53 protein-coding genes, 1 tRNA gene, 1 other RNA gene and 1 pseudogene (1 of these 56 only partly in view) are annotated in these 55,440 nt (G+C 61.0%); 28 read left to right on the top strand and 28 right to left on the bottom strand.

The window, feature by feature from the left end:
• A partial coding sequence (locus SM765_RS16600) for an integrase core domain-containing protein (protein WP_368981634.1) occupies nt 1-378 on the top strand: 378 nt, incomplete at its 5' end.
• Between the two features lie 791 nt (nt 379-1,169).
• Here the strand turns inward: SM765_RS16600 and SM765_RS16605 are convergent.
• From SM765_RS16605 to SM765_RS16615, 3 genes and pseudogenes are all read right to left on the bottom strand, one after another.
• Nucleotides 1,170-1,339, bottom strand: a pseudogene (locus SM765_RS16605) (IS5/IS1182 family transposase); the annotation flags it as partial.
• A 344-nt stretch (nt 1,340-1,683) separates the two neighbouring features.
• On the bottom strand, nt 1,684-2,973 hold the full coding sequence (locus SM765_RS16610) for a peptidoglycan-binding domain-containing protein (protein ID WP_368981635.1): 1,290 nt from the start codon (nt 2,971-2,973) through the stop codon (nt 1,684-1,686).
• A 1,379-nt stretch (nt 2,974-4,352) separates the two neighbouring features.
• Nucleotides 4,353-5,045: a CbiX/SirB N-terminal domain-containing protein gene (locus tag SM765_RS16615; RefSeq protein ID WP_274835760.1), complete on the bottom strand. Its 693-nt coding sequence runs from the start codon at nt 5,043-5,045 to the stop codon at nt 4,353-4,355.
• A 315-nt stretch (nt 5,046-5,360) separates the two neighbouring features.
• Between SM765_RS16615 and SM765_RS16620 the strand changes: the two genes are divergently transcribed.
• The 4 genes from SM765_RS16620 to SM765_RS16635 all read left to right on the top strand — a co-directional run bounded on the left by SM765_RS16620 (nt 5,361) and on the right by SM765_RS16635 (nt 10,585).
• Nucleotides 5,361-5,434 (top strand) — tRNA-Gly (locus SM765_RS16620).
• 208 nt (nt 5,435-5,642) lie between these two features.
• Nucleotides 5,643-7,442 (top strand): ABC transporter transmembrane domain-containing protein, encoded by a 1,800-nt coding sequence (locus SM765_RS16625; RefSeq protein ID WP_274838619.1) that lies wholly within the window; start codon nt 5,643-5,645, stop codon nt 7,440-7,442.
• 186 nt (nt 7,443-7,628) lie between these two features.
• Complete coding sequence (locus tag SM765_RS16630) at nt 7,629-9,530, top strand: acyl-CoA synthetase (RefSeq protein ID WP_274828317.1); 1,902 nt, start codon at nt 7,629-7,631, stop codon at nt 9,528-9,530.
• Nucleotides 9,531-9,658: 128 nt separating this feature from the next.
• Nucleotides 9,659-10,585, top strand: coding sequence for an alpha/beta hydrolase (locus SM765_RS16635; protein ID WP_274835758.1), 927 nt, complete (start codon nt 9,659-9,661; stop codon nt 10,583-10,585).
• Between the two features lie 16 nt (nt 10,586-10,601).
• On the opposite strand, the gene SM765_RS16640 is transcribed toward SM765_RS16635, so the two are convergent.
• The 8 genes from SM765_RS16640 to SM765_RS16675 form a co-directional block, all read right to left on the bottom strand.
• A complete protein-coding gene (locus tag SM765_RS16640; protein WP_274838620.1) occupies nt 10,602-11,171 on the bottom strand; it encodes a DUF4453 domain-containing protein in 570 nt (189 codons plus the stop codon).
• 16 nt (nt 11,172-11,187) lie between these two features.
• Nucleotides 11,188-12,024, bottom strand: a complete 837-nt coding sequence (locus tag SM765_RS16645; protein ID WP_065270806.1) for an alkaline phosphatase family protein — start codon at nt 12,022-12,024, stop codon at nt 11,188-11,190.
• Nucleotides 12,025-12,132: 108 nt separating this feature from the next.
• On the bottom strand, nt 12,133-13,770 hold the full coding sequence (locus SM765_RS16650) for an ABC transporter ATP-binding protein (RefSeq protein WP_274835755.1): 1,638 nt from the start codon (nt 13,768-13,770) through the stop codon (nt 12,133-12,135).
• Nucleotides 13,767-14,582, bottom strand: coding sequence for an ABC transporter permease (locus SM765_RS16655; protein ID WP_065270804.1), 816 nt, complete (start codon nt 14,580-14,582; stop codon nt 13,767-13,769). Before SM765_RS16655 ends, SM765_RS16650 begins: the two co-directional genes overlap by 4 nt.
• A complete protein-coding gene (locus SM765_RS16660; RefSeq protein ID WP_065270803.1) occupies nt 14,579-15,535 on the bottom strand; it encodes an ABC transporter permease in 957 nt (318 codons plus the stop codon). Before SM765_RS16660 ends, SM765_RS16655 begins: the two co-directional genes overlap by 4 nt.
• Before the next feature lies 1 nt (nt 15,536).
• Nucleotides 15,537-17,120: an ABC transporter substrate-binding protein gene (locus SM765_RS16665; protein ID WP_274832474.1), complete on the bottom strand. Its 1,584-nt coding sequence runs from the start codon at nt 17,118-17,120 to the stop codon at nt 15,537-15,539.
• Nucleotides 17,121-17,477: 357 nt separating this feature from the next.
• Nucleotides 17,478-17,921 carry a D-aminoacyl-tRNA deacylase gene (gene dtd, locus SM765_RS16670; protein ID WP_274838621.1) on the bottom strand — a complete coding sequence of 148 codons (444 nt, stop codon included), beginning with the start codon at nt 17,919-17,921 and terminating at the stop codon, nt 17,478-17,480.
• Nucleotides 17,922-17,950: 29 nt separating this feature from the next.
• Nucleotides 17,951-18,634 carry a nitroreductase family protein gene (locus tag SM765_RS16675; protein WP_274838622.1) on the bottom strand — a complete coding sequence of 228 codons (684 nt, stop codon included), beginning with the start codon at nt 18,632-18,634 and terminating at the stop codon, nt 17,951-17,953.
• 136 nt (nt 18,635-18,770) lie between these two features.
• Here SM765_RS16675 and SM765_RS16680 point away from each other — a divergent pair, with 136 nt between their 5' ends.
• Entirely contained in the window at nt 18,771-19,190 is a 420-nt protein-coding gene (locus tag SM765_RS16680; RefSeq protein ID WP_274835752.1) for an Hsp20/alpha crystallin family protein, read from the top strand.
• A gap of 110 nt (nt 19,191-19,300) precedes the next feature.
• On the opposite strand, the gene SM765_RS16685 is transcribed toward SM765_RS16680, so the two are convergent.
• Nucleotides 19,301-20,443, bottom strand: a complete 1,143-nt coding sequence (locus SM765_RS16685; RefSeq protein ID WP_425537319.1) for a TFIIB-type zinc finger domain-containing protein — start codon at nt 20,441-20,443, stop codon at nt 19,301-19,303.
• A 184-nt stretch (nt 20,444-20,627) separates the two neighbouring features.
• On the opposite strand from SM765_RS16685, the gene SM765_RS16690 reads away from it, so the two are divergent.
• Nucleotides 20,628-21,005, top strand: coding sequence for a CZB domain-containing protein (locus SM765_RS16690; protein WP_065270798.1), 378 nt, complete (start codon nt 20,628-20,630; stop codon nt 21,003-21,005).
• Between the two features lie 75 nt (nt 21,006-21,080).
• Here SM765_RS16690 and SM765_RS16695 read toward each other — a convergent pair whose 3' ends face one another.
• The 5 genes from SM765_RS16695 to SM765_RS16715 form a co-directional block, all read right to left on the bottom strand.
• Nucleotides 21,081-22,232 carry an SPFH domain-containing protein gene (locus SM765_RS16695; RefSeq protein WP_368981636.1) on the bottom strand — a complete coding sequence of 384 codons (1,152 nt, stop codon included), beginning with the start codon at nt 22,230-22,232 and terminating at the stop codon, nt 21,081-21,083.
• Between the two features lie 63 nt (nt 22,233-22,295).
• The gene (locus tag SM765_RS16700) at nt 22,296-23,162 is read right to left on the bottom strand and encodes a DUF2927 domain-containing protein (protein WP_274835765.1); all 867 of its coding nucleotides are present in this window, start codon (nt 23,160-23,162) and stop codon (nt 22,296-22,298) included.
• A 124-nt stretch (nt 23,163-23,286) separates the two neighbouring features.
• Nucleotides 23,287-24,477 carry a toxic anion resistance protein gene (locus SM765_RS16705; RefSeq protein ID WP_065270796.1) on the bottom strand — a complete coding sequence of 397 codons (1,191 nt, stop codon included), beginning with the start codon at nt 24,475-24,477 and terminating at the stop codon, nt 23,287-23,289.
• A gap of 25 nt (nt 24,478-24,502) precedes the next feature.
• Nucleotides 24,503-25,417, bottom strand: a complete 915-nt coding sequence (locus tag SM765_RS16710; protein WP_065270795.1) for a 5-bromo-4-chloroindolyl phosphate hydrolysis family protein — start codon at nt 25,415-25,417, stop codon at nt 24,503-24,505.
• Nucleotides 25,418-25,581: 164 nt separating this feature from the next.
• Nucleotides 25,582-26,709, bottom strand: a complete 1,128-nt coding sequence (locus SM765_RS16715; protein WP_274838655.1) for a pseudouridine synthase — start codon at nt 26,707-26,709, stop codon at nt 25,582-25,584.
• 61 nt (nt 26,710-26,770) lie between these two features.
• Here SM765_RS16715 and SM765_RS16720 point away from each other — a divergent pair, with 61 nt between their 5' ends.
• The 3 genes from SM765_RS16720 to SM765_RS16730 all read left to right on the top strand — a co-directional run bounded on the left by SM765_RS16720 (nt 26,771) and on the right by SM765_RS16730 (nt 28,768).
• Nucleotides 26,771-27,220, top strand: coding sequence for a nucleoside deaminase (locus SM765_RS16720; protein WP_274835749.1), 450 nt, complete (start codon nt 26,771-26,773; stop codon nt 27,218-27,220).
• Nucleotides 27,221-27,228: 8 nt separating this feature from the next.
• Nucleotides 27,229-28,089 (top strand): aminoglycoside phosphotransferase family protein, encoded by an 861-nt coding sequence (locus SM765_RS16725; protein WP_368981637.1) that lies wholly within the window; start codon nt 27,229-27,231, stop codon nt 28,087-28,089.
• A 70-nt stretch (nt 28,090-28,159) separates the two neighbouring features.
• Nucleotides 28,160-28,768, top strand: a complete 609-nt coding sequence (locus tag SM765_RS16730; protein WP_274835747.1) for a DNA-3-methyladenine glycosylase I — start codon at nt 28,160-28,162, stop codon at nt 28,766-28,768.
• Here SM765_RS16730 and SM765_RS16735 read toward each other — a convergent pair.
• Nucleotides 28,765-29,457, bottom strand: coding sequence for a metal-dependent hydrolase (locus SM765_RS16735; protein ID WP_274835746.1), 693 nt, complete (start codon nt 29,455-29,457; stop codon nt 28,765-28,767). The two genes, SM765_RS16730 and SM765_RS16735, sit on opposite strands and share 4 nt — an antisense overlap.
• 181 nt (nt 29,458-29,638) lie before the next feature.
• On the opposite strand from SM765_RS16735, the gene SM765_RS16740 reads away from it, so the two are divergent.
• The 8 genes from SM765_RS16740 to SM765_RS16775 all read left to right on the top strand — a co-directional run bounded on the left by SM765_RS16740 (nt 29,639) and on the right by SM765_RS16775 (nt 35,120).
• Complete coding sequence (locus tag SM765_RS16740) at nt 29,639-30,277, top strand: Spy/CpxP family protein refolding chaperone (RefSeq protein WP_490363105.1); 639 nt, start codon at nt 29,639-29,641, stop codon at nt 30,275-30,277.
• A gap of 122 nt (nt 30,278-30,399) precedes the next feature.
• Nucleotides 30,400-30,687 carry an Asp-tRNA(Asn)/Glu-tRNA(Gln) amidotransferase subunit GatC gene (gene gatC, locus SM765_RS16745; protein ID WP_274828335.1) on the top strand — a complete coding sequence of 96 codons (288 nt, stop codon included), beginning with the start codon at nt 30,400-30,402 and terminating at the stop codon, nt 30,685-30,687.
• Between the two features lie 3 nt (nt 30,688-30,690).
• Entirely contained in the window at nt 30,691-32,178 is a 1,488-nt protein-coding gene (gatA, locus tag SM765_RS16750; protein WP_274838625.1) for an Asp-tRNA(Asn)/Glu-tRNA(Gln) amidotransferase subunit GatA, read from the top strand.
• A gap of 51 nt (nt 32,179-32,229) precedes the next feature.
• Nucleotides 32,230-33,006, top strand: coding sequence for a hypothetical protein (locus SM765_RS16755; protein ID WP_274838626.1), 777 nt, complete (start codon nt 32,230-32,232; stop codon nt 33,004-33,006).
• The gene (locus SM765_RS16760) at nt 33,006-33,722 is read left to right on the top strand and encodes an N-acetylmuramoyl-L-alanine amidase (protein WP_274838627.1); all 717 of its coding nucleotides are present in this window, start codon (nt 33,006-33,008) and stop codon (nt 33,720-33,722) included. Before SM765_RS16755 ends, SM765_RS16760 begins: the two co-directional genes overlap by 1 nt.
• Before the next feature lie 60 nt (nt 33,723-33,782).
• Nucleotides 33,783-34,196, top strand: an RNA gene (rnpB, locus tag SM765_RS16765) — RNase P RNA component class A.
• A 109-nt stretch (nt 34,197-34,305) separates the two neighbouring features.
• On the top strand, nt 34,306-34,473 hold the full coding sequence (rpmG, locus tag SM765_RS16770) for a 50S ribosomal protein L33 (protein ID WP_065270785.1): 168 nt from the start codon (nt 34,306-34,308) through the stop codon (nt 34,471-34,473).
• Nucleotides 34,474-34,706: 233 nt separating this feature from the next.
• A complete protein-coding gene (locus SM765_RS16775) occupies nt 34,707-35,120 on the top strand; it encodes a hypothetical protein (protein ID WP_065270784.1) in 414 nt (137 codons plus the stop codon).
• A 40-nt stretch (nt 35,121-35,160) separates the two neighbouring features.
• On the opposite strand, the gene SM765_RS16780 is transcribed toward SM765_RS16775, so the two are convergent.
• The 3 genes from SM765_RS16780 to SM765_RS16790 all read right to left on the bottom strand — a co-directional run bounded on the left by SM765_RS16780 (nt 35,161) and on the right by SM765_RS16790 (nt 36,943).
• Complete coding sequence (locus SM765_RS16780) at nt 35,161-35,634, bottom strand: GNAT family N-acetyltransferase (protein ID WP_065270783.1); 474 nt, start codon at nt 35,632-35,634, stop codon at nt 35,161-35,163.
• 117 nt (nt 35,635-35,751) lie between these two features.
• Entirely contained in the window at nt 35,752-36,528 is a 777-nt protein-coding gene (locus tag SM765_RS16785; RefSeq protein WP_065270782.1) for a Bax inhibitor-1/YccA family protein, read from the bottom strand.
• Nucleotides 36,529-36,733: 205 nt separating this feature from the next.
• Nucleotides 36,734-36,943, bottom strand: coding sequence for a DUF1127 domain-containing protein (locus SM765_RS16790; protein WP_065270781.1), 210 nt, complete (start codon nt 36,941-36,943; stop codon nt 36,734-36,736).
• Between the two features lie 124 nt (nt 36,944-37,067).
• Between SM765_RS16790 and SM765_RS16795 the strand changes: the two genes are divergently transcribed.
• Nucleotides 37,068-37,949 carry a LysR family transcriptional regulator gene (locus tag SM765_RS16795; protein WP_065270780.1) on the top strand — a complete coding sequence of 294 codons (882 nt, stop codon included), beginning with the start codon at nt 37,068-37,070 and terminating at the stop codon, nt 37,947-37,949.
• Nucleotides 37,950-38,045: 96 nt separating this feature from the next.
• Here SM765_RS16795 and SM765_RS16800 read toward each other — a convergent pair whose 3' ends face one another.
• The gene (locus SM765_RS16800; RefSeq protein ID WP_368981638.1) at nt 38,046-39,002 is read right to left on the bottom strand and encodes an NADPH:quinone oxidoreductase family protein; all 957 of its coding nucleotides are present in this window, start codon (nt 39,000-39,002) and stop codon (nt 38,046-38,048) included.
• A gap of 351 nt (nt 39,003-39,353) precedes the next feature.
• On the opposite strand from SM765_RS16800, the gene SM765_RS16805 reads away from it, so the two are divergent.
• The 3 genes from SM765_RS16805 (at nt 39,354) to SM765_RS16815 (ending at nt 42,068) form a co-directional block, all read left to right on the top strand.
• Nucleotides 39,354-39,734, top strand: coding sequence for a helix-turn-helix domain-containing protein (locus SM765_RS16805; protein ID WP_065270778.1), 381 nt, complete (start codon nt 39,354-39,356; stop codon nt 39,732-39,734).
• Between the two features lie 65 nt (nt 39,735-39,799).
• Entirely contained in the window at nt 39,800-40,591 is a 792-nt protein-coding gene (gene hisN, locus SM765_RS16810) for a histidinol-phosphatase (protein ID WP_274838629.1), read from the top strand.
• Between the two features lie 136 nt (nt 40,592-40,727).
• Nucleotides 40,728-42,068, top strand: coding sequence for an 8-oxoguanine deaminase (locus SM765_RS16815; RefSeq protein WP_274838630.1), 1,341 nt, complete (start codon nt 40,728-40,730; stop codon nt 42,066-42,068).
• Between the two features lie 26 nt (nt 42,069-42,094).
• Here the strand turns inward: SM765_RS16815 and guaD are convergent, their stop codons facing one another.
• Nucleotides 42,095-43,381: a guanine deaminase gene (guaD, locus tag SM765_RS16820; RefSeq protein WP_274838631.1), complete on the bottom strand. Its 1,287-nt coding sequence runs from the start codon at nt 43,379-43,381 to the stop codon at nt 42,095-42,097.
• 135 nt (nt 43,382-43,516) lie between these two features.
• Here guaD and mgtE point away from each other — a divergent pair, with 135 nt between their 5' ends.
• The 4 genes from mgtE to SM765_RS16840 all read left to right on the top strand — a co-directional run bounded on the left by mgtE (nt 43,517) and on the right by SM765_RS16840 (nt 48,377).
• Entirely contained in the window at nt 43,517-44,905 is a 1,389-nt protein-coding gene (mgtE, locus tag SM765_RS16825) for a magnesium transporter (RefSeq protein ID WP_065270774.1), read from the top strand.
• Between the two features lie 28 nt (nt 44,906-44,933).
• Nucleotides 44,934-45,497, top strand: coding sequence for a 5-formyltetrahydrofolate cyclo-ligase (locus tag SM765_RS16830; RefSeq protein WP_274835735.1), 564 nt, complete (start codon nt 44,934-44,936; stop codon nt 45,495-45,497).
• Nucleotides 45,498-45,603: 106 nt separating this feature from the next.
• On the top strand, nt 45,604-46,419 hold the full coding sequence (locus SM765_RS16835; protein WP_274835734.1) for a TIGR00282 family metallophosphoesterase: 816 nt from the start codon (nt 45,604-45,606) through the stop codon (nt 46,417-46,419).
• A 179-nt stretch (nt 46,420-46,598) separates the two neighbouring features.
• On the top strand, nt 46,599-48,377 hold the full coding sequence (locus SM765_RS16840; RefSeq protein WP_274835733.1) for an SLC13 family permease: 1,779 nt from the start codon (nt 46,599-46,601) through the stop codon (nt 48,375-48,377).
• 7 nt (nt 48,378-48,384) lie between these two features.
• Here the strand turns inward: SM765_RS16840 and SM765_RS16845 are convergent, their stop codons facing one another.
• Nucleotides 48,385-50,160 carry an SLC13 family permease gene (locus SM765_RS16845; protein WP_274838632.1) on the bottom strand — a complete coding sequence of 592 codons (1,776 nt, stop codon included), beginning with the start codon at nt 50,158-50,160 and terminating at the stop codon, nt 48,385-48,387.
• Nucleotides 50,161-50,410: 250 nt separating this feature from the next.
• Between SM765_RS16845 and SM765_RS16850 the strand changes: the two genes are divergently transcribed.
• A complete protein-coding gene (locus SM765_RS16850; protein ID WP_065270771.1) occupies nt 50,411-51,151 on the top strand; it encodes a YebC/PmpR family DNA-binding transcriptional regulator in 741 nt (246 codons plus the stop codon).
• An 85-nt stretch (nt 51,152-51,236) separates the two neighbouring features.
• On the opposite strand, the gene SM765_RS16855 is transcribed toward SM765_RS16850, so the two are convergent.
• The 4 genes from SM765_RS16855 to SM765_RS16870 form a co-directional block, all read right to left on the bottom strand.
• Nucleotides 51,237-52,268, bottom strand: a complete 1,032-nt coding sequence (locus SM765_RS16855; protein WP_274838633.1) for a DUF1036 domain-containing protein — start codon at nt 52,266-52,268, stop codon at nt 51,237-51,239.
• Between the two features lie 119 nt (nt 52,269-52,387).
• Nucleotides 52,388-53,236, bottom strand: coding sequence for a COG3904 family protein (locus SM765_RS16860; protein ID WP_274838634.1), 849 nt, complete (start codon nt 53,234-53,236; stop codon nt 52,388-52,390).
• Nucleotides 53,237-53,249: 13 nt separating this feature from the next.
• Nucleotides 53,250-53,942, bottom strand: coding sequence for a nitroreductase family protein (locus tag SM765_RS16865; protein WP_274832497.1), 693 nt, complete (start codon nt 53,940-53,942; stop codon nt 53,250-53,252).
• 21 nt (nt 53,943-53,963) lie between these two features.
• Nucleotides 53,964-54,851, bottom strand: a complete 888-nt coding sequence (locus SM765_RS16870; protein ID WP_274838635.1) for a LysR family transcriptional regulator ArgP — start codon at nt 54,849-54,851, stop codon at nt 53,964-53,966.
• A gap of 96 nt (nt 54,852-54,947) precedes the next feature.
• Here SM765_RS16870 and SM765_RS16875 point away from each other — a divergent pair, with 96 nt between their 5' ends.
• Nucleotides 54,948-55,440 carry the 5' portion of a LysE/ArgO family amino acid transporter gene (locus tag SM765_RS16875; protein ID WP_274838636.1) on the top strand. 113 nt of this gene lie beyond the right edge of the window, so only the first 493 of its 606 coding nucleotides appear in the window; its start codon is at nt 54,948-54,950; its stop codon lies off the right edge, out of view.

Genomic DNA, 55,440 nt, shown 5'->3' on the forward strand with positions numbered 1-55,440 from the left:
TCCGGCCAGCGGGTTGCCCGTGAGCTCGATAATATCGCCCGAACGCGCGGTTATCCGTGCATGGTGGTCAGCGACAATGGGACCGAACTTACGTCGAATGCCATCCTGAAATGGCAGGAAGACCGGAAGGTCGAGTGGCACTACATCGCGCCTGGGAAGCCCATGCAGAACGGCTTCGTCGAGAGCTTCAACGGCCGCCTGCGAGACGAGTGCCTCAACGAGCATCTGTTCGCAAACCTGCGCCACGCCCGGGAGCTGATCGCGTCTTGGCGTGACGATTACAATCACCATCGCCCCCACACGAGCCTCGACGGGCTCACTCCGTGGGAGTATCACCAACGGTCAATAGAGGACCAAACACTGAACAGAGCGAACTAACAACCGCGGACTCAAAGGGGAGCAGGTCATGATCTAAATCTTTTGGGAACAGGTTGGAGTCAAAGTAATGTGCTGAATACTTGACTTCTTGTACTGAGAACTCTTGAAACCACTGATCTTTTAGTGGGGATTTGTTGGTGTTTATTAAAAATGCAATCTTTGTCATGATCCTTTCGTGTTTAAATTTAAGTTGCGGTTGAATTTGGCCGTAGATCAAAGCGCATGTGGTTGTTGTGAGTGGGTGAAGGGAGTATGGTGGTCAGTCCACTTCCCTCACCGCAACCTTTTATAATTTAACATTTCCGAAAGGGTTGTTAAATCAGAGCGCATGAACTTTGTTCCCCATGAGTATTTAGAAAATACCTATGCTCCGGATTCAGCGATCCGACAAAAAGCTTATGAAATTTTCCCATGGATGGCGTTCGTTAGGTGAGTGTAATTCACTCCTTTGAACTAAATCCATATTAACAATTCGCGCAGTAGCGTGTCAATGCCAAATATATGATCAGCGCCTTGTTCTCATAAGATGTATTAGATTGTAATGAGTGGAAGGGGCAAGCCCCTTGGCTTCGCCTCAGTTTAATTTTTGCACCCATGTAGAAAAAGCAGCAAAATACACCAGTTACGCGAATGTCCATCTAATATAGAACTTATACCCTTATTACATGGGTGCAAAAATATCTGTATTGATCCGTAAGGCCCATCCGAAGGCTCCATGGTCTGATATTTCCTTTGTTGACTGCAGGAGCAATTGATGTGATTCCCGAAAATGCCCTTCGGCTTTGATTGGGTTATATTGACAAATGGCGCAGCCAGAGGCAGATCGACGTGATGTAAATGAAGCCCGAGAAGCTCTCCGCAATCTTGCCACAACGGGTAGCGACACGGCGGGTGTTTTCGGTTTGCTGAAACGCCGTTCGACCAAGTTACGCAGACGATACAAAGCCCGTTCGGCGACAACCCACCTCTGGAGCTGCCAAACTTTGCAGTAGCAGGCTAATTGAGGAGAGCCGTTTGCTGATACGCGGATAGTCGAGATTATGAAAGAGCAATAGACGGGCTTGCTGATTGCGGGGATATTTACCCTGTGAGGGTTCTGCCCGCAATATCGCAACAGCTGAAGTCTAAGTCTTGCGGGATGCAGTTTCCCTGGCAGACAGGCTAAAAAAGTTGGAGGAAAAGATCGCCTATTCAAAGTGGCTTTTTTCCTGCGCCCCCAACACAGAGGGGCGCACTTTGTGGTCTTGCTAAGGGCGCTAAGTCATGGACAAAAATTAGAAATAGCGCGTTACCAGTAAAATCAACTCACAAATTAAGGCCCATGGCTTTCAATGTTTTGCGATCGGGCGCTCCAGTTGCGGAAAGACCGTTAGCTTCCTGGAATTTTCTCAGAGCTTTCTTGGAGCCATTCCCCCAAACTCCATCAGGGTCACCTGCATTGAAGCCGCCTGCATTTAGCATCGTCTGGATTGCCTTATAGTCATCGCGGGTCAGTTCAAGGGTAGAGAACCCGCATGCAGCAGCGGCCGCATCAATGACCACATCTGTTCCAGCCATGTTAAGAGACATGCTATGAATCTCCCCATCCCGCTCTCTCAGCCGGAAGAAGGTCTTCTTGGACCCGTATAGTTTCCGCAGGAATGCCTCCCCATCGGCATTGAAAAGACCTGCCCCCTTGCTCCCGGAAAGCTCGCTCCAGCGGCCAGTTTGGGCCTCAGAGTCGTCAATGCGATAGGTCACAGAAATCGAGTTTGCACGGCTATCAGTCAGAATGTAGTCATCGGTATCAAAGACGATGGATGCAGTACCTTCCTGGCAGCCAATCTTAAGAGAAGGGTCGTCTCCATAGCCTTCCGTAAATGCGTTAACATTGATCGCAAATACTGCAGGGCTATCGTCAACTTCAGCTTGGTATTTCTTCAGGCCCCACCACCCAACAACTTCAAAGCCTTCATTGTCCAACTGGCGGAAAATGGACTGATCATAGTCGATGTCAGGGTGGGTCGGATCAGCCCAAGCGACCTTGGTGTCATCTCCGTCATCATTCGAAGGATTGGAGTTGCCAATGTCCGACGCTGATGACCTTGCGGACCCACTGACATTGGCCGGTAGTGCGATGCCATACTCAGCCTGCATCCAGGCTGCACGAATTTGGGCTAGTGTCAGCTTTTCCGTTTCGAGCCTGCTGATAGCCATGGCCTGAACCAATCCCCCTGAATACTGGGCAACTTCATCTTGGACTGCGTCAATTACCTTCATTTGCTTCATGTACTCTTCAAGAAGCTGGGCGGACTTTTCAGGATGGGGCTGAACCGCAGGCACGATTACCTCGATTGTCCCCGCGCCCTCATTGGCAAGCTTTTGATTGGTAAGCAGCGCCAAGGTTAAAGCTGTTGCATCCAATCTGGCTTGTTTGAGCACCCCAAACAGGCTGTCTGGATTTGCCATATTGGAGATTTCTTCTTCAAGCGACGCAATCTCCCCCTGGATTGCTGCAATTTCAGAGGTAATATCTGTTAATGCAGGCCCTGACACCAGCATGGTAGTCGAAAGCAACGCCGCAGCTGCAGACTGAAAAACAGTTTTCCTTATCATTTTAACTCCAAAGCTTCAGTACTTTACGTCAGCTTAGTGCGCATCTTCAGAGGGCGCACCCCCGAAGGTTGCGAAAAATCGTCCTGAGTCGCGTTGTCAAAAGGGTTTCATGGTAGAAAACGAGTAAGAAATCGAAGCGAACCCTTGTTTCAGCACTGTAAGGGGCGACGCAAAGACATCGTCCTCTGGAACTGTCCCTTCCGGCGCTTCTCGAGCTGGGTCTGAAAATCAGTGGGGCCTTCTGCATAGACAACAATCTGCGGTGGACACGGCTGATCAGTGAGGCGACCAACTGTGTCACCATCCTATACGTTTGTGGCCGAGGAAATGATTGAGGAGCGTGGCTGAAGACACTACTTTAAAGATGTGAACGCCACTTACTGAGCAGCAGCACCTCTTTTTCCAAAGAACCTCATCACTGCTCTCCACAAGAAATTATGCGTTTTGGACGCGCTACGGAGCATTCTCTCGACCAACTTTGCTTCTCGCTTCGAGAACTTCATTTCTTGGCCTTCTGGTGTCGACAGAACTTTTGTTCGCAGTTTTTGGACGCGACGAGCATAAATCGCTCCAGCACCTAGAACCAGAACCGCGGCAGAGCCTAAGAAAACCGGTACCAGAATTGATACCGAGGGCAGAATACCGGCTCGCATCATTAAGCCAGTAATACCAGTCGCTCCAATCGTAGTACCCAAGAAGCCCGCGCTTCCAATCAGAGAGATTGCTGCTCCGGCAACCGTTCCATAAGCCCAGATGGCCGCACCTCCTATTGCTGCAGTTCCAAGTGTGCCCGCCGCAATCGCAGTCCCAGTCAAGAAAGAAGCCAGCGCTGCGGTGCTTATGTATGTGCCTGCAACGTAACCTCCTGTGAGCGAACTGTATACGATCAGCCCGCCAGCAGAATGGGCGACGAGGCTTCCTCCGCTAGCCAAGGCTGTAACAACTGGGATCAATGGGAGTACCAAATTTATTTCTCCGACAAACAAATTCCATTTTCTTGTCGCTCATAGGCCCAAAACTGAGCGCCGACACGACTAGCATCGTCCCGTCTTTACGCTGTGTCAAACGCCGTGATGTAATCCCCAACAACGCCGTCGGTTTTGGTCCGGGCTTTTCGTAGCGAATCCTCGACTGAGTTTGGATGAGAAGCCATGGAACTACAGAATACAGACTCGAGAAACACTCTGAGTTGGGCACTATCTTGGACACTAAGTGGGTATTGATAAATTTTGTAAGAGGTTGAAATAAAACAGCAATAATCGGAGGTTGCGGTTCCGGTACTCGCCTCCAAATACCAACAGCGACATATCTCCTGAAAACAAGAAGATGCCGACTAGCTGGCATGCGTTTGTCATGGCTTGCCGATTGATTGGCTGGTCTTACCCGCTGTTGGCGGCGGCAATGGCCTTTGCGATCAGGGCAGGGGTGCCGGGCAGGGCGCCGACAACCGGCAGGACTTGTCCCGCGAACGCGGCGCTGTTGAGAGCCTCGGGAATGTCCCCGCGCACGTGATCACCGGCCTGAGCGAAAAACGGCAGGCACAGGGTCCGGCGGGGCAGGGTGCGTGCGATGGTGTCGATGCCGGGGGCTTGCTCCACAAAGGCGGGGCTGATCTGCGCACTGGGTAGAAGCGCGCGCAGGTGGGTGGCGAATGCCTCTGCGGCTTCGGCTGCCTTTGGGCCGCGGGCGGAGCCATGCGCAGCGAGCAGCACGGAGAGGGGGGCGTCGGCCCATCCGGCCTCTCTTTGCGCGTCTTGCAGGGCAGCTGCGGTCAGCTCCGGCAGGGAGGAATCCAGGCCAAAGGGGCAGGCCATTGTGTAGACGCGTCCCGACAGCCGCTCGGGCAGGACCTTTGCGGTGAACCAGCCCCGGGCCATGAAAAAGGGGTAGATGATGGCGCCGTCTGTCATCACCGCATCGAGCCTGCCGGGATTGGCCAGGGTGGCGGAGCGAATATCCCAACTTGGCAGATGCACCGCCACCTCTGCCGCCAAGGCGGCAAGGGCGCGTTCCGGCGGCTCTGGCGCCGAAGGTTGCCCGTGGGATGTCAGAATGGCGGTCTTCGTGGTCATGGAGGCGGTTTCCAATGCAGCGTTTGTGGCGGCAAAACGATGGCGTAGGGTGACAATTAGGGCCGCTCAGGTGCCTGTCTATCCTGATTGTTACAAAGGCCGAAAGATCAGAGCCGCAGCCGGTTGCACATTGATGGGAGATGACCGCTGGAGCGGGCGTGTGCTGCCCTTAGGTTCGGGCAAGAATTCCACGCAAGCCCCTTTGATATAGAAGTTTTCGCGCCAGGAGGGGCGCGCATCCCTTATCCGGGCTTTTGAAGCCAAGAAGGTGGTTGACCTCACCTGCGGCTTCAAATAAATCACGGATTACTCTGAGCGGGTATGGTGAAATGGTATCATAAGAGCCTTCCAAGCTTAAGGTGCGGGTTCGATTCCCGCTACCCGCTCCAGAAATTCCCCAATGCGCTGATTTGATGTTTAACCGGGACGGTCTTCCGTTGTTTGGTTGCAGCTTCAGGGCCTGTTTGCGGCCTTTGTTTCGGTGTGCGTCCAGATGCCCTTGGGCGGAACGCTTGACCTGCGGGGCCGTGAGGGCCATGAACCACACTGGACCGCAAGGCTCATGGCTTTGCCAGGAAATTGTCATAAGGATCAGCAATGGCGCGCAAGACGGCAGCCCCGAACGCGAAAGAAGAGCGGCAAAGTTCGCGTAAAATCGGAGTGCTGGCGGCGCTGTGGCCCTTTATGCGCCCCTACAAGGCGCTGATGTTCGTTGCCACCTGCGCACTGGTCCTGACCGCTGGCGTGTCGCTGAGCCTGCCGCTGGCGGTGCGCCGGGTAGTGGACAACTTCCGTATCTCCGACAATGCGCTGCTGAACCAGTATTTCATGGCCGCCTTGGCGATGGCGGCCCTTTTGGCCGTGGGCACTGGCCTGCGCTATGCGCTGGTGACGCGGCTGGGTGAACGGGTAGTGGCTGATATCCGCAAGGCGGTGTTCGACCGGGTCATCGGCATGAGCCCCGTGTTCTACGAACGGATCATGACCGGCGAGGTGCTGAGCCGGATCACCACCGACACCACGCTGATCCAGTCGGTTCTCGGCTCGTCCGTCTCCATTGCCCTGCGCAATATGCTGTTGTTTGGCGGCGGGCTGTTCCTGATGTTGCTGACCTCGGCCAAGCTGACTGGTCTGGTGCTGCTGATCGTCCCCGCCGTTATTGTGCCGATTCTGGTGCTGGGACGGCGCTTGCGAGCTATCAGCCGCGAAAACCAAGACTGGATCGCGGCCTCCTCTGGCAATGCCGGAGAGGCGCTGGGTGCGGTGCAGACCGTGCAGGCCTTTACTCATGAGGACGCAAGCCGCCTGCAATTCGCGCAGATGACCGAAACCTCCTATGACGTTTCGCGCAAGCGGATCCGCACGCGGGCGTTTCTGACGGTCATCGTGATCTTCCTGGTGTTTTCCGGCATCGTCGGGGTGCTGTGGATGGGCGCCATCGACGTGCGCGCCGGTGTGATGACCGAAGGAACCCTGATCCAATTCGTCATCTACTCGGTTCTGGTGGCGGGCTCCGTCGCCGCCCTGTCGGAAATCTGGAGCGAATTGCAACGGGCGGCCGGGGCCACCGAGCGGCTGGTCGAGTTGCTGAATGCCGAGGATGCCGTCAACGATCCCGGCGCGCCCAAGGCGCTGGCTAAGCCGGTGCGCGGCGAAATCAGTTTTGAAAACGTGATGTTCCGCTATCCCGCGCGCCCCGATGTGCTGGCGCTGGACGATGTTTCTCTCTCCATCGAACCCGGTGAAACGGTGGCCTTTGTCGGCCCGTCGGGCGCAGGCAAGACGACGATCATTCAGCTGATCCAGCGGTTTTATGACCCGAACGCCGGTGCGGTGCGCCTGGATGGTGTTGCGCTCAGTGATCTGCGCCGGGATGCCTTCCGCAAACATATCGCCATGGTGCCACAGGATCCGATTATTTTTGCCGCGTCCGCGCGGGAAAACATCCGCTTTGGTCGCCCTGATGCCACTGATGCAGAGGTCGAAGCCGCGGCCCGCGCCGCTGCTGCGCATGATTTCATCTCGGCCCTCCCCGAAGGCTATGACAGCTATGTGGGCGAGCGCGGTGTGATGCTGTCTGGTGGTCAGAAACAGCGGATCGCCATCGCCCGGGCCATCCTGCGCGATGCGCCGGTTCTACTGCTGGACGAGGCAACCTCGGCGCTGGATGCCGAAAGCGAGCGTCTGGTGCAGGCTGCCGTGGATGAGCTGAGCCAAGGCCGCACCACGCTGATCGTAGCGCACCGGCTTGCGACGGTGAAAAAGGCCGACCGGATCGTGGTGATGGAGGAGGGCCGCATCGTGGCCACCGGCACGCATGATGCGCTGGTTGCCGAAGGCGGGCTTTACGCGCGTCTGGCGCGCCTCCAGTTCACTGACGGGCTTGCCGCAGAGTAACCTTCCTGCACGGACACATTCCGCCCCACGGGCCGGTTTCCCTTTCGTAAGCTAATGATTTGTCGCAGCGTTAAATGCGCCCCTGCCTTGACGTGACCCTTGCGCTGCGCTTGCACAGCGCGGGTTTTACAACCATCTTGATCGTAGGAGATAATCCCCCGGGACAGGGGGCAGGGGAGGAAAGCAATGGCGTTTGCCACAGTGGAAGATTGCAAGGCAGTTGAGAACGAGATGCCGTGGGAGGCGCGGGACCTGCCGACCACTCTTTACGGGTTGCTGGACCGCACGGCAGGCAAGTTCCCGACCAATAATGCAATCAGCTATCAATTGTTTTCCGGCCCGAACGACAAGGCGGAAACCCTGAACTGGAGCCAGCTCAAGGATCAGGTCACCCAGGCGGCCAATCTGTTCCGCGAGCTGGGCGTCGGAGAGAAGGACGTTGTCGCCTATATCCTGCCGAACTGCACCGAAACGCTGGTGACTATGTTGGCGGGTGCCGTTGCGGGGATCGTGAACCCGATCAACCCGCTCTTGGAGCCGGAGCAGATTGCTTCGATCCTGCGGGAAACCAACGCCAAGGTCGTGGTGACGCTCAAACCCTTTCCGAAGACCGACGTGGCCCAGAAGGTGGCCGAGGCGGTGCGCCATGCGCCGCATGTGAACACCATCCTTGAGGTGGACCTGAACCGCTATCTGACGCCGCCGAAATCCTGGATCGTGCCCCTGGTGCGGCCCAAGCTGGAGAATAAGGCGCAGCTGGCCCACGCCGATTACAAGAGCTTCACCAAGGAAGTGCGCCGTCAGCCCACCACGCTGCAGTTTGCCGACAGCACCGAGGACCGCGTCGCCTGCTATTTCCACACCGGTGGTACAACCGGCATGCCCAAGGTGGCGCAGCACACCTATTCGGGGATGATCTACAACGGCTGGATCGGGCATAGCCTGCTCTTTACCGAAGAGGACAACATCATGTGTCCGCTGCCCCTGTTCCACGTCTTTGCCTGCCATGTGATCGTGATGGCAGCAGTGGCCTCGGGCGCGCATGTGGTTTTCCCGACGCCGCAGGGCTATCGCGGCGATGGGGTGTTCGACAATTTCTGGAAGCTGATCGAACGCTGGAAGATTTCCTTTATCATCACCGTGCCGACCGCGATCTCGGCCAAAATGCAGCGCCCGGTTGATGCGGATGTGTCGACGGTGAAAACGGCCTTTTCCGGCTCGGCGCCGCTGCCGGTCGAACTGTTCCGCCGGTTTGAAAAGGCCACTGGCGTCAATATTGTCGAAGGCTACGGTCTGACCGAGGCCACATGCCTGGTGTCCTGTAACCCGGTGGATGGCGAAAAGAAGATCGGCTCGATCGGGATTCCGTTCCCCTATACCGATGTGAAGATCATCAAATCCACTGCCGACGGACTGGTGGAATGCGGCACCGACGAGGTCGGGGAGATCTGCGTGTCCAACCCCGGTGTCTATGCGGGCAATACCTATACCGAGGCGGAAAAGAACGCTGATCTCTATTTCCACGATAAATACCTGCGCACCGGCGATCTGGGGCGTGTCGACGCCGATGGTTATGTCTGGATCACCGGGCGGGCCAAGGACCTGATCATTCGCGGCGGTCACAATATCGATCCCGCCGAGATCGAAGAGGCGCTTCTCGGGCATGAGGCCGTCGCCTTTGCCGGGGCGATCGGACAACCCGATATTCACGCTGGTGAGGTGCCTTGTGCCTTTGTGGAACTGGTCGATGGTGCCAGCGCCACGGCTGAAGAGCTGATGGATTACTGCAAGGTGCACATCCACGAACGCGCGGCGATCCCGAAACATCTGACGGTGCTGGACGAGCTGCCGAAGACGGCCGTTGGCAAGGTTTTCAAACCGGACCTGCGCAAGAATGCCATCACCCGGATCTACAACGAAGCGCTGCTGAAGGCGGGGCTGCCGACCCGCGTTGAAGCAGTGATCGACGACAAGAAGCGCGGCCTTGTCGCGCAGGTCGAGGCCAACGGCGCCAGCGACGGCGAAATCGGTCAGGTTCTGGGGGGCTTTACCCGCCCGTGGGAGCATCTGCCGCAAGATCAGGGCTGACTCTGGTCTGATATCAAAATTCTGCACAAAGCGCTTGAAAGGGCGCTTTGTGTCGTTTTGGGCATTCCCTTCCTGCCATGGCGTGGCCTAGGGTTTGCCTCAGCAGGCAAAAGGGAGGCTTCCAGATCATGGACTACGAACAACTGATCGACGCGGAAACCTGGGCGTTCATTCGCCGCACCAACGACTGTTATCCGGCGGATACGGCAGAGCGTTCGGTTCCGGAGCAACGCGAGATCTACAACGCCATGGCCCGCAGTTTTCTGGCGCCCCGCCCTGATATGGTCGAGACCGAGGACCGGCAGGTCAATGGGGTGCCGGTGCGGATCTATACTGCCGGGGACCCGACGCGCACGGTGATGTATTGCCATGGTGGCGGCTTTGTCGTTGGCGGGCTGGAAAGCCACGATGACGTCTGCGCCGAGATCTGCGCCCAGACCGGATATCGCGTGGTTGCAGTCGACTATCGTCTGGCGCCCGAGCATATGCACCCGGCGATGTTCGATGACGCCTGGGCGGCCTTTGAATGGATCCTGTCAGAATATGAGGGCGGTATTGTCCTCTCTGGCGACAGCGCTGGCGCCAACCTCTGTGCAGCGGTCGCCCATCATGCCCGGGGGCGGACGGATCGCATTCTGGGGCAGGTGCTGATCTATGGGGCCTTTGGCGGCGATGTGAATGCGGGATCCTACCTCGAGCATGCCAAGGCGCCGATGCTGACCAGGGATGAAATCCTGTTTTATCAGGGGATACGCTGCAAGGATGGCAAGGTAGCCCAAGGCGATCCCACCTATGCGCCGCTGCAGGACGGCGACTTTTCCGGACTCCCCGCTACCATTCTGATCAGCGCCGATTGCGACCCTGTGCGCGATGACAGCCGCGACTACCGGGACCGCATCCTCGCGGCCGGGGGCAAGGCCCATTGGATCAACGAAGAAGGGCTGGTGCACGGTTATCTGCGCGCGCGCCATTCAGTTGGCCGCGCCCGCGACAGTTTCGAACGTATCTCGCTCGCCATTGAGGCGCTGGGCCAGGAAATCTGGCCTTACGATTAGGGTTGGGGGCGGGTGATCAGCCCGCGAAATCCCGGCAGGGGACCTCCCCGGCCTTTTCATAGTTCAGCCAGCCGCCGCTTTTGACGCGCCAGTCACCATGTCCCGCAGATGTGGTGACGTAGGTCCAACCCGCATCGGGCCAGTGGCTATAGGATACGGTGTCATCGGGCAGGATCTGCCCGATCACGGGGCTGGCTTCGCTATGCCCGGCATGCAGCGCGGTCGCGGGGCCCATCCAGCCGAGGCACGCGCCCTGTATTTCGTCCGGGATCGGCAGATCCGACAGCTGCCTGCGGATATGCAAATCATCCAGATCCAGATGGTGCTGTTTGGTATTCACCCGGCAGGACATGTCGCGCTCCATTCCCTGGATCTGCGCGACACGTTGCTGATCCTGCGGCGTCAGGCTGACCGATTTGCCGATGCAGGGCCCCGTGCCGAACACCGCCTGACCCAGAGCGGAACCAAAGCAATACCCGGCCCGGTCCATGATGGCGTTCCGTGTGTACCACAGATCATGGCAGAAATCGCCCGCGGCTGCCGGAGCGGCGAATAGGGCAAGGCAGGCAACTGCGGGTTTCAGCATGGGGGCTCCGTTTGCATCAGCTCAGAAAAGGTTTGGCCTTCATCGTATCGGCGATGGGCGCACCCAACCGGTTCAGGATCGTCGGCGCCAGTTGCAGCTGGTCGATGACAGTGTCCGCATGGGGCCCTTCTGCATCGCCGAAATAATAGAGCGCGGTTTCCTGTTGCAGCGGGCTGCGTCCGCCGTGGTGGCCGCGTTCGTCCTGTCCGTGGTCGGCGGTGACGATCACCTCGTAACCCATCTTGCGCCAGCGCGGGATGAAGGGCGCCAGCATCTCGTCCATGACCGCGCAGGCATGGTCCATCTCCTGGCAGTCATGGAAGAACCGGTGCCCCATGCTGTCGAGGGTGCAGGTGTGCAGCATGCCATAGTTCAGATCGAACCGGTGGGCGAGGTTGGTGAGCGTGCCGAAGAGATCCACATCCGAGGGCGTCATCTGATTGATGAGACCGTAACCGGTCATGCTGTGAAAACGACCGTGGTTGATGGTCTCGCTTTCGGGTTCATCGTATTCGATGTCGCGCACGAAATCGAAAGGGTGCCGGTTGAAGAACTCGGACCAGAAGCTATGCGCCACGGCGCCGGTCGTGCCGCCGCCACTGCGTACCTGGCTGAAGACGTCCTTGTGCGACAGGCGAAAGACGTTGCCGTTGCCGGTGCAGCCATGTTCCGCCGGGGCCACGCCGGTGTGGATCGAGGCATAGCAGCTGGCCGAGATTGACGGCAGTACGGCGCGGTGTTTCCACACGCGGGCATCGCCGCTATCGACCCAGCCTTCTAGATTTCCGAACAGGCGGCGGAAATTGCGCCACGGCACACCGTCCAGAATGATGAGGAGGAGCTTATTGTCCATGATCGGCAATCCTTGTCTTGGCGTTTGCCCGGCGGGTGAGACCGCCCTTATCGGCACAGGCCCACGCAGCTGCGCGGGCCTATGGTGTTTTGTGACCGCGGCGCCGGATCAGTTCCCGGCGCTTTCCATCTTGCGGTTCGCGATGACTTCTTCGAGCCAGCCCAGCCGCATTTCCGGGACCGAGCCGAGTAGCAGATCGGTGTAATCGTCGAACGGCGGCGACAGCACCTCGGTCTTGCTGCCATAGCGCTGCACGCGGCCCTGATACATCACGGCGATATTGTCCGAGATCGCCCGCACCGTCGCCAAATCGTGGGTGATGAACAGATAGGCGACGTTCTCGATCTTCTGCAGGTTCAGCAGCAGCTTCAAAATGCCGTCCGCCACCAGCGGGTCGAGCGCCGATGTCACCTCGTCACAGATGATCATCTTGGGTTTGGCCGCCAGTGCCCGCGCGATGCAGACACGCTGCTTCTGACCGCCCGACAGCTCGGCCGGGTAGCGGTCGATGAAGCTTTCGCCCAGTTCGATCTCATCCAGAAGTTCGATGATCCGCTTGCGCTTTTCGGCGCCCTTCATGTCGAAGTAGAACTCCAGCGGGCGCCCGATGATAGTCCCCACGGTCTGGCGTGGGTTCATCGCCACATCCGCCATCTGGTAGATCATCTGCAATTCGCGCAGATCATCCTTTGTACGGCTTGCCAGATCGGGCGAGAGCACGCGGCCTGCGAATTCGATTTCCCCTTCGCGCGGCGGCAGAAGGCCGGTGATCACGCGGGCGAGGGTGGATTTTCCGGAACCGGATTCACCCACCACCGCCAGCGTCTGACCAGGGTAGAGATCGGCGTTGACGTGATGCAGCACGTCGAACTTGGTGCCCTTGTAGCGGGCGGTAATGTTGCGGATGCTGAGCACTGGATCGCCCGACGGGGCCTTCTCCTCATGCTCGATCGAGCGGACTGAGACAAGCGCCTTGGTGTAGTCTTCCTGCGGTGCATTGATGATCTGATCCACATCACCGTATTCGACCATGTCGCCATGGCGCAGTACCATGATGTCATCGCTGACCTGTGCCACCACCGCCAGATCGTGGGTGATATAGAGTGCGGCTACGCCTGTGTCGCGGATCGCTTCCTTGATCGCCTTCAGCACGTCGATCTGGGTTGTCACATCCAGTGCGGTTGTCGGTTCGTCAAAGACCACCAGATCGGGTTCGGGGCAGAGCGCCAGCGCCGTCATGCAACGCTGCAGCTGACCGCCCGACACCTGGTGCGGGTAGCGATCGCCGATATTGTCCGGATCCGGCAGGCCCAGCTTGGCAAACAGGGTGCGGGCACGGGCCTCGGCGTCTTTCCTGGAGAACTTGCCTTGCTCCACCGCAGCCTCGGTCACCTGTTCCATGATCTTCTTGGCCGGGTTGAACGAAGCAGCTGCGGATTGCGACACATAGGTCACTTCACCGCCGCGCAGGCGGCGCACATCGCGCAGCGAGGATTTCAGGATATCACGCCCGTTGATCCAGACCTCTCCACCGGTGATCTTCACACCGCCGCGGCCATAGGCCATGGCGGCAAGACCGATGGTGGATTTGCCGGCGCCGGATTCCCCGATGAGACCGAGTACCTTGCCCTTTTCCAGATCAAAGCTGACGCCATGCACGATTTCGATGTCATGCGGCCGTTCACCCGGCGGATAGACCGTTGCCCCGATTTTCAGGTCACGGACTTTAATCAGTGGATCGCTCATCCGCGGCCTCCTTTCAGCGAGGTGGTTCGGTTCAGCACCCAGTCGGCAACCAGATTGACCGAGATCGCCAGCGTGGCGATGGCAAAGGCCGGGATCAGTGCGGCAGGAATGCCGTAGACGATACCGTCCTTGTTCTCTTTTACGATACCGCCCCAGTCCGCTTCGGGGGGCTGCACGCCCAGACCCAGGAACGACAGGGTGGAGACGAACAGAACCATGAAGATGAAGCGCAGGCCCATCTCAGCCACCAGCGGTGACAGGGCGTTGGGCAGGATTTCGCGGAAGATGATCCAGACGGTGCCTTCGCCGCGAAGACGGGCGGCTTCGACATAGTCCATGACCTCGATATCCACCGCAACGGCGCGGGCCAGACGGTAGACGCGGGTGGAATCCAGAAGGCCCATTACGATGATCAGCATCGGCACGGTGACCGGCGTCACAGACAGAACCACAAGGGCAAAGATCAGCGTCGGGATCGACATCACCAGATCGACAAAGCGCGACAGTGCCTGATCAACCCAGCCACCGGTGACGGCGGCAAAAAAGCCAAGAACCGAACCAAGGGTGAAGGAAACCACCGTGGCCATGGTTGCGATGAAGATGGTGGTGCGCCCGCCATAGATCATGCGGGTCAGCAGATCGCGGCCGATGTTGTCGGTGCCAAGGAGGAACTCGGACGAGGACGGCTCCCAGACGTCACCGACGACCTCGGCCATGCCATAGGGGGCAATCAGCGGCGCCAGGATGGCCATCAGGAAGTAGAGCGCTGTAAAGAACAGCCCGATGAGGGCGGAAATGGGAATATTTTTCATTTCGGATGCCTCAGACGCGGGTTCGACAGGATGGCAACGATATCTGCAACCATGTTGAGACCGATGTAGACGGCAGCAAAGATCAGACCGCAGGCCTGAACCACCGGAACGTCCCGTTTCGATACGTGATCGACCAGATACTGGCCCATGCCCGGATAGACGAAGACGACTTCGATCACGACGACACCAACCACCAGATAGGCAAGGTTCAGCATCACAACGTTGACGATCGGCGCGATGGCGTTCGGGAAGGCGTGGCGGAAGATCACCTGAAAGCCGTTGAGGCCCTTCAGTTCGGCGGTTTCGATATAGGCCGATTGCATCACATTGAGGATCGCAGCACGGGTCATGCGCATCATATGCGCCAGAACGACGAGGGTCAGAACCGCAACGGGCAGGGCGATGGAGCTCAGCTTTTCACCCAGCGACATGTTGTCGTTGATCATCGCAACCGACGGGAACCAGCGCAGTTTGACCGCGATCAGGTACATCAGCACATAGCCGATCAGGAATTCCGGGATCGAGATCGAGGCCAGCGTGACAGCTGAGATCAGCTTGTCGGGCCAACGGTCCTTGAACCGCACGGCCAGCAGGCCAAGAAAGATTGCCAGAGGTACCGCGATGACGGCAGCCCAGAAAGCGAGGAAAAGCGTATTCGACAGGCGCTTGCCGATGCTTTCTGCGATGTCGCTGCCGCTTGTCAGGGCGGTTCCCAGATCGCCGGTCATGATACCGCCGAGCCAGTCAAAATATCTCTGCAGCGCGGGCTCGTTCAGGCCAAGCTCGGCACGCAGGTTGGCCAGCGCCTCGGGCGTGGCGGACTGTCCCAGGATCGATTGCGCAACGTCACCGGGCAGGATCATTGTCCCGGCAAAAATCAGGGCAGAAACCAGAAACAGCAGGAGAAGACCCAGCGCAATGCGCTGGGCCAAAAGTTTTAACAGGAGGGGCATGTTATGCCTTCACCCACATTTTGTGCGGTGCGTAGCTGTTCATCAGGGCAAAGCCTTTTGCACCGTCGACCCAGCCTGCCAGCTTGTCCGAGGTCGCATCGACGAAGTCGTTGAACATCGGGCAGATCAGGCCGCCTTCGTCGCGCTGGATGGCGCCCATGTCGGCATACATCTGGGTCCGCTTGGCGGTGTCCAGCTCGGCGCGGGCCGCCAGCAGCAGCTGGTCGAACTTTTCGTTGTTGAACCGGGTGTCGTTCCAGTCCGCTGTCGACAGATAAGCGGTGGTGTACATCTGGTCCTGGGTCGGACGACCGCCCCAGTAGCTGGTGCAGAAGGGCTGCTTGTTCCAGACCTCGGACCAGTAGCCATCGTTCGGCTCACGCTTGACGTTCACGTTGATGCCCGCGGTTGCACAGGACTGCTGGAACAGGGCCGCCGCATCCGGTGCGCCCGGGAAGGAGTTATCCGAAGTGCGCAGCAGGATCTCACCGTCGTAACCCGATTTCTTCAGGTGGTGCATCGCCTTGTCCGGATCGAACTCGCGCTGCTCGAACTCGGTATAAAGCGGATAGGACGAGTTGATCGGGGAGTCGTTGCCGACCGTGCCGTAGCCATTGAGGATCTTGTCGACCATTTCCTGACGGTTGATGCCGTATTTCAGCGCCATCCGCACGTCGTTGTTGTCAAACGGTGCAGTGTTGCAGTGCATGATGAACACGTAGTGACCGGGGCCGCTGGTGGAATGCACGTTGATGTTCGGCGCGCGGTCAACCAGTTTCGCGGTGCGCGGGGGGACCCGGTCGATCATGTCGACCTGACCCGATTGCAGCGCGGCAACGCGGGCGGTGTTGTCGTTGATCACCACGTATTCGATGGTTTCGGCATTGCCCAGATCACCCCAGTAGTTGGGGTTCTTCTCGGCAACGAAACGCACGCCCATATCGACTTCTTTCAGGATATAGGGGCCGGTGCCGATCGCGGCTGCCGGATCGTCCTTGCCGCCGCCGGGCTGGATGGCCAGGTGGTAGTCGGTCATCAGGTAGGGAAGGTCGGCGTTGGGGCTGTCCAGCTCGATGATGACGCTGTCACCTTCGGTCGAGATGTTGGTGATGCTGCGCATGATGCCCAGTGCGCCGGATTTGGTGTCTTCGCCCGAGTGGCGGTCCATGGTCTGCGCCACGTCTTCGGCGGTCACGGGTTTGCCGTTGGAGAAGGTGATGCCCTGGCGGATCTTGAAGGTCCAGACACGTGCGTCTGCGGAGGCGGAGTAGCTTTCCGCGACCTTGCCCTGGATGCCGCCGTCGTCGGCCAGCTCGACCAGGGATTCACCCCAAAGACGGATCAGCGACAGGGCAACCTGATTGGTGGCCAGCGCCGGGTCCAGGCTGTCGGTGGTGCTGCCGCCCTGCAGGCCGACGCGGATGGTGCCGCCTTTTTGGGGGCCTGCGGCCATGACTTCGGTGGACAGCAGCGAGTTGGCTGCAGCAGCGGTGAGACCCAGCGCAGCGGCGCGGCCCATGAATTCGCGGCGGCTCATCATGCCCGTGGCAGCCTGACGCGCGAGGAAATACAGTTGATCTTTCATTGAAGTCTCCCAGTTGAATTTGCCGCTTCAAACAGCTTTTTCTTGATTGGCTATTCAAGATTTGCGCATTTGCGGCGGCCTAGCAAGCATTAATACCTGTTCCGCAGCGGCGTCCGGGGCCAAAGCGGCGGGACACATGCCAGCGACAGGTCGCGTTTTGCCAGTGGTATGCCGCATTTTTGTGAATGAAAACCGGGGGAAGGCAAAAATTCACTAAAAACGACATGCGTATGCCGGTTTTGCGCATTCGTAGTGCGATGCCGGGATTGCGTGCAGATATGGCCAAATCCCGGCGGCAGAAGAGAGAATCGCCCCCGACAACACGTGGGCAAAGGACCGGTCTGGTCGGAAAAATTCTTACCCGGTGGTGTCCATCCAAATCGTAACGGGGCCGTCATTCAGCAGGCGCACCTTCATGTCGGCGCCGAACCGCCCGGTGGCCACCGGCAGGCCAAGACCGGTCAGCGCCTCGCAGAAATAGGTATAAAGCCGCGCGCCGGTTTCAGGATCGGCGGCATCGGAAAACCCGGGCCGGTTGCCGCGTCTGGTATCTGCCGCCAGGGTGAATTGGCTCACCGCCAGAACCGCGCCGCCGATGTCGCGGACCGAGCGGTTCATCTTGCCCGCGTCGTCCTGAAAGATGCGCAGCTTGGAAATCTTCGCCGCCAGATGATCGGCTTCGGCTTCGGTGTCGCCCTCCATCGCACAGACCAGCACCAGCAGTCCGGCACTGATTTCTCCGGTCACTTCGGTATCGACGGTGACTGAGGCTTCGCTGACGCGCTGAATGAGGGCTCGCATGGGGATTGTCGTCCTTTTGTGTCGAAGGCTTAGCCGCGCCAGTCGGTGAATTCGGGCAGGGGGGCACGGGTGGTTCTGAACCTGTTTGCCGGATGATCCGGGTCGGCATAGCCAAAGCTAATCGCGCAGAGGATCAGCCGATCCTGCGGGATCTTCAGCATCTCGTGCAGCATCGGCGCAAAGGACGCGACCGCGGCCTGCGCGACGCTGGCGACCCCTGCCGCCTGCGCCGCCAGGGTAAAGGCGGCAACGAAACCGCCACTGTCCATTGCGCCATAGGGGCCAAGTTCGGCAGGTGAGGACAGGATCGCACAATGGGGCGCGCCGAAGAGGTTGAAGTTCTCCATCATCTGCCGGGCAGATCCGGCGCGGTCGCCCTTGGTCACTCCGACCGCTTCGTAGAGCGCCCAGCCACATTCCCGGCGCCGTGCCTGATATTCATTTGAATAGCCGTCCGGAAAACTCAGGTCCGGTGCGTGTCCGCCCGCCATGGCAGCCTCTGTCAGCGCGTTGCGCAGACGGTCGGTTTCGGCGCCGCTGGTGATGGTCACTTTCCACGGCTGGGCATTGCACCAGGACGGGACTTTCTGGGCGCAGCGCAGGATCTGCTCGATCACCTCCCGGTCAACCGGATCCGGGCGGAAGGCCCGGCAGCTGTGACGGTCCTTCATCAGGGCGTCCAGTTCGGTCAGATCGGCTGACTTCGTGGTCATCTGCAACTCTCCTGCTGTGGTGCGGCGCCACAATGGCCAGCGGTGCCACGGGGTTCAAGGCCAGAATTGAGATGGATCAAATCGAGACCTCACCGGTTGAGATACGCTGCCCGCGTTCGAAACAGGAGGAAGATCAATGGTAGAAAAGACCGAACAAAGCGGTTTCTGGCCGTCGCTTTATGATCCCTTTCGTGCATTTGGTGCCCGGGTTGCAGATTGGCTGAGCCCGGCGACCGAGGCCTCTTCGGGGGATGCAGCCTATGACATCACCATGGAACTGCCGGGTGTCACCGATGAGGATGTTGAGCTGACGGTGGACAATGGCGTTCTGACCATCAGCGGCGAAAAGAAGACCTCGACCGAGAAGAAAGGCGATACCTGGTACTTCAGCGAGCGCCAGTATGGTGCATTCCGCCGTGCCTTCCGCCTGCCGGAAGATGCTGATGGCGCTGCGGCAGCGGCGCATATGGAGGATGGTGTGCTTCATATCAGCGTTCCCAAGAAGGCGCTGGAACAGCCAGAGACCGCGAAGAAGATCAAGATCTCCAAATCCTGAGGCGTTTTCGGCCTTGGGCAGAATGCCGGGCAGTCCGGCGACAAACGGCGCATAGCCCCGGATCCGGGCTGTGCGCATCGGCATGTCCGGGGGGCTTGAACGTCCCAGGTTTACTGCTGGTTCCCGATATAGATTGCTGCGGCGATCAGGACAGCCAGGACGGCAACTGCGCCTGCGATTTTCCAGGCGGAGTAGGGGCGTTCGCCCTGAACCCGTCCGGATTGTCCATTGACGACAAAACGATAGGTCTTGCCCCGGTATTTATAGGCCGCCAGCCACACCGGCAGCAGAATGTGTTTGAAGGTAACGTCCGAGACTTGCGTGTCGATATGCGAGATTCGCTGACGGTCGCCGCCGATATCAAACCGCACATCCCGTTTGATCACCCGGTCCATATGGGCGCGGGCCTCCTCAAAACCGTCCTGCAAAGAGATTGCATAGGCTTCGGCCCGGAACCCGGCTAGATATTGCGGTTGATACGGCTCCAGCGCCGACAGATCCCAGGGTTCCAGCGCATCGGTATAGCGTTTGGGCAGGCTTTTCGACGCCAGCACCAGCACATCGTCAAAGAAGCGTTTGACCCGACCTGACACCGGGCGCCAGCGCACCTTTGCGACCTGTTTGGCCTGCGGTTTGCCATCGACCATGACCGTTTCGGTCACGTAGTAGACCGTACCGCGCTGGCCTGAGTAGGAACTGCGGGTGTCGGCGTCATAGGTCCAGTAGGGGACATAGATCCCCTCCATCCGGCGCCCCTTGCGGGCGTATTTTTTCAACCCGTTTGGCGCGAACCACAGGCGACCGAGCCAGTCTGTCATGGCTTTGTGGCCCGCGCGTTCGTCGATGGCGAAAGGCAGGACGCCCTTGGGTTTTATGTGGCGGCTTTCGCCAGTGTCGGTGACCACGGGCGTTGCGCAGAATGGGCATTCGCGGGCGTGGGTGGTGGGATCGAATTCTACCTCTGCCGCGCAGTTGGGGCATTTGGAAACCCGCGTGGTTTCCATGTCGGCCTCTGGCAGCTGACGATCCAGCGCGGCGCGAAAGTCCAACTCGCGCAGGGCGCCGCCGCGCCAGGGCCCCCCGTTGATCTCTTCGGTATGGCCGCAATGGCTGCAGGTCAGGGTTCCGGATTGCGGGTCGAACCGGTAATCGGCGCCACATTGCTCGCAGGGAAAACGATGGGTTTCATCCGGCACAGCGGCAGAATCAGTGTTTTCAGTGGCAGGCGGAGGGGGAGGAGGGGAAGATGGCACGGCGCTCTCTCAAATTGTAACGATTTTTTCCGGTCGTTGTTTATTTAATTGATTTTTATTTATGTTTCCCGGCGGAACCGAGTCGATCAAGGGGAATTCACGGTGAGGGTTGAGATGTGAGCTTAATGTTTGATTAACCTGTGAAGGGCTACGGCAGAAGTGTTCAGTAACAAGGAGTATGAGTATGTCTGTAGCGGCTATCCAGGATGAGATTTCCGAAGCCATCAAGGCCCATAGCACATGGAAACTTCACCTTCGCACGGGCACCATCAGCGGCAGACTTGAAACGCCTTCGCGTGACATCTGCTGTGATGACAAGTGCAAATTCGGCCAGTGGCTGCATTCGCCTAGTACGGAAGCCGGTATGGCAGGTGATGCCAACTATGTGCGTGCGAAGAAACTGCATTCCGAGTTCCACCAATTTGCCGGCGCCATCGCACAAAAGATCGAACGTGGCGATCTGGATGCGGCCAAACACGATCTGGATCTGGGCAAGCCGTTCGATGAAAAGACCAAGGAACTCACCAAACACATGATGGTCTGGCGCAAGAGCCTGCAATAGTGACGACATGTCGGCCCGGCTCAGTTCTGTCAGGCCGACAGTTAAGGCTCGGAGCGCGCGCTTGGCGCCCCGAATTCAGCCCGCGGGAGGCGGTGGGGGCGGAGGCGGCAGAATGGTGAAAAGCTGCGCCAGTTCGGCGACATCACCGGCCCGTTGCCAGCCATCCTGGCCGGGAGTCCAGACGTGGGTGTCGCGCTTCAGTTGCCCTTCCTGCGCCATGCGTCCGAGACGCGCCTTGGAATAGGGTCCCGAGGTCTGACCGTTTTCTGCGATATGCCAGACGTGTTCGACCGGGGGCGGCGGCGGGGCCATCGACGCTGCAGCGGGCGCGGGACGGGCGCCCCAGGGACCTGACGGCTGACCCGCTGCACCCTGCGACATGGCATTGCCCATCTGCTGGGCCATCGCCATGCCCATCCCCATTCCCAAACCGGCGCCCATGCCGCTGTTCGGGGTGCGGGCTGCGGCGTCCATCGCCTCGGCAGCGGCGAACTGGGTGTATTGGCCAAGATCGCCCACGATCCCCATTTGGGTGCGCCGGTCCATGGCCTGTTCCACCGCAGGCGGCAGCGAGATGTTCTCGATATAGAGCTCCGGGATCGCCAGGCCATATTCGGCCACGGTGGCGGAAATCTCGGCCGCAACCAGTTTGCCCAGATCGGCGGTATTGGCGGCCATATCCAGCACCGGAATGCCCGAGCTGGCAACGACGCGGCTGAACTCCTGCACGATGATGTTGCGGATCTGGAAGCTGATTTCATCCATAGTGAATTCGCCATCGGTGCCGACGATCTCGGTCAGGAAGCGCGCCGGATCCACCACCCGCACCGAGTAGCTGCCAAAAGCGCGCAGACGCACCGGGCCGAACTCCGGATCGCGACAGATGATCGGATTCTTGGTGCCCCACTTCAGGTCGTTGAACCGGGTGGTGCTGACGAAATAGACCTCGGATTTGAAGGGCGACTGAAACCCGTGGTCCCAGTGCTGCAGCGTCGTCATCACCGGCATGTTGTTGGTCTCAAGCATATAGAGACCGGGGGTGAAGACATCCGCCAGCTGGCCTTCGTGCACGAACACGGCTGCCTGTCCTTCGCGCACCGTCAGCTTGGCGCCATATTTGATCTCATGGCCTTCGCGTTCAAACCGCCAGACCATGGTGTCGCGGGTGTCATCGACCCAGTGAATGACGTCGATGAACTCTCCGGTGAGAAAGTCGAAAATACCCATATCTCAGGTCCTCTTCCTACGGTGTGCCTGCTGGGAGCCTCATCGATGGGCGCAAGGGCCACCTTACAGGGGCTGTCCCATGATTTCGCGGGCGATAATGCGGGTGATCGGGCGGGCTTCTTCGGCGCTCATCCCGGTTTTCAGTCTTGGATCATACAGCATCTGCAACAGCTTTTCGTCATGGCTGGTCAGAAAGGCAAATTCGTCATCGTCGTTGAAAATCGACGGGCGCGCCCGGGGGCTGTCGTTGAGCAGGCCCAGGCCTTGTGCGATTTCCTCGTGGATGCAGCTTTGCCGGACCAGATCGGGATGCTCCGCGCGGATCAGCGCGACGCCGCGAATATAGTCGAAGGGGCTGCCCTGGGCGCCGCCGGCAAGGACAAAGCAGTAATGCGTCCGTGGCGGGTTCACGAAGAGCTGGAAATCGTTCTGGCTGATATTGGGCAGCAGTTCACGGACCCGTTTGGCCACAAAGGCGCTGTCGTCCTTGCTGGCAAAGATGACGTGGAAATTGCCGCGCTTCGCCACCGCCGCAACGGGATGGTTGGTGATCCGCCCGAGCCGCATGGCGTATTCGGCAACCCGCGCGCCGTCGGCGCGGCGCTGACTTTCAGGGATCGAGGGGCCGAATTCAGCCTGCAAGCGCACCGGCCCGGACCAGCGGCTCAGGCCGCCTGTAGCGCCGCCACCGCGCCCGGCGTATTCGTTGAAAAAGGAAATCGCTTCGAAGTTTTCCGCCAGATCCTCGGCATCATAAGGCGTATCGGGTCCGCCGCCATCGGTGCGCAAAAGGCCTCGCGTCAGCAGGTCCTGCTGCAGGACACGGTAATATTGCCGCAGCTCTGCGCTGGCGGCCGAAGGCGCAGCGGGCGCGACCATGGCAGCCGGACGTGGTTTTGGCACGACGGACTCGCTGCGGCCCATGGGCATGCAGGCTGACAGCAGGCCCAAACCCAAAAGCGCGGCAAGGCGTACAGGCGCGGATATTGCCCGCCCGGCGCTGCCTTCGGCACAAATCGCCGCCGACCTATGACGTTTTTGCCAGATCATCAGGTCAGGACGGAACCGCTGTGCCGGCATTGTCTCCGATGCCATCGCGGCGCGCCTTGGCGGCGGCCAGTGTATCGCGCAGCTCGGCTTCCATCTTCTTCAGCTCGCCCTCGGCAGCGGCGCGTTTGGCTTTGCCCTCATCGGCGATCTGCAGGCTTTCCTGAATGGTGCCGATCAGATCCGCATTGGCCTGTTTCACCGCTTCGATATCGAACACACCGCGTTCCATTTCCTGCCGGATCGCCTTGTTGCTTTCGCGCAGGTTGGCCGCGTTGGAGGTCAGCAGCTCGTTGGTCAGATCATTGGCATCGCGCACCGCTGCAGCAGCCTCGGCCGAGCGCTGGATGGTGACCGCCTGCGCCAGCTGGGTTTCCCAGAGCGGCACGGTATTGACCAGCGTTGAGTTGATTTTGGTCACGAGCGATTTGTCGTTCTCCTGCACCAGGCGGATCGAGGGCAGCGACTGCATGGTGACCTGCCGGGTCAGCTTCAGGTCGTGCACCCGGCGTTCCAGATCGTCCCGGGCGGCGCGCAGATCGCGCAGTTCCTGCGCGCGGATCACCTGGTCGGCTTCGGCGGCTGCTGCGACGGCTTCTTCCAGCGCGGGAATTTCGCTGCTGTCCAGCTCTCCGAGCTTGGCCTCGCCCGCAGCGATATAGAGCGCCAGCTCGTCGTAAAAGGCCAGCGTCTTTTCATACAGCATGTCGAGCGATTTGATGTCCTTCAGGAGCCCGTGTTCATGGCCAAGAAGATCATCGGTGATCTTGTCGATCTGCGCCTGGATGGTCTCATAGCGCGCGGTGAATTTAGCAAAGGGCGCGGCGCGGCCCAGCAGGCGTTCCCAGAAGGTGGGTTTGCGACGTACATCCAGTTCCGAGACGGAAAAGCCGCGGATCGTGGTGACGATATCCCGCAGAGAGTCCCCGGCGGGGCCGACATCCTTGTTGCGCACATCGGCCAGCATCGCCTGACTGATGGTCTGCAATTCGGCCTGCGCGCCGGATCCGAACCCGATGATCGAGTTGCTGTCGCTCATGTCGATTTCGCCCATGCGGCTGCGGATCGCTTCGCTGGTGACTTCATCCGCCTGCTCCAGCGGCTGGATGTCACCCGTGGGATCCGCAAGCGCGACGCCCGTCACCTCCGTGACCATGGCCTCGGCTTCGATTGCTTTCTTCTGAACGGTCTCGGACATCGGTGGCGTTCCTCGGGTCAAAGTGTCAATTGCGGTCCAGGCGGACCCCTTCGCGCTGCAGGCGGTCGCGCAGCACGTCGATTTCGATGGTCAGATCACTGCGGTCTTCGAGCAGCATCTTTTGCGTACGGGCTGCAAAATTCTGTTCCAGATCTTCCAGCAGGGCAAGGTAGTCACTACGGGCCTGCGGATCCTGGCTGCGGGCATAAATATCTGCGAATTTGATGGTCGCATCGCGCGCGCCCTGCAGATAGACGGTCAGATACTTGCGCGCACCGGTCAGGTCGCGCGGGTCTTCTTCTATGGTGCGGAACATGTCCCGGGCGACAGCCTGAAACTGATCCACACGCGCCTCCAGCTGCCGGTCACGCGCCCTAAGCGCCGCGTCCCGCATGGCGTCAAGGTAGGCTTCGGCCTCATCCACGGCGCGGGCAACGCGGCTTTGCTGGAAGTCGTCCACGCCCTCCACGCCCTTGTCCTGCAAAGGGTCAAGGCCAAAGGCGGCCAGATGCAGGCCGGTGGCTGTCAGCCCGTAGACGGCGGCGATCATGATCCCCGGTTCTGCCTTCCAGGCGGCCAGCGCGGCCCCGGCGCCGGTCAAAACCGAGGCGAGGATCTTGCGCGGCAAGGCCGGTTTGCGCGCGACACGGCGCGCGGCAAAGGCGGTTTCGGCCCGCAACCCTTCGCGCAGAAGAAAGGCGGCCCCGGTCCAGAGGGCAGCTGCAATCCCGCCAAGCGCCAGACCGGTGGCCCCGTCGTTCAGCGACAAGATCAGCAGCACGCCCCCAGGCACGAACATGGTATTGGCACGGGCGCCGACAGGATCGACCTGTGCGCTGCGAAAGGAATTGGTTTTGCCCGTTGGCGGGGATGTGTCACCCAAGGCGGCCGGATCACCGGCGCCATCGGGGCTGTATTTGCCGCCATACCTCTGTGCCATGGATCAGCCTCCCACAATCCATCCGGTGCTCAGTCCGAACATCAGAACAAGCAGGGCGGCGAAGGCGACTTTCTGCACGCGGGTTCCCCCATGACACGATTTACATGCCTGAAATCTAAGGGATTGCAGGCCGCCTTGCTAGGGGGAAGTGTCGGGCAAATGCCTCAGCGGCGGGGATTCTTGCCGATTGGACGATTGCCGGGCTTTGCGCCATTGCCGCCGCGTCCCTTGCCGCGGGTATCCGGTTTGCCGGGCTGTCCAGGCTTGCCGCCGCCAGTATGGCCGGATTTGCCCGTCGGGGCTCCTTGTGGTTTGGCCTGCGATTTGCCACGCGGTTTGCCAGCGCCGCCGCCGCTATAGGGGGCAGGGGCGTCAGTGCCGGGTTTGCGGCCGCCGGGGCGCTTGCCGCGCATCGGTTTGCGCCGCTGGGGGCGGTCGGTCTGTGGCGTCTCTTCGGTGTCGTCTTCGAGACCTAGCTGATCGCGGATCACCCGGGGGCGCAGTTCTTCGACTTCCCCGGGTTTCAGATTGCCCAGCTGGAACGGGCCGTAGGACAGGCGCAGCAGGCGGTTGACGGAAAACCCGATATCCTCCATGGCGCGGCGGATTTCGCGGTTCTTGCCTTCGCGCAGTCCCACGGTCAGCCAGGCGTTCGCCCCCTGCTGGCGGTCCAGCGCCACGGTCATGGGCTGGAACGTCTCGCCGTCGATCACCAGCCCTTTGCGGAGCGGCTCGAAATCCGTTTCTTGCGGGCGACCCTTGATACGCACCCGGTAGCGGCGCAGCCAGCCGGTCGAGGGCAGTTCCAGCTTGCGCTTGATGCCGCCATCGTTGGTCAGGAGCAGCAGCCCTTCGGAATTGAGGTCAAGCCGCCCGACGGTCATCACCCGCGGCAGATCCTCGGGAAGTTCGTCAAAGATGGTCGTGCGGCCCATCTCGTCGCTGGTGGTGGTCACCAGTCCGGCGGGTTTGTGATAAAGCCACAGGCGCGGCGCTTCTGCCTCGGGCAGGGGCTGGCCGTCGATCAGGATCCGGTCCCGCGCCGTGACGTTCAGCGCGGGGCTGTCGATCACCTTGCCATTCACCGCAACCCGCCCCTCGGCGATCATCCGCTCGGCCTCGCGCCGCGAGGCAACGCCGGCCCGCGACAGAACCTTGGCGATCCGGTCACCTTCGGGCGTGCCCGTGCTCTTGTCGCCTGCAGTGGCGTCGGGACGCGACGGTTTCGCGGCTTTGCCTGTCGGGCCTTTGGGGCGGTGCGGGCGCTTGGGGGATGCGGGTGTTTTGCTCATCCCATCGCCATAGAGCATTCCGGCGTCTTGCGAAAGCGGGCATTCTACGGCAGGGAAGGCCATGGTTTTCCGTTCTCACATGACCCTGGCCCTGGAAGAGGCCCGCGCTGCCGCCGCGCGCGGCGAGGTGCCGGTGGGCGCGGTTCTGATTGCGCCGGACGGAACGGTCGCGGCGCGGGCCGGAAACCGCACTCGGGAGCTGAACGATCCCACCGCCCACGCCGAGATCCTGGCGATCCGCGCCGCCTGCGCCGCAGCGGGAGGGGAGCGACTGACGGGATATGATCTTTATGTGACGCTGGAGCCCTGCGCCATGTGTGCGGCGGCCATCGCAGCGGCGCGTATCGCGCGGGTCTACTACGGCGCCTCTGATCCCAAATCCGGCGGCGTTGCCCATGGGGCCTGTGTGTTTTCACATCCGCAGGCACACCATGTGCCCGAGATTTATGAAGGCATCGCCGAAGCGGACTGTGCTGCCATTCTGAAAGAGTTCTTCACCGCAAAACGATAGGGGCCGGAATGAAAGGGCATGTGAAACCGCCGGAAGAGGTCCTTGCCGCGTTCAGGGTGACGGTACCGGAGTGGATCGCGACCACCGCCATTGCCAGCCTTTGGAAAGTCTCCCGCGCCGGGGGCGGTGCCGCGGTGCTGAAATACTATGGCGCCCGGGGCATGGGCAGCGAGGCCAGCGGTTTTCGGTTTCTGCAAGCTGCGCCCGAGAGTTGCGCGGCCCAGGTCTATGACCTGCGCCCGGATGCCGCCCTGGTCGAATGGCTGGAGGGGCCATCGCTCGCCGATGTTGCAATCGCTGGTGAGGACGAAATGGCTGCACGCGAACTGGTGAGGGTCGCCTCTGGCCTGCATCCCGGTACGGGCCAGGCGCCAGAGGGCTATCCCCGGCTGGAAGATCGTTTTGATGCGCTGTTCCATCTGAGGCCCGCGCCGAGTTGTGCGGCAGGGGGCAAGGCGGCGATTGCCGCGTGCCAGACCCTGGCCCGCGATCTTCTCGACGCGCAGGTGGATGTGCGCCCGCTGCACGGGGATTTGCATCATGGCAACGTGATGAAAACGCCCCGCGGGTTTTGCGCCTTTGATGCCAAGGGGATCGTTGGGGAGCGGACCTACGAGTTGGCCAATGCCTTTCGCCATCCCTATGGGGACCCCGATTTGATCCGCGACCCGCGTCGGATCGGGATGCTGGCCGATCTTTGGGCCACAGGATTTGCAGTGGATCGTCAGCGTCTTTTGCAATGGGCAGCGGTCAAATGCGCGCTCTCCATTGCCTGGCGCAGTAAAGGGCGATTGGCGCAGGACGCGGAGCTGGATCTGCTGGCGGCGCTGCTGTACTGCGCGTCGGGGCCGGGCGGCGCGCGCGTATAGACACTGGACGGCCCATGCAGACCATGCCATGTTCGCTCTTTGTTTCGCTGATCGAACCGGGAGGAAGGCGATGTCCGCGATTATCGTTGGGGAAGATGGGCTGGCCCGCTGCGGCTGGAGCGCCAGCGCACCGGAATTTGATGCCTATCATGATGCGGACTGGGGTTATCCGGTTGGCGACGATATCCGGTTGTTCGAAAAGATCTGTCTTGAAAGCTTCCAGTCCGGCCTCAGCTGGCGCACCATTCTGGCCAAGCGCGAGAATTTTCGCGCCGCTTTCGCGGGCTTTGATTGGAATGTCATCGCCACATACACCGATGCGGATGTGGAGCGCCTGTTGCAGGATGCCGGGATCATCCGCCACCGAGGCAAGATCGAAGCCGTGATCAACAATGCGAAACGCGCGCAGGAGCTGGTAGAAGAAGCCGGATCGCTCGCCGCGTTTTTCTGGAGCTTTGAGCCGGATCCGCAGAGCCTGCCCGAGCCGCAGACGCAATCGACCAGCCCGGACTCCGTGGCGCTGTCAAAGGCGCTGAAGAAACGTGGCTGGAAGTTTGTCGGCCCCACCACCGTCTTTGCCTTCATGCAGGCGATGGGGCTGATCAATGACCACGCGCTGGGCTGCTGCTGCAGAGAAAAGGCCGCCCGCGCGCGGGCGGCGTTTACAAAGCCGGTTTAGACCTCAAGCGCTGTCATCACCTCAGGTTCGATCACTTCGACCCCGGGCAGGCCTGCGCTCAGATCCTCTGCGGATTGCTCCAGCAGGGGGAAAGTCTTGTAGTGGCAGGGGATTACCGTCTTGAAGTCGAAGTAGCGCTTGGCCGCATAGGCCGCCTGCTTCATGTCCATGGTGAAGTGACCGCCAGCGCAGAGAATGCCGATATCGGGTTTGAAGTAATCCCCGATCCAATCCATGTCCGCCATGATCGCGGTGTCGCCGGAAATATAGATCGTCTTGCCCTCGGCCTGCAGCACATAGCCGACTTCCGACCCGCCGGTGCGCGGGCCTTCGGGGGTGGCAAAGGTCGAGCTGTGCGAAGCAGGCACCATCGACAGTTTCGGCCCGCCCAGATCGACGGTTCCACCCTTGTTGAAGCCGACGGTTTCGACCCCTTCGGTTTCACCCCAGAAGCCCATGATGTCATATTGGCCAACCACGGGAATGTTCAGTTTTTTCGCGAGCGGCAGCACATCGACCACATGGTCGAAATGCACGTGGGTCAGGATGATATGGGTGGCGCCTTCAATGGCGGCATCATGCTGGTCCTCGGGCAGGCTGGGGTTACCGGTCAGCCAAGGGTCCAACAGCAGCACTTTTCCTTCGGTTTCAAAACGGAAACTGCCGTGGCCCAGCCAGATGATCTTCATGGTGTCTCTCCCAATTCATTGATTTGTCTGCTCTCACCCTAGCACGCCGAATGCCTGTTTCCATCGGTTTGCTGTCCTGCAGGCCCGGTCAGGGCCCCGGTCCACAGTGTTTCGCAGCAAACTTGTGCTCTAGCGGTGAATGTGCCCTCATGGGCGTCAGAACATGATGGGAGGCAGTGCTGTGACAATGATCGGGTCGAAGGCCACCGTTCTTCTGAGCCTGCTGGCACTTGCGCCGATATCCGCTGCGCCCGGCCATGCCGAGGGCGCGGGAGGGCACCAGGGACACCAGCAGCATCAGGGTGATGAGGCGCAACCCTATGCCGGGCAGCAAAGTCGGCGAATCAAGAGCCTTTCGGATGCGGACATCGCTGAGCTGCGCGCGGGCAAGGGCTGGGGCTTTGCCCTTCCGGCGGAACTGAACGGCTGGCCTGGCCCTGCGCATCTTCTGGAACTGGCGCCGCAGATCGGGCTGAGCGAGACGCAGATCGGGCAGGTGCGCCAGATCCATCGCGAAATGGCCACCGAGGCGCAGCAGGCCGCCGAGGTCTTCATTGCCGCCGAAGAACGTCTTGATCAGGCCTTTGCCTCAGGCAACCCCGACGCCGATGAGTTGCGGCGCCTGGTCTCCGAAGCAGGCGCGGCGCGGGCGGATCTGCGGTATGTCCACCTGTCCCGGCATTTGCAGACGGTGCAGTTTCTTTCGGGCGAACAGATTGCCGCCTATAATCGCTTGCGCGGCTACGCGGCTGATCCTTGCGACGCGGTGCCGGAGGGGCATGATCCCGCGATGTGGCAGATGCACAATAACTGCGAATGAGCGCTCCTGCGCTCCCCAGCCTGTGGCTGGGGAGGGATTAGACACCCGTTTTCGGTGCAGACCCGCTTGCGGCGCGGACGGTGCGGCGGTAAACGCGTCTGTAACACGAGATGAGGGTTTCCATGTCGATTGACCAAAGCACTGCCGCCAAAGTGGCCAAACTGGCCCGGATCAAGGTCGAAGAGGACGCGCTGCCTGCGCTGGCAGACGAGTTCAACACCATCCTTGGGTTCATCGAACAGTTGAACGAAGTGGATGTGGACGGGGTCGAGCCGATGACCTCGGTCACGCCGCAGCGTCTGAAGCGGCGCGAGGATGTGGTGAACGATGGCAATCAGCAGGACAAGATCCTGGCCAATGCCCCCGACGCCCGCGAGGGCTTCTTTGCGGTCCCCAAGGTGGTGGAGTAAGACATGAGCGATCTGAACAAACTGGGCCTGGCCGAGGCCCGCGATGCCCTGCGCAAAGGCGACACCACCTCTGTCGAGCTGACCGAAGCCTGCCTGAAGGCCATCGAAGGCGCCGATGCGCTGAACGCATTCGTGCACAAGACGCCCGAGATCGCGCTGGAGCGCGCAAAGGCAGCCGATGCCCGCATCAAGGAAGGCGATGCGCCTGCCATGTGCGGCCTGCCGGTCGGGATCAAGGATCTGTTCTGCACCAAGGGCGTGGACAGCCAGGCGGCCTCCAACATCCTGAAAGGCTTCAAGCCCGAGTATGAGTCGACCGTTTCGCAGAAACTGGTGGATGCGGGTTCCGTGATGCTGGGTAAGCTGAACATGGACGAATTCGCCATGGGCTCGTCCAACGAAACCTCTGCCTATGGCGATGTGGTCAGCCCCTGGCGGCGTGACGGCAGCGATGCCAAGCTGACACCGGGTGGCTCCTCGGGCGGCTCTGCGGCTGCCGTGGCGGCAGACCTGTGCCTTGCGGCCACCGGCACCGACACCGGCGGCTCGATCCGTCAGCCTGCGGCCTTTACCGGCACCGTCGGCATCAAACCCACCTACGGGCGTTGCTCGCGCTGGGGCATCGTGGCCTTTGCCTCCTCGCTGGATCAGGCCGGGCCGATGACCAAATCGGTGCGCGATGCGGCGATCATGCTGGAAGCCATGGCCGGGCACGACCCGAAAGACAGCACCAGCGCCGATCTGGCGGTGCCGGATTTCGAGGCGATGCTGACCGGCGACATCAAGGGCAAGAAGATCGGTATCCCGAAAGAGTACCGCATGGACGGCATGCCTGCCGAGATCGAAAATCTCTGGGCCGATGGCACTGCCATGCTGAAGGACGCGGGCGCCGAGATCGTCGACATCTCGCTGCCGCACACCAAATACGCGCTGCCTGCCTATTACGTGATCGCCCCGGCCGAAGCCTCGTCGAACCTGGCACGCTACGACGGGGTGCGCTACGGCCACCGCGCCACGCTGGAGGCTGGCGATGGCATCACCGAGATGTACGAAAAGACCCGCGCCGAAGGCTTTGGCCACGAGGTGCAGCGCCGCGTGATGGTCGGCACCTATGTGCTGTCGGCAGGCTTCTATGATGCCTATTACAACCGCGCCCGCCGCGTTCGCACCCTGATCAAGAAGGACTTCGAAGATGTCTTTGCCGCAGGCGTGGACGCGATCCTGACACCGGCGACGCCCTCTGCTGCTTTTGGGCTGGGTGAAATGACCGATGCGGATCCGGTACAGATGTACCTCAATGACGTCTTTACCGTCACTGTGAACCTTGCGGGCCTGCCGGGCATCTCTGTGCCTGCGGGTGTCGATGCACAGGGTCTGCCGCTGGGCCTGCAGCTGATCGGCCGCCCCTGGGAAGAGGGCGATCTGCTGAACACCGCCTATGCGCTGGAGCAGGCCGCCGGGTTTGTGGCAAAGCCGGGGAAATGGTGGTAAAACCGGCTCAAACAAGAGCATGAACCATACGACCATAAACAGGTGATCCCGATGCGCGTCTTCGTCTCCCTCGCCGCCGCTGGCAGTCTTCTGGCCCTTGCAGCTTGCAGCCCGCCAGTGCCGGACAGCGCGGCCGGGGTGGGCGTGGACGGCGATCCCTTCGCCGCCCGTCCGGCGCAGGGCACCACGATCAACGGCGATCCACTGATCCCCTCGCCTCAGGTTGTCGGCGCGCCCCTGGCGATGCCGACAGATCAGAGCGGAGCCACCTCGGTCGCTGCGGCTGGAGCCTCGGTTGGCACTGGCAGCAATGCCGATATCGCTCGCGAAACGGCAGCAGCCCTGAGTGCGGCGCGGGCCAACTCTGGTCAGGCGCCGCTTGAAGCAAGCCCGGACAACCCTGCGCCGCAGATTGTCGGTGGCAACCCGCGTCTGTCGGACGAAAACAGCTTTGATGCGGTGTCGTCGCGCCAGACCATCGAAAGCGATGCCGAGCGTCTGAAACGGCAGCGCGCCCAGTATCAGGTAGTGGAGCCGACGGCGCTGCCCACGGTCTCTGCGGGCAACCGGGATCCAAATATCGTGCAATACGCGCTCAGCACTTCCAACCCGCCGGGCAACCGCATCTTCAGCCGCACGGGTATCAACCTCAAGGCCCGCTCGTCGCGTAATTGCGCAGGCTATGCTTCGCCCGAGCTGGCCCAAGTGGCGTTTCTTGAGGCGGGCGGCCCCAAACGCGACCGCTACGCGCTGGACCCGGATGGGGATGGCTATGCCTGCGGCTGGGACCCGTCCCCCTATCGTCTGGTCCTGCGCGAAGACTCCTGATGTCCGGAACTGACAGGGCAGGGGATGAGGCCGGGGCGATCTGGCATCCCAGCCCCAATTTCGGTCCGCGTCGTGACGGTCTGACGCCGGCTTTCGTGGTTCTGCACTACACAGCAATGGAGACGGCTGAGGCTGCCCTGCAGCGGCTGTGTGATCCTGCGGCCGAGGTGTCGGCCCATTACCTGATCGGACAGGATGGCACCCTCTGGCAGATGGTCGAGGAGGCGCAGCGCGCCTGGCACGCTGGTGCGGGCGAATGGTGCGGGCTGGAGGATCTCAATTCCCGGTCCATCGGGATCGAGCTGGACAATCGCGGCGATCACCCGTTCTCCGAACCGCAGATGGCGCGGCTGGCGCAACTGCTGGGCGATATCCTGCGCCGCTGGGAGATCGCGCCCGAGGCGGTGATCGGCCATTCGGACATGGCGCCGGGCCGCAAATGCGATCCGGGTGCCCGGTTCGACTGGGCGCGGCTGGCCCGTCAGGGGCTCGCCCGGCAGGTAGCGCAAGCGGAGGCGGCAGGGCAGAGCCTGATGGAGTCAGAGAGCGCCGATATGGCGCGTTTCCGCGCCTATGCCCGCGACATCGGATATACCGCCCCGGTGGAGGATGAGACGCTGCTGGCAGCTGTGCGGCTGCGCTATCGTCCCCAGGCCCGCGGGGCGCTTTGTGCGGAGGATTTCGCGCCGCTGGGCCAGGCAGACCTCTGGGTCTGAATGAGACCGGCTGCAACCACCCTTGACCTGTCAGCCCCCAGGGCCTAGGTGCAGCCCTGCGCAGAAGGCTGGACGGCCGCGCTGGGGGCTCGCCCTCCGCGAGGAAAGTCCGGACTCCCTAAAGCAACGGTGCCGGGTAACGCCCGGGCAGGGCAACCTGACGGATAGCGCCACAGAAATGAAACCGCCGTGCCCCCGGCAACGGATCAGGGCGCGGTAAGGGTGAAACGGTGGGGTAAGAGCCCACCGCGCCCCTGGCAACAGGGGCGGCACGGCAAGCCCCACCGGGAGCAACGCCAAATAGGGCCCCCGCGCGGGTAGGTCCCGGCAACGGGATACCGCCGCTAGGCATGCTTTAGCCAAGAGGGGCCGGGTTGGCAGCTAGAGGTACGCAGTAATGCGTATCGCAGATGAATGGCCGTCCATGAGGCGCAAGTCTCGGGACAGAATCCGGCTTACAGGCCTTCTGCGCAAAATATCCCCCCGAATCCTATTGACTTGGGGGGCAGTGCAGGTAAAAGCGCACGCTCATATAGGAATTTACCGAGAGGCCCCCTGCCTTTTCGGACGCAGGAGAAGCACCATGGCGAAGCCGACGACCATCAAGATCCGCCTGAACTCGACCGCGGGCACGGGCCACTTCTACGTGACCAAGAAAAACGCACGCACCATGACCGAAAAAATGGTCATCCGGAAATACGATCCGGTTGCGCGCAAGCACGTCGAGTACAAAGAAGGCAAAATCAAGTAAGCCCATCCGGCATACAGGATTTTCAAAAAGGGTCACGCCCCGCGCGTGGCCCTTTTTCGTGTTTGGAGCCGGGTTTTCGGCGGTCGTTGCAGGCGCAGGGCAGGTGAGAGCTTGTTCGAATTTGAAAAAATTACCCGATAGTTTAGCCGCCTGTACGAAAGGATAGTTCCCCTTTTCGCCTCATTTCGGTCGTAACTTGTTTACGTGGGTAAATGAGACAAGTGGGTGATAGTATGTTCAGGCGTATCTTGTTCAGCGTGGTTTTTGCCGTGGCCGTGGCGCCCTCTCCGGAGGCGACGATTGCGGGCGTGGTGCCGGTTCCGGCGCCGGTGATGGCCGGGCCGCTGTCCCTGACCGCTGGTCGAACTCAGCAGCCTGCGACAGCGCCGCGCTCGGGCAGCCAGACCCTGCGGGTCGAGGTGCAGGGCCGGGCCTTGTCGCTCTCCGTTGTACGGGCGGGCTCGACCGGGCTCGCGGTGCTCAGCGCCCCTGCGCATAGCGTGATTGGTAACCTGCCTGACATGACACCTGCGGATTTCCAGACCATTGCGGCGCGCGAAAGCGGCTGCAGCGTCTCGGGCGAGGTTCAGGTGCTCGGCAGCGACCGGGGCACGGTTGCCCTTGCCACCGGTCTAAGCTGCTCCTGAGCCGCCTCTCAGCTGGTCTGGGGGCTTGTGGAGATGAGCCTCAGGCGCGCCATTCCGCGACGGTCGTAACCGGCTGCAATCCCATGCTGCTCATCAACCCGGCAGAGGCGGTGTCAAAGACGGCAAAGCTTGTGGTCAACGTGTCGATGCCAAGTGTCTGACAGCGGGATTTCACTTCTGTCACCAGTGCCTGACCAACTCCCAGACGGCGGAATGGCGGATCCACGGCAATATGATGCAACTGGATCCGTTTGCCGCCGCGCATCACTGGCAGGTGAGGCTGGTCTTCGATCTCATAGATAGCATAGCCCATCAGGGCGCCTGCGGGGCTTTGCGCGGCGATTGCCTGTATCCCGTCCTTTTCCATCCAGTCTGACAGCCAGTCTGCAATGTCACTGTCGGCCGGGGCAGACGGGTAGCGGAGCGGTTGTTCTTCCGCGTGCTGTGCATGGAGGTCCCGCAGCAAGGGAACAATACGCCCTGCGTCGCGGGCAGTGATATCGGTAATCTTCATCTTCTAAATCCTGTGGTCAGTTCAAAAGGCCCAGCCCAAAAAGAAAAGGCTGGGCATAAAGAAAGGGCGGATCGCTGTGATCCGCCCCTTGCTGAAGTCTTGGTATGGCCGGTGGCGTTATTCGCGGTTCCCAAGCAGCTGAAGCAGCATCATGAAGAGGTTGATGAAGTCCAGATACAGGCTGAGGGCGCCCATGATCGCGGCTTTGCCCAGCCATTCCTGATCGCCGGATTCGGCCATCTGCAGGTAGGTGTTCTTGATGTTCTGGGTGTCATAGGCGGTGAGGCCTGCAAAGATCAGAACGCCGATCACCGAGATGGCAAAGGCCATGGCGGAGGACGCCAGGAAGATGTTCACCACCGAAGCCACGATCAGGCCGATCAGCCCCATGATCAGGAAGGTGCCCATTGCGGAAAGGTCTTTCTTGGTGGTGTAACCCACCAGGGAAAGGCCCGCGAATGCGATGGCGGTGATCAGGAATACCTGAACGATCGATTCACCGGTGAAAACCAGGAAGATCGAGCTGATCGACAGGCCCATGACGGCTGCGAAGGTGTAGAACACCAGCTGCGCGGCCGAGGCCGACAGGCGGTTGATGGCGGCGCCAAAGCCGAACACGAAGGCGAGTGGCGCGAACATGATCACCCACTTCAACGGCGACGCGTAGATCGCATAGCCGAGGCTGGTCAGGTATTTGTCGGCGCTCAGCTGTGCAGAGGCGGCCGACGGATCGGTTGTCACCGCGAGGCCCGCGATGGCCCAGGCGGCCAGAAAGGTGATGAACGTGCCCACGGACATGGTGCCGTAGACTTTGTTCATATGGGCGCGTAGGCCCGCATCGATCTCGGCAGTGCGTGCGCCTGCTGTAGAACGAATGGTGTCAAACTGTGCCATGTATCATGGTCTCCGTTTTCAAAAAGTCTCCCCAGTTGCGCGGAACAGCCAGTTCAACGGCCATGCACAACATTCCCGTCAAATATCGGGTCAAAGCCCATACGGTTCAAGTCTGCGATGAAAAGATTTGCCGCAAAAACATGAAAAGGCGCACCATTACAGCGGGTGCGCCTTCAGTCGTCATTTGTCATCTGTGAGGTCTCTGTCAGCGCGTCCAGGAATCCGGTGCGTCCCAGAATGGGCGGCGGGCCTCTTCCTTGGCGGCGTCGCGGCTGATGCCGATGTCTGCCAGCGCCTCAGCGTCCAGTTTTGCCAGCGCGCGCCGCTGGCGGGTCAGAGCGAATGCGCCTTTGATGCGATCCGCGAGGCTGCGGCGGGGTTTCGGGCTGACCGAGGTGGTGGAGATATAGGTCATGGCTCTTGTCCTTTTTTTCGTTCGTGATGGTATCGTGGGCCTTTATCAATTCTGTTGATGTATATGGGGGAGTGTGATTAATATTGGAAACGAATGTTTTTGATATCTTCCATCAGAGGTCGTGATGATTAGAAATTTGGACCTGACGACGCTGCGCTCATTTGTGGCAGTGGCAGACAACGGCGGCGTGACACGCGCAGCAGGTTTTTTGCATCTCACTCAATCGGCGGTTTCGATGCAGTTGAAACGGCTGGAGGAGTTGCTGGGGCTTGAACTGCTGGACCGGTCGGGGCGCTCCATTGCCCTGACCCCATCGGGGGAACAGCTGCTCGGTTATGCTCGCCGCATGGTCGCGCTCAATGACGAGGTGATCACCCGGCTGACCGATCAGGCTTTTGAAGGTGAGGTTGTTCTGGGGGTGCCGCATGACGTGGTCTATCCGGTCATCCCGCGCGTACTACAGCGGTTCAACACCAGCTTTCCCCGCGTCAGCGTCAATCTGGTGACCTCGAATACCCGCGATCTGAAGGCCGGCTTCGCCAAAGGGGCCTATGACCTGATCCTGACAACCGAAGGAACTGCGGGCGAGGGTGGCGAGCCCATCCACGAAATGCCGCTACGCTGGATCGGCGCGGTGAACGGCTCCGCCTGGCGGCAGCAACCGCTGCGTCTTGGCTTTTGCCGCAACTGTATTTTCCGGGCCTCTGCAACCGCAGCACTGGATGAGGTTGGGATCGAGTGGGATATGGCGGTGGACAGCGAATCCGACCGCACGGTGGAGGCCACGGTGAGCGCGGACCTTGCCATTGGTGTTCTGCTGGAGGGCACCCAACCTGCGCATCAGGAGGTTATCGAACACGGCGGCGTGCTGCCTGCCTTGCCGGTGCAGCAGATCAACCTCTATGGCGCGGACCGGGTGCGGGCCGAGTATGTTGGCGATCTGGCCAATATCATTCGGCAGGGGTTTGCCGCTCTGCGTCCGGCGCAGTTGCGCGCGGCGGGCTGATCAAAGGGGCTGAGGGAGTAAACGGCTCTCGAAAAGGGATGTGATCGCCATGGCCCTATAACCGTGCGATGGTGATTTCCCGGTTCTATTTACCTTTCACGGGGTAATAACGACCTTCCCGGTCGAGGCCCGGCTGCGCAGCAGCTCCATTCCTTCCGCGACCTGCGACAGTGGCAGGACGTGGCTGATATGCGGTTTGATCCGGCCTGCCGCGTGCCAGTCGAACAGGGTCGCAAAGGCCTGCTGAATGACCTCTGGCCGGGCTTTCATGTAGCCGCCGATATAAAAGCCGATCACGGTCAGGTTCTTGACCAGAAGATGATTGGCCGGGATCTGGGGCACTTCGCCGCTGGCAAACCCGATCGGTAGCAGCCGCCCGCAGGGGTTAGTCGCCCTAAAGGCAGCTTTCCACACCGGGCCCCCGACCGCATCATAGACAACATCGGCGCCGCCCAGGTCCTTGACGATGCTGCGCAGATCCTCGCTGTCGTCGATCAGGTGATCCGCGCCAGCGGCCCGGGCCACTTCCAGTTTGTCGGCGCCGCGCGCATGGGCGATAACGCGGGCGCCCATCAGCTTGCCAATCTCCACTGCGGTCAGCCCAACGCCTCCGGCAGCGCCGGTGACAAGCAGGGTTTCGCCCGGTTGCAACCAGGCGCAGTGATCCAGCGCCACCAGGCTGGTGCCATAGGCGATCTGCAGCGCGGCGGCGTGTTCAAAACTCATGCTGTCCGGAATGCGGACCGCGCGGCTGGCGTCAAACACACCTTCTTCAGCCAAGCCACCTTGACCGCAGAAGACTGCAACCCGGTCACCGATCTTGAACTCTGTTACCGTTTCTCCCAGTGCGGTTACCGTGCCAGAGACCTCCAAGCCCGGTACGAAGGGCAGGGTGGGGGTGTCCTGATAAGTGCCCTTTTGCATCAGCAGATCCGCGAAATTCAGCCCGCAGGCGGCGATCCTGACAGCGATCTGGCCTGCAGCCGGAGCCGGGCAGGCAATTTCGATCAGTTCCGGGGCGGCGTCGAAGGCGGTGACCTGATAAGCCTGCATGATGTCCTCTTGGTTTTGCCGCGCGAAAGGTGATTCGTTGCGTGACTGTTTGACAACAGACGCCGCAAATTCACCTCGCTATTTATGGGGAGGCATTATTTCACATGTTGTTGGTCGCATTAGCATGACAAAATGATGCATGAAATCATGTATTTGGATATCTTCAACCGCGACTGACCTTTGTCGCACTTGAATTCAACCGTGGAGGTCGTAAGCTCAGCTGAGGGGTTGAGCCTCTGTCGCGGTTTTAGAAGGTCCGGTAACGCGGGCCAGTGTTGATATCCTGACGGATTTAGCAATCATCGCGGCTACTTGGGCGCGAACCACTTTGGTATAACTAGGAGATAGCACATGGCTCATCCTGTAGATGTGCATGTCGGCAAACGGATCCGTCACCGTCGCTGGCTAATTGGTATGACACAGCAGCAACTGGCCGAGAAAGTCGGCATCAAGTTCCAGCAAATTCAGAAATATGAAACCGGTGCCAACCGGGTCAGCGCCTCCCGCCTTTGGGATATTTCTGACGCGATGGACGTCCCGGTCAGTTTCTTTTTCGATGGTCTACAGGAAGAGGATAAGGCCCCTGCCGACAAGGCAGACAAGGCGTCGGTGCCCGAGGATCTGATGGGCGATAAAGAGGCCCTGGATCTGGTGCGTTCCTATTACGCGATCCCCGAGAACCAGCGCAGGCGATTGTTCGAGCTGGCCCGTGTGCTCAGCGACGCAGCCTGAAAGTGAAAAGACCCTTCGGGGTCTTTTTTCTTGAATAGCGTGCGGCCAGATGGCACCGCCATCGCATGACACAGAATCCTGATTCCGATTTGGACGTTGCGCAGAAGATGGCCGATGCGGCCGGCGCAGCGATCCTGCCGTATTTCCGTAGCGCCACTCTTGGAGCGGACAACAAGCTGGAGGACGGGTTCGATCCGGTCACCGTCGCTGATCGCGATGCGGAACTGGCGATGCGGGCGGTGCTGGCGCAGTTGCGCCCTGATGATGGTATCCTGGGCGAGGAATTCGCTCCCGTCGAAGGCAGCTCTGGCCGGACCTGGGTTCTGGATCCTATCGATGGCACCCGCGGTTTCATAAGCGGCACGCCGACCTGGGGGGTGCTGATCGCCATGTCCGAGGCAGACGGCCCCGTGCTGGGCGTGATCGATCAGCCCTACACCGGCGAACGCTTTATCGGCGCGGCCGGGCTGGCGCAGATGACCGGGCCACAGGGCGCACGCGATCTGGCGACCCGCAACGGCACGGCGCTGGATCAGGCGATCCTTTTCACCACCTTCCCCGAAGTCGGCACCCCTGAAGAACGTGCTGGGTTCGAACGTGTCTCCGGAAAGGTCCGGCTGACGCGCTATGGCATGGACTGCTACGCCTATGCACTGCTGGCGGCGGGGCAGATCGATCTGGTGATCGAGGCGGGCCTCAACGCCTATGACGTGCAGGCCCCGATCGCAGTGATCCAGGCTGCAGGCGGTGTCGTAACTGATTGGGAGGGCGGCCCGGCCCATGAAGGCGGCCGGGTGCTTGCCGCCGCCAATGCCGAGTTGCACGCGGCGGCGCTGGCCCTATTGAAAAACAGCTGATCAGGTCCCGTCCGGGGCTTGAGCGCGGCCATGGCAGTGCTGTATAGCACCGCCACGGCCCGAGTCCTTTACCCGTATTCTGTCGGGCCAGTTCACACTTCCAAAACCGAAACGGGTGACAAAGGAGTGTGAACCGATGCAGGAAATCCTGATTCAAAATGCGACCACCGTCATCACCATGGATGATGCGGGCCGCGTATTGCACGATGCAGATGTTCTGATCCGGGGCGGTCAGATTGCCGAGGTGGGACAGGGGCTGCGCACGACAGGGCAGATCGTATCTGGCCGGGGCTGCGTGGTGACGCCGGGCCTCGTCAATACGCATCACCATCTTTATCAGAACCTCACGCGCGCAGTGCCCGGGGCGCAGGACGCGCTGCTGTTTGGCTGGTTGCAACGGCTCTATCCGATCTGGGCGCGCTTTGGTCCGGAGGAGATGTTCGTCTCTGCCCAGCTGGGGCTGGTGGAACTGGCTCTCTCCGGCTGTACGCTCAGCTCTGACCATCTGTACCTTTATCCCAACGGCGCGCGGCTGGAGGATACCATCCATGCCGCCCGCGAGGTCGGTTTGCGGTTTCACCCGACACGCGGCGCCATGAGCATCGGGGAAAGCGACGGGGGATTGCCGCCGGATAGCCTAGTCGAGCAAGAGACGGCCATTCTTGAAGATATGATCCGCGTGGTTGATGGCTTTCACGACGCCTCTGAGGGCTCTATGTGCCGGGTGGGGCTTGCGCCCTGTTCGCCGTTTTCCGTCAGCCGCGACCTGATGCGGGATGCGGCGTTGCTGGCGCGTGACAAGGGCGTGATGCTGCATACCCATCTGGCCGAAAATGATGAGGATATCGCCTATTCCGAGGCGCAGTTCGGCTGTCGGCCCGGGCAATATGCCGAGGAACTGGGCTGGACCGGCGATGACGTCTGGCACGCCCATTGCGTCAAGCTGGACGCGCAGGAGATCGATCTGTTTGCGCGCACCCGGACCGGCGTGGCGCATTGCCCCTGTTCCAATTGCCGCCTTGGCAGCGGTATCGCACCGGTACGGGCGATGCGCGATGCCGGGGTGCCGGTGGGGCTGGGCGTTGATGGCTCGGCCAGCAACGATATCGCCAACTTGATCGGCGAGGCGAGGCAGGCCATGCTGCTACAGCGGGTTGCGCAGGGCGCTGATGCCATGAGCGCCTATGAGGCGCTGGAAATCGCCACCCGTGGCGGCGCTGATATTCTGGGTCGTCCCGATTGCGGTCGGCTCAGCCCCGGCAAACGCGCCGACGTGGCAGTCTGGGATGTGACCGGCGTTGCCTCCAGCGGCAGCTGGGACCCGGCGGCCTTGCTGCTGGCCGGGCCGACACAGGTCAAACACCTGTTCGTGGAAGGGCGTCAGATCATCTCTGGCGGAGAGGTCACCAGCCTTGATCTGCCGCGGCTGATCGAACGCCATGGTCAGCTGGCCCGCGCCTTGGCCGAGAAGGCGTAACGGAGGGTTTCTGGCGGGGCGGGCCGTCAGACCTGCCGCCCGCCGATCCACACTTCGGACACGGCCCGGTCATCACCCATCATGATGGTGGCAAAGGTGGCCTCCCAGATGTCATCGGCGCGGGCGGCGCGCTGGGCGATGGCGGGGGAGGAGGCGAGATCGAGCACCACAAGATCGGCCTCCATGCCCAGGGCGACATTGCCAATCTTGTCTTCAAGCCGCAGCGCCGTGGCCGAGCCTTGCGTTGCCAGCCACAACAGCTGGGCCGCGTGCAGGGGCGTGCCGCGCAGCTGGCCGATCTCATAGGCTGCCGCCATGGTGCGCAGCATGGAAAAGCTGGATCCGCCGCCGGTGTCGGTGGCAAGGCCGATCCGCTGCCCTTCGGCCATCAGTCCGGCCATATCGAACAGCCCGGACCCGATGAAGGTGTTCGACGTGGGGCAATGCACCAGCGCGGCGCCATGTTCGCGCAGCCGGTCACGTTCGCGCGGTTCCAGATGGATGGCATGCCCATAAAGGCCACGTGCGCCCAACAGGCCAAAGGCCTCGTAGGTGTCCAGATAATCACGGGCATCCGGGAACAGATCCTTGACCCAGGCGATCTCATCCGTCTGTTCACTCAGATGGGTTTGCATCAGGCAGCTGGGGTTGGCGGCCCAGAGGGCGCCGATGGCCTCTAGTTGTTCAGGGGTAGAGGTGGGGGAGAACCGCGGCGTGATCGCATAATCCAGCCGGTCGATCCCGTGCCAGCGCGCGATCAGCGCCGCACTGTCGTCATAGGCAGACTGAACCGTATCCTGCAGCCCTTCTGGGGCGTTGCGGTCCATACAGGTTTTACCCGCCACAACCCGTTGCCCGCGCGCCTGCGCCGCCGTGAAGAAGGCATCGACGCTTTCGGGGTGAATGGTGCAATAGCTGCAGACCGTGGTGGTGCCATGGGCAGCGGTCAGGTCCAGATAGCGGGCTGAGATCTCATCGGCATAGGCACGATCACCAAAGCGCATCTCCTCGGGGAAGGTATAGCTGTTCAGCCAGTCGATCAGCCGCTTGCCCCAGCTGGCAATAATGGCGGTCTGGGGATAGTGCACATGCGCATCGACGAAGCCGGCAAGAATCAGCTTCTCCCCATGATCATGCAACGCGGCTGCGGGAAACCTCTGGCGCAGATCGTCAAAGCTGCCGACGGCGGCAACCTTCCCATCCTGCACTGCCACTGCCTCGCTCAGCCTTGCCGCTTCCTGCGGTGCCTCGGTGGCAAAGGGGGAGCCTTGAAAGGACAGGACCTGTCCCCGCAGGATGTGGGCGTTGCTCATGATGTGCTGTCCTTTCGTGCGAATTCACCGCATGCAGGATACGCGCGGCGCGCGCGGCGGTAAATTGTGTCATTGTCATTGTTTTCCGGTAGCAGCTTCTTCTATTCATGGGACAAGCATCGGAAGGGGCAGCGTATGAGCACAGGCGACGAGACCATCGGGACCGACAAGGGCCAGGACGACGCCTATATGCTGGATCGCCGCCGCGTGGCGCAGATCCTTTATGCTGTGGATACCAACGACAAGGCCGAGCTGGCGAACCTGATGGAGCCGCTGCACGCGGCCGACATCGCCGACCTTCTGGAGCAGGTGAACGCCTATGACCGGGCCCGGCTGATCCGGCTTTATGACCGCGAATTCGACGGCGAAATCCTGTCAGAACTGGACGAGGCGATCCGCGAGGAAGTGATCGCGATCCTCAACCCGCAGGTTTTGGCTGAAGCAGTCCGGGATCTGGACAGCGACGATGTGGTCGACCTGCTGGAGGACCTTGAGGAGCCGCAGCAGGAAGCCATTCTCGACGCGCTGGAGGATTCCGACCGGGTCGCGATCGAGCAATCGCTGAGCTACCCGGAAAACTCCGCCGGCCGCCTGATGCAGCGCGAAGTGGTGATGGCGCCGGAACACTGGACGGTGGGGCAGGCGATTGATTTCATGCGCGAAAGGTCGGACCTTCCAGCGCAGTTCTATCACGTGGTCATGGTCAGTCCGCGCCTGCATCCGGTGGGCAATGTCACCCTTGGCCGGATCATGTCGGCCCGACGCGAGGTACCGCTTACCGATCTCAGGGAAGAAACCTTCCAGGTCATTCCCGCCGATCAGGACGAGGAAGACGTGGCCTATGCCTTTAACCAGTATCACCTGATTTCGGCCCCGGTGGTCGATGACGAGGGGCGTCTTGTGGGTGTCATCACCATCGACGATGCCATGGCGGTTCTGGATGAAGAGCACGAAGAAGACATCCTTCGCCTGGCCGGTGTCGGCGAAGGCAGCCTGTCGGACCGGGTGATTGACACCACCAAGCGGCGGTTCCCCTGGCTGGCGGTCAACCTGGTAACGGCGGTGCTGGCGTCGATGGTGATTTCAATGTTCGAAGATACCATCGCCCGGTTCGTGGCCCTCGCCGTGCTGATGCCCATCGTGGCCTCGATGGGCGGCAATGCCGGCACCCAGTCGCTGACGGTGGCGGTGCGTGCGCTGGCCACACGCGACCTGACAGGATCAAACGTCTGGCGGGTGATCCGGCGTGAGGTTCTGGTGGGGCTGGTCAACGGTCTGATCTTTGCCGTTGTGATGGGCTGTGTCGGGCTGTTGTGGTTCGGCTCGCCGCAGCTTGGCGCGGTGATTGGCGTCGCGATGGTCATCAATCTGGTCGTGGCAGGCCTCGCCGGGACCGTGGTGCCGGTTATGCTGGAAAAAATGAATGTGGACCCGGCACTTGCCTCGGGGGCTTTTGTGACGACGGTGACCGATATCGTTGGGTTCTTTGCCTTCCTCGGTCTGGCTGGGCTGGTTCTTCTCTAGGCATTCAATCCCGGCAAAGGAGGGAGCAATGGCGGATCTGGCAGCGATCAAGGCACAAGCGCGCAAGGCGGCCTTTGCCCGGCGCAAAGAGGCCTTCGACATGGGAAAACCCGGTGCCGCCGGGCATCTGTCCGAGGTGCTGGCCGGGTATCGCGGTGTTCCACTGTCCGGATACATGCCGATCCGAACCGAGATTGATCCGCTGCCTGCCATGGCCGAAGCCGCAGCCCATGGAGCCGTCGGCGTACCGGTGATCGAAGGCGCAGGTCTGCCCTTGCGATTCAGTCGCTGGCAGCCCGATGCGCCGCTGCGCGAAGGACCATTTGGCGCGATGGTACCTGCGGTGGATGACTTCTTTGAACCCGAGATCCTGATTGTGCCGCTGGTGGCCTTTGATCTGTCCGGCGGGCGGCTTGGCTATGGTGGCGGCTTTTACGACCGAACCCTGGAGCTCTTGCGCAGCAAGCGGGCGACGCTGGCCATCGGCTTTGCCTTTGACGCGCAGGAGGCGGAAGATCTGCCGCTGGAGCCGACCGATCAGCCGCTTGACATGATCGTGACCGAAAGCCGTATCATCCAGTTTTCCCGATAGGGAAGGGGCTTAGGTCGCATGTGGCTCGCGGTATTTGAGGCGAAAAACGCCACATAGGGCGCGTCGGGGGCTTGTTCCCCGTCGCAGCGCCGCCTAGGACTGAGCCATGAGAATTCTGTTTCTAGGCGATGTGATGGGCCGCGCGGGGCGCCGTGCCATCACCGAAAACCTGCCGCGACTGCGCAAGGAGTGGCGGTTGGATTTTGTTGTGGTCAACGGCGAGAACGCGTCGAATGGCATGGGGCTCAGCGGCGATCACGCCAAGCTTCTGCTTGACGCCGGGGCTGATTGTCTGACCCTTGGCGATCATGCCTTCGACCAAAAGGACATGATGCAGTTCATCGAAAAGGAACCGCGCATCATCCGGCCACTGAATTTCGCAAAAGGCGCACCGGGGCGGGGATATCGCCTGTTCGACGCGCCCGGCGGGCGCAAGGTGCTGGTAACGCAGGCGCTGGGTCAGGTGTTCATGAAGCGGGCCTATGACGATCCCTTTGGCGCCGTCGAAGGCGTGCTGAAGGCGCATCCGCGCGGCGGGCTGGCGCAGGCGGTGATCGTCGACATGCATTGCGAGGCGACCTCGGAAAAGATGGCGATGGGGCATTTCTGCAATGGCCGGGCCTCGCTGGTGGTCGGCACCCACACTCATGTCCCCACCGCTGATGCGCAACTCCTGTCCGAAGGCACCGGTTATCTGACCGATGCGGGCATGTGCGGCGACTACAATTCCGTCATCGGCATGGACAAGGCCGAACCGATGCGCCGGTTCCTGACTGGCATGCCCAAAAGCCGCTTCACCCCGGCGGAAGGGGAGGCGACCCTGTCGGGTGTCTTTATCGTAACAGACGACCGCACCGGCGCGGCCAAGGAAATCCACATGGTCCGGGACGGTGGTCTGCTGCAAGGCGCGGCACCGGTCTGATCCACTGACCTGTCGCTCCGGCCACCAAATGCGCATTGAAATCATCGTGAGATGCCAAATGCTTGTGGGCGGGGTGCAGAAGTGCTTGCCCCGCAATTTAGGATCGGGGACACTCCGTGCCGGTCTGGCATAATGGGCGGGACCGCAGCATCGCAAACCAGGTAGGATATTTGCCGCACATGCATGTCTTTCAAGTCGCTCAGAACGGCAGCGCCCTGATCACCCTTCTGATCGTCGCACTGATGTTTCTGGCCTTTCTGAAGGAAACCTACCCGACCGAGGTGGTGGCCCTCGCTGGGGTGTCTCTGATGCTGATCACCGGCGTTCTGCCTTATGATGCGGCGCTGCCGGTGCTTTCCAACCCGGCGCCGTGGACGATTGCGGCGATGTTCATCATCATGGGAGCCTTGGTGCGCACCGGGGCGCTGGATGCCTTTACCGCGATTGCCCGCAAACAGGCCGAGGTCAGCCCCAAGCTGGCCGTTGCCATGTTGATGGCCTTCGTCGTGGGCGCCTCTGCTATCGTCTCCAACACGCCGGTTGTGGTGGTTATGATCCCGGTGTTCATCCAGATCTCCCGCACGCTGGATGTCTCGGCCTCCAAGATGCTGATCCCGCTCAGTTATGCGGCGATCCTGGGTGGCACGCTGACGCTGATCGGCACCTCGACCAACCTCTTGGTGGATGGTGTGGCCCGGGCACAGGGTTTGGCGGCTTTCAGCATTTTCGAAGTCACGCCGCTAGGGGTCATTCTTGTGATCTGGGGCATGGTCTACCTGCGCTTCATCGCGCCGCGACTGCTGCCGGACCGGGATAACCTGGCCAATCTTCTGAGCGACCGCTCGAAGATGAAATTCTTCACCGAGGCAGTCATTCCCCCCGAAAGCAACCTGATCGGCCGTGAGGTTTCCGGCGTTCAGCTGTTCAAACGCCCGGGCGTGCGCCTGATCGACGTCATCCGCGGCGATGTCTCGCTGCGGCGGAACCTCAAAGGCGTCGAACTTCAGGTCGGGGACCGGGTGGTGCTGCGCACCCAGATGACCGAACTTCTGAGCCTGCAAAGCAATAAAGAACTGAAGCGCGTCGATCAGGTGTCGGCGGTGGAGACCAAGACTGTCGAGGTTCTGATCACCCCTGGTTGCCGTCTGGTCGGGCGCTCGCTGGGTGCCATGCGCCTGCGTCGCCGCTATGGTGTCTATGTGCTGGCGGTGCACCGGCGCAATCAGAACATCGGTGTGCAGCTCGACGATCTGGTGGTACGGGTCGGAGATACCCTGCTGCTGGAAGGCGCCCCTGCGGATATTCAGCGTCTGGCGGCGGATACGGATATGGCCGATGTCTCTCAGCCGACGCAGCGGGCCTATCGCCGTAGCCACGCACCCCTTGCGATCGCGGCGCTTCTAGGAATCGTGCTGCTGGCCGCGCTGGGCGTTGCGCCGATCCTGATGCTGTCGGTTGTCGCGGTGGCGCTGGTGCTGGTCAGCCGCTGCATCGACGCGGATGAGGCGTTTTCCTTTGTCGACGGGCGGCTACTGGCGCTGATTTTCTCGATGCTGGCGATTGGCGCTGCGCTGGAAAGCTCGGGCGCGGTTGCGCTGATCGTTAATGCCATCGCACCGGGCCTGTCCGGCCTGCCACCCTTCCTGCTGGTCTGGGCGGTCTATCTGCTGACGTCGGTGCTGACCGAGCTGGTGTCGAACAACGCGGTGGCGGTGGTGGTGACCCCCATCGCCATCGGGCTTGCCCAGGCGATGGGGCTGGATCCGCGTCCGCTGGTGGTTGCGGTGATGGTGGCGGCCTCGGCATCCTTTGCGACGCCCATCGGCTATCAGACCAATATGCTGGTCTATGGTCCGGGTGGCTACAAGTTCACCGACTTCCTGCGCGTGGGCATTCCGTTGAACCTCAGCATCGGCCTGCTGGCCTCGGCCCTTATCCCGCTGTTCTGGCCTCTTTGAGGCGCGATTACATCGGCCAGAAGAACAGGATGGCCGGGATCGAAACCGCGATCACCAGGATTTCCAGCGGCAGTCCCATGCGCCAGTAATCGCCGAACTGATAGCCACCGGGACCAAGCACCAGCGTGTTGTTCTTGTGGCCGATGGGAGTCAGAAACGCCGCAGAGGCCGCCACGGCGACCGCCATCAGGAACGGGTCCGGGGAGACGTTCAGCGCCGTTGCCATCTGGATACCCACCGGGGCCGCAACAATGGCCGTGGCCGTGTTGTTCAGCACATCTGACAGCGTCATTGTGACCACCATCAGTACGGTCAGGATCGCCCAGGCAGGCAGGCCCTCGGTCAGGCCGATCAGGCCGTTGGCGATCAGCTGGGTACCGCCGGAACTGTCCAGCGCGGCGCCGAGTGGGATCATCGAGCCCAGAAGAACGACCACAGGCCATTCGATGTGATCATAGATTTCCGCCACCGGCAGGATCTTTGTCAGCACATAGGCAATTGCCACCAACCCGAGCGCCACTGGCAGGTAGACAAGGCCCACCGAGGCCGCCGCTACAGCTGCAGCAAACAGGCTGATGGCCATCCATGTTTTATCATTGGCGGTGACGGATAGGCCCCGTTGGGCCAGTGGCAGGCAGCCAAGCCATTCGGTCACATCGGCGCTGCGGTCGCGCGGGCAGAGCAGCAACAGGATATCGCCCGGTTCGATGGTGGTCTGGCGGATATGGCTGGTCAGACGCCGCCCTTGCCGGGAAATGCCCAACAGGACCGTGCTTTGCCGCCAGGCAAGGCCGACGGCCTGGGCGCTGCGCCCGTTGACGCGCGCGGTTTCCGGCACCACCACCTCGACCAGCTCCAGCCCTTCGCCCGCGGCGGTCAGCTTTTCCTGCCGCGCGGCATCGGCAAAATCGAGCGACAGCGCTGTGCGGAACTCGTCCAGCGCTTCGGGCGTGGCCTCGATCACAAGCGTGTCGGCGGCCCGCAGGCTGTATGCGGCGGCACGACCATAAAGTCGTTTGCCGTCCCGGATCAGGCCTAGAATCGCCACGTCCGCCTTTTCCGCCTCGCTGTCCAGCTCTCCCAGGCGCCTATCGATCAGGGGGGACTCTTCGGGCACTGTCAATTCGGCGATGTAATCGGCAATCTGCGCCTCTGACGCGCCGGCGGCGTTCTCGCGCTGCGGAATAAGGCGCCAGCCGATCAGGGCCACGAAGGCGAGACCGGCAACCGAGGCAACAAAGCCGACCGGGGCGAAATCGAACATGTGGAAGGGCTCACCAAGGGTGTCTTGGCGGATCGAGGCGATGATGATGTTGGGCGGGGTGCCGATCAGCGTGACCATACCGCCAAGGATCGTCGCAAAACTCAGCGGCATCAGGCTCAGCCCCGGCGCGCGGCCCGCCTTGCGCGCGGTCTGGATATCCACCGGCATCAACAGGGCGAGCGCAGCTACATTGTTCATGAAGGCCGACAGGACCGCGCCGATCCCGCCCATCAAGCTGATATGCAGGCCCAGGGCGCGGCTGCTGTCGACCAGCGTGCGGGTGATCAGGAACACCGCGCCAGACCGCACCAACCCGGCCGAGACGATCAGCACCAGTGCCACCACCAGCGTCGCGGGATGGCCGAAACCGGCAAAGGCATCCTTGGCCGGGACGACGCCGATCACCACCGCCACCATCAGCGCTGAAAAGGCCACCAGATCATAGCGGTAGCGCCCCCAGAGCAGCATCCCGAAGACCGCTGCGAAGATGGTGAAAAGAATGCCTTGGTCAAATGTCATTGCTGCCTGTCCCTGGTTAAATCCGGCATGAAGCCCTGCAAACGCCGGGACAGTCATTCCGGTAATGGGGGCAGTGTCGCGCAAAGCCGCAGCCGATGCCAGTACTGGCCTGAAAGCCGGACGGATTTGTGTGCCTGAAGCTTTGAGGCGTGCTGCTGAGGTGGCTTTGGCACCAATCTCTTGCGGCCCGCGATGCAGGGCTGTATCAAACGCCCCGACAAGATCAATCGGTAGAAATGGAGGCTGGCGCATGGCAGGCCACTCAAAATGGGCGAATATTCAGCACCGCAAGGGTCGTCAGGACGCCGCGCGTTCAAAGCTTTTTTCCAAGCTGGCCAAGGAAATCACCGTGGCCGCGAAGATGGGCGACCCGGATCCTGAAAAGAACCCGCGCCTGCGTCTTGCGGTGAAAGAGGCCAAGAGCCAATCGGTCCCCAAGGACGTGATCGAACGCGCGATCAAAAAGGCGATCGGCGGCGATGCGGAAAACTATGACGAGATCCGCTATGAAGGCTACGGGCCGAACGGCGTTGCGGTGATCGTCGAGGCGATGACCGACAACAAGAACCGGACCGCTTCGACGGTGCGCTCGACCTTTACCAAGAACGGCGGCAACCTTGGCGAGACCGGCTCGGTCGGCTTCATGTTCGACCGCAAGGGTGAGGTGACCTATCCCGCTTCGGTTGGCGATGCGGACACCGTGATGATGGCTGCCATCGAAGCGGGCGCCGAGGATGTCGAAAGCTCGGAAGACGGCCATATCATCTATTGCGCCGACACCGATCTCAACGATGTGTCCAACGCGCTCGAAGCGGAACTGGGCGAGTCTGAATCGACCAAGCTGATCTGGAAGCCGACCACCACCACCGAGCTGGACCTGGAAGGCATGCAGAAGCTGATGAAGCTGGTCGATGCGCTGGAAGATGACGACGACGTGCAGCGTGTCACCACCAACTTCGAAGCCTCGGACGAGGTCATGGCGCAGCTGTAACGCGGCATCATACGCTTCGCAGTAGAATAAAAAGGCCCGCCAATCTGGCGGGCCTTTTGCGTTTAAGTTCCTTTGGGCCGAAAGGTCAGTCCAGCTTGCGGTAGCTCAGGAAATTACCGCCGGGCAGATACATCAGCGTCATTTCGAAATCGGACATGCTGTCGATGGCATAGCAGTAGCTCTCGCCGGTCTCTTCTTCGCGCGCGTAAAGGTAGGGGCCTGCGCCCTGAAAACTGTCGCACCAGTTTGACACGGAAATATAGTCGCGTCCGGTGATGGCACCGTCATATGTGTTGTCGCGCTCAGACCCCAGAATGTTGAACTGGGAATTGGGATCATCGACCGAGTACCAACTGCCTTGCATCCGGTTCAGGATTGAATCCGCGTTGGTCCAGGGACGAATGGTGATATCGCGCAGCACAACATCCGCGCTGCGGTCGTAAATGGCTTCCAGATCGCCCTGAACCTCGATGGGCGTGCCGGGGTCCAGTTTCTCCATGATGGCAAAAACGAACTGCGGCGTGCGCCCGTCATCGGAGACGTAGAACTTGGTGCCGTCGGCATGAAAGCTGCAGGTGCGGGCGCCCTCATAGGTGCAGTCCTGCAGGTTGGCCATGTTGGAATAGGGCTCGCCATAGGTGCCCGCCGGGGCGGGGCCTGTGGCTGGAGCAGGTGCCGGTGGCGGAGGGGCGGGCTTCGGTGTGGTTTCGCTCTTGCTGGTGGAATTGTCCACCAGAGTCAGGGTGAACTGTTTCGCGGTCTTGCCGGTGTCCAGTTTGCGGAAGCCGGTGCTCTCATATCCCCGTGCGGCACACTCGGAATCTCCCGATATTGTGAAGGCCTGTGAGGTGGTGCAGAAGGTGAAATCACCGCTGGCAAAGGCCGAACCCGAAGAATTGGCACGGTAGTAATAGTAGCGATTCTTCAGATCCCCGCCGAGCGGCGTCTTGCAATCGCCCGCATCGATGTTCCACCATCCCTTGGATACCCAGGTGTCGCCATCGGCGTATCCGATCGCCACGCTGAGGCTGCGCCCGGCATCGTTGCAGATTTCAAGGCCTGCAAAGGCAGGAGCGGCAGAGAAGGCGAGGCATAAACCGGCAGTGACAAAGCGCATAACATATCCTGAATTTGAACGATTTCAGGCTAGGCACGGGGAATGCATCGCGCAAGAAAAACCGGCCTGTAACGTGTCAGCACCGTAAAAGGCACCGCAATTGTGGCGTTTTGAGCTTTTCAGTCGGCCCCGGCGGTGATCACGCCCGCGGCGCGCAGTTCCGCGTGCTCCGGTATCCAAAGGTCGGAGTTGGCCACCTCAAAGACCCTCTGCACAAACCCTTCGCTGATGCCCTGCTGCAGGAAAAAGGACAGGTCCTTCTCCTGCTCTTTCTTCAGGTCCAGTTGCGGCAGCCCACCTTCGAACATCAGTGCATAGCCGTGAAATCCGAGCTGTCCCTTGGGGGCGAGGAGGCGCTCCTGCCCAGCGGCAAAGATCACTGTGCAGGCCGAGGCACAGAGGTCGGCAGCCTGGGTATCAAGGCCACGGGTCCGGATCAGCTTGGCCACGCCGCGCGCCTCGTAGATCAGCCCGCCGGGGCCGGTCAGATGCAGGGAGCGGACCTCTGGTGCCGCGTCCAGCGTGGCTGTAATGCGCCGGGTCAGCCCGTGGGTGATCTCGCCGGTAAAGATCAGGGTGCGGCCATCATCGGACAGGGTCAGACTATAGAGCTGCTGGCGCGCCTGTTCCTGCTGCTGGGCATAGGGCAGGGTTTCCACCTGTCCGGCAGTCAGCAGGGCGCCCCACCACTGCGTCAGTGTTGCAAATCCTGCAAACAATAGAACGAGATAGCTGCCCCAGACCGGCGCCATCGATCCGGTGCTGCGGATGTGCCCGTCCGTGCTGCGCAGCAAATCGCGGCTTTGCCAGGCCAGCAGCACCCCATCTGCCGCGATCAGCGCCCAGGCCAGTGACACGGGCAGCCAGAAGAAATGATTGAGGGCCAGCCAGACCAGCAGAACCCCGGCCCGTGGCAGAACCACGTGCAGGCCAAGGCTGCGCCGCAGAGAGGCTGGCCCGGGTGTCACACCGGGCTTTCTGTCATTCGAAGACCTGGCAAATCTCCTCCAGAGGTTTTTTGAACTTGGCGACTGAGGGAACCATAGCATTTTCTGCCGGATGGCCTACAGCGATGATCATCGTAGGCTTTTCCGAGGCCGGGCGACCCAGGGCGCCATTGAGGAACTTCATCGGGTTCGGCGTGTGGGTCAGGCTGACCAGACCAGCGGTATGCAGCGCCGTCAGCAAAACGCCGGTGGCAATGTTCACGCTTTCGGGCACGTAGTAGTTCTTGTAACGGGTGCCGTCCGCAAACTCGCCCCAGCGCTGGGCGAAGACCACGATCAGCCAGGGCGCGATGGTCAGATGCGGTTTGTCTTCATTGGTGCCGATCGGCTCAAGCGCCTTGATCCATTCATCGCCAGCGCCGCCTGCATAGAACTTGCGTTCTTCTTCCTCAGCCTCGGCGCGGATCCGGGCCTTCAGTTCTGGGTTCGAAACGGCCGCAAAGAACCAGGGCTGGTGGTTGGCGCCCGATGGCGCGGTGCCCGCCGCCCGGATGCAGTCCTCGATCACCTGTCGGGGCACCGGCTGATCTGTGAAATCGCGCACCGTGTGGCGCCGCTGCATATGGGCGAGAAACTCAGTCGCCTTTTCCTGCATCTGCGCATCCGTGTACGCGGCCCGGTCGGGCAATGGCAGCGGATCATAGCTGAGAGAGTCTTGTGAAAACATGAGGGGTCTTTCCGATTGGTCTTAACGGTCTTGGGTCAAATGCCGTCGCGCTGATGTCTGCACAGACCGGGTGACCTCTGCAAGGGCAGGCGCCATCACCCGCGCCACCTGCCACGTGAGCGGAACCCGCAGGATTGTGTCGGGGATGAGTGGCACCAGACGGCCGCTGTGCAGCTCTTCCCCGATGATGGAAAGCGGGTTCATGCCCCAGCCGAGACCGGCAGCTGCGGCTTCGATAAAAGCCTGGGTAGAGGGCAGGTAGTGCGCGGGCGGCGACAACCGGGGTGCCACGTTCCGCTCCAGCCACTGCTGCTGCAGTCTGTCCTTTGCGTTAAAGATCATGCAGGGCGCCTCGGCAGCGGCCTCTGGCGTGACGCCGTCTGGAAACCAGCGCGCCATGAAGTCCGGGCTGGCGGTTGCCGCATAGTCCAGCGTGCCGAGCGGGTAGGCATCAAACCCGGGCACGGGCCGGGTGCTGGCGGTGACCGCGGCTGAGACCTCGCCGCGCTTCAGCCAGTCGGCGCTGTGATCCTGATCGTCCACCAGGAGATCGAACAGCACGCCGTCAGTTCCGGCCATCGCGTCGATGAACCAGCTGGCAAGGCTGTCGGCATTGACCGCGATGCGCAGACGCACCGGGGCCGTGCCGTTTTCCAGCGCCAGCTCCCGCGCCAGCTGCGCCTCAAGAAGGCCGATATCCTCGGCGTGTTTGGCAATCCTCAGCCCCGCCGCCGTGCCGGTGCAGGGCACACCGCGCAGGACCAGTGCGATGCCGGTACGGTCCTCCAGCGCCTTGATCCGCTGTGAAATGGCCGAGGGCGTCACCCCAAGGGCATGGGCCGCAGCTTCGAACGAGCCATGGTGTAAAACGGCCCGGAGCGCGGAAAGGTGATTGGGGTCGAGTTGCATTAGCTGTGCTTAATCCAGGTTATCATATTTAATTGGATTATCCGGACTGGGGCGCATAGTCAAAGCGCGAAGAGTTCCAGCAGAAAGACGCCCAGCATGTCAGCCAGCCTTGCTTCCGGATTTGCCCTCGGCTTTAGCCTGATCCTCGCGATCGGGGCGCAGAACGCATTTGTGCTGCGGCAAGGGCTGCGGCGGCAGCATGTGTTCTGGATCTGCCTGACCTGTGCAGGTTCGGACGCGGTTCTGATCTATGCCGGGGTTCTGGGGTTTGGATCGCTGACGCAGGCGCTGCCGGGGATCGAGACCATCATGCGCTTTGGCGGGGCTGCTTTCCTGATCTGGTATGGCGCGCGCAGTCTGCTGGCGGCCTGGCGCGGCGGCGCCGTGCTGGAGGCGGCGGGGCAAGGCAATCAGAGCGCGCCTCTGCTGCCGGTTCTGGCGACGGTGCTGGCGCTGACCTGGCTCAACCCGCATGTCTATCTCGATACGGTGGTTCTCTTGGGCACGATCTCGGCGCAGGATCCGGCGCCGCTGATCTTTGGCCTTGGGGCCGTTTTGGCAAGTTTCACGTTTTTCTTTTCCCTTGGAT

The organism is Pseudophaeobacter sp. 1A09344, from assembly GCF_041008745.1.
Classification (GTDB): domain Bacteria; phylum Pseudomonadota; class Alphaproteobacteria; order Rhodobacterales; family Rhodobacteraceae; genus Phycobacter; species Phycobacter gallaeciensis_A.

Bases quoted from the DNA above. Each gene is read 5' to 3' on its own strand.
- SM765_RS16610 (WP_368981635.1), bottom strand. From the start codon at position 2,973: ATGATAAGGAAAACTGTTTTTCAGTCTGCAGCTGCGGCGTTGCTTTCG.
- SM765_RS16615 (WP_274835760.1), bottom strand. From the start codon at position 5,045: ATGACCACGAAGACCGCCATTCTGACATCCCACGGGCAACCTTCGGCG.
- SM765_RS16625 (WP_274838619.1), top strand. From the start codon at position 5,643: ATGGCGCGCAAGACGGCAGCCCCGAACGCGAAAGAAGAGCGGCAAAGT.
- SM765_RS16630 (WP_274828317.1), top strand. From the start codon at position 7,629: ATGGCGTTTGCCACAGTGGAAGATTGCAAGGCAGTTGAGAACGAGATG.
- SM765_RS16635 (WP_274835758.1), top strand. From the start codon at position 9,659: ATGGACTACGAACAACTGATCGACGCGGAAACCTGGGCGTTCATTCGC.
- SM765_RS16640 (WP_274838620.1), bottom strand. From the start codon at position 11,171: ATGCTGAAACCCGCAGTTGCCTGCCTTGCCCTATTCGCCGCTCCGGCA.
- SM765_RS16645 (WP_065270806.1), bottom strand. From the start codon at position 12,024: ATGGACAATAAGCTCCTCCTCATCATTCTGGACGGTGTGCCGTGGCGC.
- SM765_RS16650 (WP_274835755.1), bottom strand. From the start codon at position 13,770: ATGAGCGATCCACTGATTAAAGTCCGTGACCTGAAAATCGGGGCAACG.
- SM765_RS16655 (WP_065270804.1), bottom strand. From the start codon at position 14,582: ATGAAAAATATTCCCATTTCCGCCCTCATCGGGCTGTTCTTTACAGCG.
- SM765_RS16660 (WP_065270803.1), bottom strand. From the start codon at position 15,535: ATGCCCCTCCTGTTAAAACTTTTGGCCCAGCGCATTGCGCTGGGTCTT.
- SM765_RS16665 (WP_274832474.1), bottom strand. From the start codon at position 17,120: ATGAAAGATCAACTGTATTTCCTCGCGCGTCAGGCTGCCACGGGCATG.
- dtd (WP_274838621.1), bottom strand. From the start codon at position 17,921: ATGCGAGCCCTCATTCAGCGCGTCAGCGAAGCCTCAGTCACCGTCGAT.
- SM765_RS16675 (WP_274838622.1), bottom strand. From the start codon at position 18,634: ATGACCACGAAGTCAGCCGATCTGACCGAACTGGACGCCCTGATGAAG.
- SM765_RS16680 (WP_274835752.1), top strand. From the start codon at position 18,771: ATGGTAGAAAAGACCGAACAAAGCGGTTTCTGGCCGTCGCTTTATGAT.
- SM765_RS16690 (WP_065270798.1), top strand. From the start codon at position 20,628: ATGTCTGTAGCGGCTATCCAGGATGAGATTTCCGAAGCCATCAAGGCC.
- SM765_RS16695 (WP_368981636.1), bottom strand. From the start codon at position 22,232: ATGGGTATTTTCGACTTTCTCACCGGAGAGTTCATCGACGTCATTCAC.
- SM765_RS16700 (WP_274835765.1), bottom strand. From the start codon at position 23,162: ATGCCCATGGGCCGCAGCGAGTCCGTCGTGCCAAAACCACGTCCGGCT.
- SM765_RS16705 (WP_065270796.1), bottom strand. From the start codon at position 24,477: ATGTCCGAGACCGTTCAGAAGAAAGCAATCGAAGCCGAGGCCATGGTC.
- SM765_RS16710 (WP_065270795.1), bottom strand. From the start codon at position 25,417: ATGGCACAGAGGTATGGCGGCAAATACAGCCCCGATGGCGCCGGTGAT.
- SM765_RS16715 (WP_274838655.1), bottom strand. From the start codon at position 26,709: ATGAGCAAAACACCCGCATCCCCCAAGCGCCCGCACCGCCCCAAAGGC.
- SM765_RS16720 (WP_274835749.1), top strand. From the start codon at position 26,771: ATGGTTTTCCGTTCTCACATGACCCTGGCCCTGGAAGAGGCCCGCGCT.
- SM765_RS16725 (WP_368981637.1), top strand. From the start codon at position 27,229: ATGAAAGGGCATGTGAAACCGCCGGAAGAGGTCCTTGCCGCGTTCAGG.
- SM765_RS16730 (WP_274835747.1), top strand. From the start codon at position 28,160: ATGTCCGCGATTATCGTTGGGGAAGATGGGCTGGCCCGCTGCGGCTGG.
- SM765_RS16735 (WP_274835746.1), bottom strand. From the start codon at position 29,457: ATGAAGATCATCTGGCTGGGCCACGGCAGTTTCCGTTTTGAAACCGAA.
- gatC (WP_274828335.1), top strand. From the start codon at position 30,400: ATGTCGATTGACCAAAGCACTGCCGCCAAAGTGGCCAAACTGGCCCGG.
- gatA (WP_274838625.1), top strand. From the start codon at position 30,691: ATGAGCGATCTGAACAAACTGGGCCTGGCCGAGGCCCGCGATGCCCTG.
- SM765_RS16755 (WP_274838626.1), top strand. From the start codon at position 32,230: ATGCGCGTCTTCGTCTCCCTCGCCGCCGCTGGCAGTCTTCTGGCCCTT.
- SM765_RS16760 (WP_274838627.1), top strand. From the start codon at position 33,006: ATGTCCGGAACTGACAGGGCAGGGGATGAGGCCGGGGCGATCTGGCAT.
- rpmG (WP_065270785.1), top strand. From the start codon at position 34,306: ATGGCGAAGCCGACGACCATCAAGATCCGCCTGAACTCGACCGCGGGC.
- SM765_RS16775 (WP_065270784.1), top strand. From the start codon at position 34,707: ATGTTCAGGCGTATCTTGTTCAGCGTGGTTTTTGCCGTGGCCGTGGCG.
- SM765_RS16780 (WP_065270783.1), bottom strand. From the start codon at position 35,634: ATGAAGATTACCGATATCACTGCCCGCGACGCAGGGCGTATTGTTCCC.
- SM765_RS16785 (WP_065270782.1), bottom strand. From the start codon at position 36,528: ATGGCACAGTTTGACACCATTCGTTCTACAGCAGGCGCACGCACTGCC.
- SM765_RS16790 (WP_065270781.1), bottom strand. From the start codon at position 36,943: ATGACCTATATCTCCACCACCTCGGTCAGCCCGAAACCCCGCCGCAGC.
- SM765_RS16795 (WP_065270780.1), top strand. From the start codon at position 37,068: ATGATTAGAAATTTGGACCTGACGACGCTGCGCTCATTTGTGGCAGTG.
- SM765_RS16800 (WP_368981638.1), bottom strand. From the start codon at position 39,002: ATGCAGGCTTATCAGGTCACCGCCTTCGACGCCGCCCCGGAACTGATC.
- SM765_RS16805 (WP_065270778.1), top strand. From the start codon at position 39,354: ATGGCTCATCCTGTAGATGTGCATGTCGGCAAACGGATCCGTCACCGT.
- hisN (WP_274838629.1), top strand. From the start codon at position 39,800: ATGACACAGAATCCTGATTCCGATTTGGACGTTGCGCAGAAGATGGCC.
- SM765_RS16815 (WP_274838630.1), top strand. From the start codon at position 40,728: ATGCAGGAAATCCTGATTCAAAATGCGACCACCGTCATCACCATGGAT.
- guaD (WP_274838631.1), bottom strand. From the start codon at position 43,381: ATGAGCAACGCCCACATCCTGCGGGGACAGGTCCTGTCCTTTCAAGGC.
- mgtE (WP_065270774.1), top strand. From the start codon at position 43,517: ATGAGCACAGGCGACGAGACCATCGGGACCGACAAGGGCCAGGACGAC.
- SM765_RS16830 (WP_274835735.1), top strand. From the start codon at position 44,934: ATGGCGGATCTGGCAGCGATCAAGGCACAAGCGCGCAAGGCGGCCTTT.
- SM765_RS16835 (WP_274835734.1), top strand. From the start codon at position 45,604: ATGAGAATTCTGTTTCTAGGCGATGTGATGGGCCGCGCGGGGCGCCGT.
- SM765_RS16840 (WP_274835733.1), top strand. From the start codon at position 46,599: ATGCATGTCTTTCAAGTCGCTCAGAACGGCAGCGCCCTGATCACCCTT.
- SM765_RS16845 (WP_274838632.1), bottom strand. From the start codon at position 50,160: ATGACATTTGACCAAGGCATTCTTTTCACCATCTTCGCAGCGGTCTTC.
- SM765_RS16850 (WP_065270771.1), top strand. From the start codon at position 50,411: ATGGCAGGCCACTCAAAATGGGCGAATATTCAGCACCGCAAGGGTCGT.
- SM765_RS16855 (WP_274838633.1), bottom strand. From the start codon at position 52,268: ATGCGCTTTGTCACTGCCGGTTTATGCCTCGCCTTCTCTGCCGCTCCT.
- SM765_RS16865 (WP_274832497.1), bottom strand. From the start codon at position 53,942: ATGTTTTCACAAGACTCTCTCAGCTATGATCCGCTGCCATTGCCCGAC.
- SM765_RS16870 (WP_274838635.1), bottom strand. From the start codon at position 54,851: ATGCAACTCGACCCCAATCACCTTTCCGCGCTCCGGGCCGTTTTACAC.